At 46.0% G+C, this 57671-nt stretch carries 50 protein-coding genes and 2 pseudogenes (2 of these 52 cut by a window edge); 1 reads left to right on the plus strand and 51 read right to left on the minus strand.

The window, feature by feature from the left end; translation table 11 throughout:
- Positions 1-566, plus strand: partial view of a helix-turn-helix transcriptional regulator gene (locus H8S80_RS34895; RefSeq protein ID WP_181987968.1) — the 3' portion only. The gene continues 283 nt to the left of window position 1, outside the view; 566 of the gene's 849 nt are visible here — the last part of the coding sequence; its start codon lies off the left edge, out of view; the stop codon is at positions 564-566.
- Between the two features lie 401 nt (positions 567-967).
- Here the strand turns inward: H8S80_RS34895 and H8S80_RS24685 are convergent, their stop codons facing one another.
- From H8S80_RS24685 to H8S80_RS24925, 51 genes and pseudogenes are all read right to left on the minus strand, one after another.
- Complete coding sequence (locus H8S80_RS24685) at positions 968-1297, minus strand: helix-turn-helix domain-containing protein (protein ID WP_002603090.1); 330 nt, start codon at positions 1295-1297, stop codon at positions 968-970.
- Positions 1287-1955 carry a PAS domain-containing protein gene (locus H8S80_RS24690; protein WP_117632419.1) on the minus strand — a complete coding sequence of 223 codons (669 nt, stop codon included), beginning with the start codon at positions 1953-1955 and terminating at the stop codon, positions 1287-1289. The genes H8S80_RS24685 and H8S80_RS24690 overlap by 11 nt, the downstream gene beginning before the upstream one ends.
- Positions 1952-2107 carry a hypothetical protein gene (locus H8S80_RS24695; protein ID WP_002603088.1) on the minus strand — a complete coding sequence of 52 codons (156 nt, stop codon included), beginning with the start codon at positions 2105-2107 and terminating at the stop codon, positions 1952-1954. The genes H8S80_RS24690 and H8S80_RS24695 overlap by 4 nt, the downstream gene beginning before the upstream one ends.
- Positions 2104-2691, minus strand: coding sequence for a tungsten formylmethanofuran dehydrogenase (locus H8S80_RS24700; protein ID WP_117632420.1), 588 nt, complete (start codon positions 2689-2691; stop codon positions 2104-2106). Before H8S80_RS24700 ends, H8S80_RS24695 begins: the two co-directional genes overlap by 4 nt.
- 164 nt (positions 2692-2855) lie before the next feature.
- A complete protein-coding gene (locus tag H8S80_RS24705; protein WP_117632421.1) occupies positions 2856-7304 on the minus strand; it encodes an InlB B-repeat-containing protein in 4449 nt (1482 codons plus the stop codon).
- A 10-nt stretch (positions 7305-7314) separates the two neighbouring features.
- Entirely contained in the window at positions 7315-13617 is a 6303-nt protein-coding gene (locus tag H8S80_RS24710) for an InlB B-repeat-containing protein (protein WP_117632422.1), read from the minus strand.
- 16 nt (positions 13618-13633) lie between these two features.
- Positions 13634-15274, minus strand: a complete 1641-nt coding sequence (locus H8S80_RS24715; RefSeq protein WP_117632423.1) for a PspC-like choline-binding domain-containing protein — start codon at positions 15272-15274, stop codon at positions 13634-13636.
- Positions 15275-15326: 52 nt separating this feature from the next.
- Positions 15327-15884 carry a 3D domain-containing protein gene (locus tag H8S80_RS24720; protein ID WP_117632424.1) on the minus strand — a complete coding sequence of 186 codons (558 nt, stop codon included), beginning with the start codon at positions 15882-15884 and terminating at the stop codon, positions 15327-15329.
- A gap of 50 nt (positions 15885-15934) precedes the next feature.
- A pseudogene (locus tag H8S80_RS35155) lies at positions 15935-16090 on the minus strand (transglutaminase domain-containing protein); the annotation flags it as partial.
- 285 nt (positions 16091-16375) lie between these two features.
- Complete coding sequence (locus H8S80_RS24725; protein WP_002603082.1) at positions 16376-17257, minus strand: tyrosine-type recombinase/integrase; 882 nt, start codon at positions 17255-17257, stop codon at positions 16376-16378.
- A gap of 640 nt (positions 17258-17897) precedes the next feature.
- Complete coding sequence (locus H8S80_RS24730) at positions 17898-18626, minus strand: PP2C family protein-serine/threonine phosphatase (protein ID WP_002603081.1); 729 nt, start codon at positions 18624-18626, stop codon at positions 17898-17900.
- A complete protein-coding gene (locus H8S80_RS24735) occupies positions 18623-20566 on the minus strand; it encodes an AAA family ATPase (RefSeq protein ID WP_002603080.1) in 1944 nt (647 codons plus the stop codon). Before H8S80_RS24735 ends, H8S80_RS24730 begins: the two co-directional genes overlap by 4 nt.
- Before the next feature lie 4 nt (positions 20567-20570).
- Positions 20571-21203, minus strand: coding sequence for a 4Fe-4S single cluster domain-containing protein (locus H8S80_RS24740; RefSeq protein WP_002603079.1), 633 nt, complete (start codon positions 21201-21203; stop codon positions 20571-20573).
- Positions 21200-21793, minus strand: coding sequence for an FHA domain-containing protein (locus H8S80_RS24745; protein ID WP_002603078.1), 594 nt, complete (start codon positions 21791-21793; stop codon positions 21200-21202). Before H8S80_RS24745 ends, H8S80_RS24740 begins: the two co-directional genes overlap by 4 nt.
- Positions 21794-21825: 32 nt before the next feature.
- Positions 21826-23172, minus strand: a complete 1347-nt coding sequence (locus H8S80_RS24750) for a hypothetical protein (RefSeq protein ID WP_117632425.1) — start codon at positions 23170-23172, stop codon at positions 21826-21828.
- A gap of 17 nt (positions 23173-23189) precedes the next feature.
- Positions 23190-23492 carry a hypothetical protein gene (locus H8S80_RS24755; RefSeq protein ID WP_187049071.1) on the minus strand — a complete coding sequence of 101 codons (303 nt, stop codon included), beginning with the start codon at positions 23490-23492 and terminating at the stop codon, positions 23190-23192.
- Positions 23493-23500: 8 nt separating this feature from the next.
- The gene (locus H8S80_RS24760) at positions 23501-24886 is read right to left on the minus strand and encodes a protein kinase domain-containing protein (protein WP_187049072.1); all 1386 of its coding nucleotides are present in this window, start codon (positions 24884-24886) and stop codon (positions 23501-23503) included.
- Positions 24870-25997, minus strand: a complete 1128-nt coding sequence (locus H8S80_RS24765) for a DUF5050 domain-containing protein (protein WP_002603075.1) — start codon at positions 25995-25997, stop codon at positions 24870-24872. Before H8S80_RS24765 ends, H8S80_RS24760 begins: the two co-directional genes overlap by 17 nt.
- 6 nt (positions 25998-26003) lie before the next feature.
- The gene (locus H8S80_RS24770) at positions 26004-26774 is read right to left on the minus strand and encodes a Clp protease N-terminal domain-containing protein (RefSeq protein WP_002603074.1); all 771 of its coding nucleotides are present in this window, start codon (positions 26772-26774) and stop codon (positions 26004-26006) included.
- A gap of 17 nt (positions 26775-26791) precedes the next feature.
- Positions 26792-27307 carry a His-Xaa-Ser repeat protein HxsA3 gene (gene hxsA3 / locus H8S80_RS24775; protein ID WP_002603073.1) on the minus strand — a complete coding sequence of 172 codons (516 nt, stop codon included), beginning with the start codon at positions 27305-27307 and terminating at the stop codon, positions 26792-26794.
- 18 nt (positions 27308-27325) lie between these two features.
- Complete coding sequence (locus tag H8S80_RS24780) at positions 27326-28294, minus strand: MORN repeat-containing protein (protein ID WP_117632427.1); 969 nt, start codon at positions 28292-28294, stop codon at positions 27326-27328.
- Positions 28281-29693 (minus strand): His-Xaa-Ser system radical SAM maturase HxsB, encoded by a 1413-nt coding sequence (hxsB, locus tag H8S80_RS24785; protein WP_029466643.1) that lies wholly within the window; start codon positions 29691-29693, stop codon positions 28281-28283. The genes H8S80_RS24780 and hxsB overlap by 14 nt, the downstream gene beginning before the upstream one ends.
- A complete protein-coding gene (gene hxsC, locus H8S80_RS24790) occupies positions 29687-30721 on the minus strand; it encodes a His-Xaa-Ser system radical SAM maturase HxsC (protein WP_181987969.1) in 1035 nt (344 codons plus the stop codon). The genes hxsB and hxsC overlap by 7 nt, the downstream gene beginning before the upstream one ends.
- An 80-nt stretch (positions 30722-30801) precedes the next feature.
- On the minus strand, positions 30802-31602 hold the full coding sequence (locus tag H8S80_RS24795) for a hypothetical protein (protein WP_147338552.1): 801 nt from the start codon (positions 31600-31602) through the stop codon (positions 30802-30804).
- 254 nt (positions 31603-31856) lie between these two features.
- The gene (locus tag H8S80_RS24800) at positions 31857-32060 is read right to left on the minus strand and encodes an HxsD-like protein (RefSeq protein WP_147419153.1); all 204 of its coding nucleotides are present in this window, start codon (positions 32058-32060) and stop codon (positions 31857-31859) included.
- 7 nt (positions 32061-32067) lie between these two features.
- Entirely contained in the window at positions 32068-32448 is a 381-nt protein-coding gene (gene hxsD, locus H8S80_RS24805; protein ID WP_002603068.1) for a His-Xaa-Ser system protein HxsD, read from the minus strand.
- 256 nt (positions 32449-32704) lie between these two features.
- A complete protein-coding gene (locus H8S80_RS24810; RefSeq protein WP_117632430.1) occupies positions 32705-33013 on the minus strand; it encodes a DUF1905 domain-containing protein in 309 nt (102 codons plus the stop codon).
- Positions 33014-33164: 151 nt separating this feature from the next.
- Positions 33165-33905 (minus strand): hypothetical protein, encoded by a 741-nt coding sequence (locus H8S80_RS24815; protein ID WP_117632431.1) that lies wholly within the window; start codon positions 33903-33905, stop codon positions 33165-33167.
- Between the two features lie 539 nt (positions 33906-34444).
- Positions 34445-34632, minus strand: a pseudogene (locus H8S80_RS35160) (DUF3795 domain-containing protein); the annotation flags it as partial.
- Positions 34633-34685: 53 nt separating this feature from the next.
- Positions 34686-35132, minus strand: a complete 447-nt coding sequence (locus tag H8S80_RS24820; protein ID WP_025529423.1) for a hypothetical protein — start codon at positions 35130-35132, stop codon at positions 34686-34688.
- Between the two features lie 40 nt (positions 35133-35172).
- Complete coding sequence (locus H8S80_RS24825) at positions 35173-35655, minus strand: hypothetical protein (RefSeq protein ID WP_117632432.1); 483 nt, start codon at positions 35653-35655, stop codon at positions 35173-35175.
- A 50-nt stretch (positions 35656-35705) separates the two neighbouring features.
- Positions 35706-35915: a 4-oxalocrotonate tautomerase DmpI gene (gene dmpI / locus H8S80_RS24830; protein WP_002603063.1), complete on the minus strand. Its 210-nt coding sequence runs from the start codon at positions 35913-35915 to the stop codon at positions 35706-35708.
- Positions 35916-36055: 140 nt separating this feature from the next.
- The gene (locus H8S80_RS24835; protein ID WP_117632433.1) at positions 36056-36790 is read right to left on the minus strand and encodes a DUF5131 family protein; all 735 of its coding nucleotides are present in this window, start codon (positions 36788-36790) and stop codon (positions 36056-36058) included.
- Positions 36791-36854: 64 nt separating this feature from the next.
- On the minus strand, positions 36855-37280 hold the full coding sequence (locus H8S80_RS24840) for a GNAT family N-acetyltransferase (protein WP_117632434.1): 426 nt from the start codon (positions 37278-37280) through the stop codon (positions 36855-36857).
- Positions 37281-37580: 300 nt separating this feature from the next.
- Entirely contained in the window at positions 37581-38003 is a 423-nt protein-coding gene (locus H8S80_RS24845) for a hypothetical protein (protein WP_025529419.1), read from the minus strand.
- 7 nt (positions 38004-38010) lie between these two features.
- On the minus strand, positions 38011-38271 hold the full coding sequence (locus tag H8S80_RS24850; RefSeq protein ID WP_117632436.1) for a hypothetical protein: 261 nt from the start codon (positions 38269-38271) through the stop codon (positions 38011-38013).
- Positions 38272-38817: 546 nt separating this feature from the next.
- Entirely contained in the window at positions 38818-39936 is a 1119-nt protein-coding gene (locus H8S80_RS24855) for a sensor histidine kinase (protein ID WP_117632437.1), read from the minus strand.
- Positions 39933-40619 carry a response regulator transcription factor gene (locus H8S80_RS24860; protein WP_117632438.1) on the minus strand — a complete coding sequence of 229 codons (687 nt, stop codon included), beginning with the start codon at positions 40617-40619 and terminating at the stop codon, positions 39933-39935. The genes H8S80_RS24855 and H8S80_RS24860 overlap by 4 nt, the downstream gene beginning before the upstream one ends.
- Positions 40620-40655: 36 nt before the next feature.
- On the minus strand, positions 40656-43085 hold the full coding sequence (locus tag H8S80_RS24865) for a M13-type metalloendopeptidase (RefSeq protein ID WP_117632439.1): 2430 nt from the start codon (positions 43083-43085) through the stop codon (positions 40656-40658).
- Between the two features lie 163 nt (positions 43086-43248).
- On the minus strand, positions 43249-43437 hold the full coding sequence (locus tag H8S80_RS24870; RefSeq protein ID WP_025529416.1) for a hypothetical protein: 189 nt from the start codon (positions 43435-43437) through the stop codon (positions 43249-43251).
- 18 nt (positions 43438-43455) lie between these two features.
- The gene (locus tag H8S80_RS24875; RefSeq protein ID WP_025529415.1) at positions 43456-44538 is read right to left on the minus strand and encodes a family 43 glycosylhydrolase; all 1083 of its coding nucleotides are present in this window, start codon (positions 44536-44538) and stop codon (positions 43456-43458) included.
- A gap of 19 nt (positions 44539-44557) precedes the next feature.
- The gene (locus H8S80_RS24880) at positions 44558-46861 is read right to left on the minus strand and encodes an AraC family transcriptional regulator (RefSeq protein ID WP_117502144.1); all 2304 of its coding nucleotides are present in this window, start codon (positions 46859-46861) and stop codon (positions 44558-44560) included.
- Positions 46862-46956: 95 nt separating this feature from the next.
- The gene (locus H8S80_RS24885; protein ID WP_025529413.1) at positions 46957-48495 is read right to left on the minus strand and encodes an ABC transporter substrate-binding protein; all 1539 of its coding nucleotides are present in this window, start codon (positions 48493-48495) and stop codon (positions 46957-46959) included.
- 83 nt (positions 48496-48578) lie between these two features.
- The gene (locus H8S80_RS24890) at positions 48579-49469 is read right to left on the minus strand and encodes a carbohydrate ABC transporter permease (protein WP_117632440.1); all 891 of its coding nucleotides are present in this window, start codon (positions 49467-49469) and stop codon (positions 48579-48581) included.
- A 12-nt stretch (positions 49470-49481) separates the two neighbouring features.
- Complete coding sequence (locus H8S80_RS24895) at positions 49482-50426, minus strand: ABC transporter permease (protein WP_025529410.1); 945 nt, start codon at positions 50424-50426, stop codon at positions 49482-49484.
- A gap of 236 nt (positions 50427-50662) precedes the next feature.
- The gene (locus tag H8S80_RS24900; protein ID WP_243007929.1) at positions 50663-53830 is read right to left on the minus strand and encodes a glycosyl hydrolase family 28 protein; all 3168 of its coding nucleotides are present in this window, start codon (positions 53828-53830) and stop codon (positions 50663-50665) included.
- Positions 53831-53854: 24 nt separating this feature from the next.
- Positions 53855-54814 (minus strand): acetylxylan esterase, encoded by a 960-nt coding sequence (locus tag H8S80_RS24905; protein ID WP_002603044.1) that lies wholly within the window; start codon positions 54812-54814, stop codon positions 53855-53857.
- A 4-nt stretch (positions 54815-54818) separates the two neighbouring features.
- Positions 54819-56333: a glycoside hydrolase family 31 protein gene (locus H8S80_RS24910; protein ID WP_181987970.1), complete on the minus strand. Its 1515-nt coding sequence runs from the start codon at positions 56331-56333 to the stop codon at positions 54819-54821.
- A gap of 743 nt (positions 56334-57076) precedes the next feature.
- Positions 57077-57331, minus strand: a complete 255-nt coding sequence (locus H8S80_RS24915) for a DUF1016 N-terminal domain-containing protein (RefSeq protein ID WP_227162500.1) — start codon at positions 57329-57331, stop codon at positions 57077-57079.
- Positions 57313-57486 (minus strand): virulence RhuM family protein, encoded by a 174-nt coding sequence (locus H8S80_RS24920; protein WP_147338554.1) that lies wholly within the window; start codon positions 57484-57486, stop codon positions 57313-57315. Before H8S80_RS24920 ends, H8S80_RS24915 begins: the two co-directional genes overlap by 19 nt.
- 59 nt (positions 57487-57545) lie before the next feature.
- Positions 57546-57671, minus strand: partial view of a TIGR02679 domain-containing protein gene (locus tag H8S80_RS24925; RefSeq protein ID WP_117632442.1) — the 3' end only. Its footprint extends 1173 nt past the window's final position; only the last 126 of its 1299 coding nucleotides appear in the window; its start codon lies beyond the right edge, outside the window; its stop codon occupies positions 57546-57548.

Below are 57671 nucleotides of genomic sequence, written 5' to 3' on the forward strand. Positions count from 1 at the left end.
TTCCTGATACGATGATAAAGGAACTGGTGCCGGAAATCGACTGTCCCTATTTCAGAATAGAAAAGGATTCCAAAGAGCGCATGGAAATCCTGGAGTCATTATACCGCATGGAACAATGCATAAAAAATCCGCAGCGGTTCCATCCATTGCTGATCCGCAGCGAACTGTTTAAAATACTATATCTCCTTTATACCTATTGTTACGATCCTGATGCCTCCAATACTGACTATAATGTGGCTTCTAAAACCGTAATTAATTATGTGGGGGAACACTATATGGAAAATTTAAGCATACCTTCCATTGCAAACCTCGTGGGACTGCAGGAGACTTATTTTTGCAGGAAATTCAAAAAAGAGACCGGGATATCATTTCATCAGTATCTCAGCCGCATACGATTGGATGCGGCGCTTGCCTTATACAACTCCGATCACTACTCGCTCCTGGACTGTGCTCTTCAGGCCGGCTTTACCTCTGAAAAGGTAATGATTGACTGGTGCCGTAAGATCTATCAGTGTACGCCTGCCCAGTATAAAATTCAAAAAAAGCTGACCGGGCTCTATCGTTGATTGGTAATATACATTTTTAACCGTATACTAAAGTCAGAAATCCATTTCTTGAAAAGAGAATTTTATGCCGCGGACAATTCAAAATTTATTGCAGCAATATACAGTAAAAAATATCAATCATATCCAATACTGGTCTAACGCATATCCTTTTTGTAACAACGTGCAGTGAGAGGGGGTTGTCTTATATGAAACCTACTGATCATTCAAATTTCGGTGGAATGATCGAAACGGCAAGCCAGTTACTTGCACTTGTGGAACAAAATTTTGAATCACACAGCTCCGAACTTTCTGATTAGTCAACACCATTATAAACGTCCACAAAAAAACAGAATGCCCATTTACCAGATACGCTATCGCCGATCCAGGTACATGGGCACTGTCCAAACATCAATTCGCTGCCATCATTTATCCAGCTCCAGGTAATACTTCATCAAATCCACCGCGCGCTCCTGTTTTCCTTCATCCCACTGCCTCAGGATGCGGCAGGCCCTGGCAGCGTTCGATATTTCATTACCGGTCTTCTTTCCAAAGAGGATGTAATCGGAGGAAATCTCCAGGATTTCCGTCAGCTCAATCAGGGTATCAATGGACATTCCACAGGTGCCGCGCTCTATATCACCGTAATAGTGGTTCGCCCTTCCTATTTTATCCGCGACCTCTGCACTCGTCAGCCCAAGCTCTTTCCGCCTTTTTCTGATCCGCCTGGCCGCCTCCACACGATTATACTTCATATTCTAAACCAGCCTCCTGCTGAAAATTTCGGCTGGCGCCGCAGACTTTTTTCCTCAGCTGTCTGCTGGTCACCGTTATTTCTTTCAAACACGCTTCACACCGCTTCGGATCGTTCAGAGAGAGGACCGCCACGTCGGACAGCCCGCCAATGATATTGGCCATGGAGTGGACATCCTCGTTTAACTCTGATACAAAGCAGGTGAGCCACTGTTTCATCTGTTCCACCTTCTGAAGCTCGCTGATTAACAGCTCTGATTTCTCTTCCAGCTCCTTCCGGCTCCTTCGTATGTCCGTTATATCGTAGAACACATTCCAGATCAATGGGACTCCCCGGTAGGTCTCCCCGGAAAACCGGCCGTTCATGGCGAGCCATACCGTCTTTCCCCTTTTCGGTTTTACCGGACACTCGAATAAGTAGCCTTCCTTTTGCTTTTTCCACGCCCCCTCTATCACACTGGACATGTAGTCAAACGTCTCGCTGTCCTTCCGGTAATACTCATCAACCCGGTTGCGATACTTTAAATAAAACTCATCTTTTGTATAACCGGTCAGACCGTATGCGTAATCATTCGCCCACAGGATGGTAAAATGCTTGTCAAAAAGATGCTTGCTGACCCCAAAATGCATCCCTTCTATGATCATTTCATATTCATTCACCTTACCGCACCCACTTCGTTCCTTTCTGAAGAAAACCTCCAGTTCATCTCTTCCTGAAACTGTTCGAATTCCCGCATTTTATCCAATGCGGCGCATATTTCGCAGACCATGTCCTTCTGTCTTTTCTTTCGTTTGCATTCACTGCAGATCATAGGACCCTTCCTTTTTTTCTGTTTAAAATCTTCCCTGGGCCGGCCAGGCCAGGCACTTTGCCGTCTGGCCGGTTATTGGTACAAAACTGGATTTCCACCTCTCTGAGCATCCGCTGAAGCTCCAGGGCACTGCGAAAACTGATGTAATTTCTGCCGGTAATCGGACACCGGAACCTTCCCTGCATCGTGGCATTGCCTCGGAACAGAACCTGAATCTCAAGAATTTCCCTGGCCGCCGGCGCCTGGGCCTGTAACAGATCAGACATTCTGTGCCAGTCTCCGGCCATTTTCTCCAGTTCGTTTTTCTTCCGGGACAGTTCCTGATACCGTTCCTTTTCCTCTTCCTGCAAAAAACGGGGTGCCATGGAAAGCATGGGGGTACCAATCTGTTCACAAATTTCGTCTGTTTTCAGGATCAGCTGATCCATTCCGTAAAATAAGACCGGCTTTCTCAAATATCGGTTAATAATCTGCCCGAAGAGCTTCTCCTCCTTCTGTCCGTGAATCAGAACCAGCATGATCCCCGCCCGGTCCGTGCCGGTCAGCTCCTTAAACCGTGCCTCCAGTTCCTGTTTTTCTACCATACATCTATCCTCTCTCCACCGGTTTTTGACCCTCGCGGCAGTCGTCAGACGGACCCGCAGGCGCGCCCGCCCGACTCGTTGTCCGCGGGAATAAAAGTGGGAACACGTTCCGCTGTTTTCCGCTCTCCGGTGTTCCCACAATCATTTCTGCCGTCAGCGGGCCATTACGGCGTTTCTCTGATCCATCTGCCGTTTTCATCTACCGGATACCCATCCGGAGTGATTTCGCCCACATACAGCGATCCGTATGGACGCCCCGGCTGACTCACCGGGTTAAGGAAATACCAGCCGTCCCCCAGCTCCTGCCAGTCTGTAAGCATTCCTCCGGTAAACTGGTTCAAATAGTACCATTTTCCGGCTTCCTGATCAAAATACCAGCCAATCTTCAGACGTCCCTGCTCGCTTCCGGGATCAGGAACCAGATAATACCACTGCCCCTCAGAATCCTGATACCAGCCCGTGTCCATGCAGCCCTCCGAGTCGAAGTGGTAGGTGTAAAGCTGCTGCGAGTTTTCATACCTCACATTCACCCAGCTGTCTTTGACTCTCGCGCCGCTTTTCAGGACGAACATCCATCGGTTGCTTCCGGTTCCGCTCTGTTCTTCGGTTCCGCCCTGCACCCAGGAGCCGTCTGTTCCGTTAAAATACGTTCTGTAACGGTTAAAGGACTGGCCGGGCCCCAGGACTCTGCCCGATCTGCCGGAACCGGAACCACCGCCGGAGCCATTTCCACCCGGGTTATCCGGGTTGTCCGGATTGTCCGGGTTATCGGGATTGTCCGGGTTGTCGGGATTGTCCGGATTGTCGGGATTATCCGGGTTATCGGGATTATCCGGGTTGTCGGGATTATCGCCGCCCGAACTGATGGTGTCCACGATTCCCTTTAATTCCTCATAGGTCTGTAAAAGCTCTTCCAGCGTTGGCCGGTAAACTCTGTTTACCACTTCCAGCGCCGTATCCACCGCGGCGCTTAAGATCTGTCTGTTTTCCTCACTGACCGACGTATTGTTCATCAGTGCCTGTGCGACAGCGATCTGATCCATCAGCTTCCGCCTGGCCGCCTGCCACTCTGCATCATCCGCGGCCTGGTACCGGACATGGAGAGTCAATGACCGCGTGACCGGTTCCGACACATCGTACTCTGCCGAAGACTCGGATACTCCAAGCCCCTGATACTCGTATACAATTCCGGTAACCGGGTCTGTATAGTCTTCAAAAATAGCCAGGTCGTTAAATTCCTCTGTGTCTTCCAGCGCGGTGCCTGACTTCACCTTCACCCGGTGAACGGCCGCTCTCTTGCCGTCTATAATTGTTATCTCATGCGCCTTCAAATACGTCAGCACGTAGGTAGACCCAACCGCGGCATCGAAGGATATGGTGCCCCGGAATGCCTCACCGGTGCTGTTGGGATCCGGTTCCATCGGTATCTGCGTACAGCTTGGCGCCCCCTCCGGATCATCGATCTTCCAGAGCCTGTAGTCTAAATATCCCAGCAGGTTGTTGTCGATCACACCGTACACCCGGATATCCGGCTGGGAGTTTCCGTCTTCCGGCAGCTCCTTATTGGTTCCGCCCACCTTTCTTGTCAGGGAAGAGGTCAGCGTCCACGGCACTTTCACGAGATCGCCATCCTCTCCCATCTCCTGCTTCACTGCGTTGGATTCCGAAGCCTTCGGCGGCCTTCTGTTAAATTTCACCGTATATTCCACATCGATTCCCTGTGTCATGGCTGTCTGATCGCTGGTGTTGGCAGTCAGCGCCTGTATCAGGCTCTCCTGATAGTTCCCGGATAAATCCAGAGCTGTCTTACCATCCTTCGGCGAAAACTCCACCGATGCATTGCCCGGTGTGGCCGTTGGCGGCGACTGGTAAACGGCCTGCAGCACGACATTCTGTCCCGGCATGGTCACCGGCTGATTTCTTCTCGCCGCAAAGAGCTGCGGGGCTCCAATCAGGGTATTCCACTGCTTAAACGCCTGTCCGTTTCCATCCGTGGTATCTGCGTTAATCTTTACAATGTCTCCCTTTCTTACGACAGCGTTCACAGCGTGTGATTCTATTTCCAGTGCTGTGCCGTTTCTTACTATCTCATCGATGTATCCGCCGTTTGTCAGGGATACCGTATACGTCTGCTCCTGCTGATCACTGCCCAGAACGGCTACCTGTGTTCCCATAATCCGTTTGTCGGCGGCCGAAGCCGTTTCTCCGGCGTGTTTAGCAGTGACCGTGTACAGCTGATCCGGCTCCAGGCCTCCTAAGGAGACGGCTCCCGCGGAACCGGCGGCTGCAGTCCAGCCGTCTTCATCAGCTCCCGGCACCTGGATCACGTTTCCTTCCGCATCCAGAATGCCGTATAGGGTATTCGGCGCGGCCGGGTCAATGGTAATCCGCATCTTACCTTCTGAGGAATCTGCTCCCACCTGATAATTGCCGCCCAGGGCCGGTACAGTCACCCGGGTAGGAGGTCCGAAGTCGAGGGGATCCACGCTGTCCGGCAGGATCGTTCCGACGGTCGGATTCGCTCCCATGGCCAGCTCATACGCGTAGTAGGCTGTACACGGATACAATCCGATAAAATCGCTGCTTTGCAGCTGAACGCCGGTCTTAACCGCCAGCACGCGGTGATTCTCATCCGTCAGTGCATATCTGCGCCCTTCATTAGCTCCGGATACGGAGACCTTTCCCCGCCCATCCTGAGCCACAGTGCCTCTCGCATCCGGCATTGCAAGGATTCCGTCGTCCGGCATGCTGACCGGAACAAACCTTGCCGTATAATGCTGGTCAGCCAATACCGTCTGGCTGTCCTGCACCCGGTTTCCGCTCTCATCAAACCATCCCGCAAACGTATAATACGTATCCGGTACGGCAGTCGGAAGATTCAAAGAGGTCCACAGCGCGCCTTTTTCTGTGTGAATCGAGGTCACTCCGGTAAGCGATCCGTGATTTCCGGCTTCAAAGCTTAAGTCAAACCACTCATTGGGATCTTCCTCAAAATTTGCAAACAGCTTCGTCGCCTGGGTTATGGAGAGACTTCCCTCCAGCCGCTCTCCCGTCTTATCACTTCCATTTCCATTGGCCTTGTACCAGCCGTCAAACTGGTAATGGGACTCTGGAGAAGCCGCGATGCCATCCGTCAGTTCTTCGATGGTATAATTCCCGTGCTTCTTAAAACGGGGAGCCGTCGCCCCGGAGATGGATCCGTTGCTGCCGTTATAATACTCAAGCTTCGCCCAGTACGATTCGTCCGACAGGTTTTCATTATATGTAATCGTCACGATCCCTCCCTGCATGTCGCTGTTTAGGGTAAGGGTTTTCGCATTGGGATCGAAACTGTTCTGATTTCCGGTAAAATGCTCATCCCATCGAATGTTGGGCGGATAATTGTAGCCCGTCTTCTGTTCCACATCGATCACGACCGGAGTCGCCGGAGTGATATCCCGTATCTCATCGTCCTCCAGCGGATTTCCATGGTTATCCAGCCTCTTTACCTGAAGCCTCGTATGGAAATTGGGATCAATTGCATACTTATAAGTAATCGTTATGGGCTGATTCGCCATCTTTCCCTTAAAATGGTTATTTCCGTCAAAATGGCAGCCTGCCGTCGCCGCCGAATAGATTCCCTGGCCTTCTAAGTCATCCGTCCCCTCAAAGCCCGGTTTTATCTCGCTGCTCTGCAGCGTATATGCGTTGATCTGCGCGGGTGCGATATCGATCTCCGCCTCCGCCGGAAAGGTAAAGGTGTCCGGAGTCTTGATGGGCGTTCCTGAGGAATCCACATACTCGACGTTCACCGCAAATTTCTTCGTCGGATCGGGTTCATACCGGTACGCCACCGTCAGATTGTCATTGGGCATATTGCCGCGCACCGCGTTTGTCGCCGAGTTGATGGAGGCCCCGCCATCCAGGCTTCCCTGGCCGCTGGCTTCCTCATACTTCCGCACCCGGTTATTTTTTATCAGCACGGACTTTAAGCGGTATCCCGGAATATCTCTCCTGTAGGTGGCAGAGATCGGGGTATTGGCCATAACCGACCGCGTCCAGTCCGGCGACTCATAAAACTTCCAGAGATCCGCTGCTCCGGACGCCGGCCATGCATTCTCATCGGCGCCGTTATTGTTGTTGTCTCTGCCGGTATTTAAATCCCGGTAGTGCATCACCGTAAATTGAAACGGACTCGTCGCATTTCCTTTCCACACGGCCTTGTAGGTGCTCACCTGCGAATAGGGAAATGCGTACGGCAGGGACAGAATCTTGTTTCCCGCCTCGTTATACCAGCCATCAAACGTGTAGCCGTCCCATGCGACATTAAATTCCGGGATTTGCGGCCTCTGCCCGGACCCAAAATCTTCTCTGGGAATTCCGTTAAAATCGGCCGAGTCCGTCAGCGGATGCCCTGCCTGTCCCGTGGCAAAGGAGACCCCGTCTGCCCGTCTGGGCACGCCGCTGTAGCTGGAATGGAGCAGGCCCGGGCCCGCCTGGGGATCGAATTCAATGACAGACGTCTCCCCATAGTTGACCGCATACGCCGGAATACCCGGGGCAGCCATGGAAAATACCATGACTGCCGCCAGAAGCTCCGCCAGCTTTGCTTTCAAGTTAAATCTTTTTTTCATCGAGTTCCTCCTACTGAATCCACGCACCGTCAGCGTCCGTTGCAAAGCCATCCGGTGTTTTTTCGTTTTTATACATGGAGCCCAGCGGCCTTCCTTTTCCTCCGCCGAAATTCCAGTTTTCCTTAGTCGGGTTGTACGTGTATACTCCCGCTCCGGCCGTTTCGAAATAGTACCATTTGTCTCCGATCTTTCGCCAGCCCACAGCCATCATTCCGCCTTCCGGAATCAGGTAATACCAGTTTCCATCTGCAGTGTCGTGGTGCCATCCGGTCTGCATTCTGCCGAATCTCCCTTCTTTTTCCGTGTTGCAGTAATACCAGTTTCCGGCCTTATCCCGGATCCATCCGGTCTGCATGATTCCCTTGTCACTAAAATAGTACCATCCGGTCCTGTCTGATGGATTGCCGCTTCCGTCCGCGGGATACTTGATCCACGCCCACATTCCGCTTAACCGCATTCCTCCGGTCAGAACGAAGGCCATCTGCCTCTCTTCTCCCTCGGGCGCGCTGACTTCCACCCAGTTTCCGTTGGTTCCAACTACGTAGCTTTTCGGCGTATTTGTGTTAAAAGGATTCTGTTTTGTTCCGTGTCCGCCACCGCCGCCGCCTTTGTTGCCGCCCTTGTTTCCGCCTTCCTGAATCTCGTCGTAATGGTTGTAACGGTCATCCAGGATCTTTTCATACGGTTCGGTTTTCTCCTTCAGTTTTTCCAGAGCCGCTTCCAGCTGACCGGCCGTTGCCCTTGGATTCTCACGGTCCAGGATCTCCAGCGCTTCCTCCACTGCGTCTTTCAGCTTTCCGCTCTCTTCCAGCTTCAGGAAGTGGTCATCGCTGATCCGTATGGCCTCCTCGATCGCCTCCTCCAGCTTCTTTCTGATATCGTCCACTTCTTTTACATTATCCTTATAATAGGCGTACACGTACGTCTTTCTTCGGATCGCTCCGGAGGGGTCAAACTCCTTAAACCGGTTCTGGTCATAGCTCCATCCTTCATAGCTGTATTCCGCTCCGGTGGGGCTCACAAAGTATTCCACCTGATCCGCCACCTGGCCGTACGCGTCGCTGTAATAAATGTCATCCGGCGCCTCCTCGCGGCGGACCTTAAAGGAATAGCGGTACCGGTTCTCAATCGGCAGGACCACGCTGTTTATGAAGTACACGCGGTACGCCCGGTTATATACCATCACATATCGGCTGCCAATATGGGCTGTGAAGGTGAAGAGCCCTCCCGTGGTCTCCGGGTCATAGTCCAAATCAACCAGACTCGCTTCCGTCTCACCGGTTGACGGGTTTTCTGTTATTTCATACAGCTGGTAATCCATCATGTCGATATCGTCTTTTCCCATCTGTATGTAAGTCCGGAAGGAAGCCTCAGGTTCCGGGGTGCCGGCCACCTTTCTTCCATTGACATACCGTTCCGCCAGCACATCCAGTCCCCAGGCGCCCTTATAGGCCTCCTCATGGTTCTGGTCGTAGTAGCCGGAGGCTTTTACCGCATTGGATTCCGACGCTTTGACCGCGTTCTTTCTGTACACGATTTTATACGTCACATCGGCGCGGTTTACATCGATCAGCTCCCGGTCCGCGTTCGTCGTCAGCTCTTCCTCCAGCCTTGGAATCTCGTTGGGATCCAGCGCTGTTTCCTTCCGGCTCCCGCCTCTCACCTCATCCACGACCGCAGCGTTGCTCGGTGAGGCGACTGGCTTTTTATAGACCGCGGTCAGCACCACATTGGCGCCAGGCATCGTAAAGCTGGTTTCCCGGGCGGTTGTCTTATCGCCCAGATTTCCGGCGGTTCCGATGGTCGTCTCCCAGTGGGAAAATGGATTCCCCGCACTGTCTGCCGCATCGGCCGTAATTCTGACCCGGTCACCCTTATGGGCTTTCTCGTACCGCTCTTCGCCGACGGTTTCATCCGCCACCTGCAGGATCTGTCCGTTTACCGCCTCAACGATATATTCAGGCAGTTCCAGTTCTGCGCCCGGATCGGTTGTTATGACGCTTCCTGCCTCTCTCCGGCTCTCCGCCGTAATGTCCGTCTGTCCCACAGGGCGGGCCACCACCGTGTACTCCTGGTTATAATCCAGTCCCGCAAATTCCAGGGAAGCCGGGCTTCCGGCCGGTTTCTTCCAGCCGCCTGCGCCGGCGGATGGCACTTCCACCACATGGCCATTGCTGTCGAGCACCGCGTATTCCGAATCAGGATCCGCGGGTTTGATCACCAGGCAGGTTTTGCCTTCCTCTTTCTCATCATAGATAATCTGGTAATTCGTCTCCAGTACAGGCGTCAGCGCCTCTGCCGGCGCGCTTAACTGCTCCGTAATCTCGTCGATCTGACCGCCGGTCTGGACCTGGGTATACTCATCGGCCTCATAGATCCGGTAATACGCGCCCGGATACAGGTCATCAAACGCCACGCGCCCGGACAGCTCATTTCCGCGAAGCACCTTAAGAATCTTACCGTCAGTGTCTGTCAGAATATACTGATATCCCTGCGTTGTGTGGAACACGGTGACGCGGCCTTTTCCCTGGCTGTTTAAACCGGCCAGCACTTCCGGCTGGGCCACTTCCGTTCCAAATACATCGGGATCCGGACGGAAACGGATGGTATACGTCTGCCCGTTTACGAGACCGAGTTCCCCATTTACAGGCGTTGATCCCGCATACCAGCCCACGGTCAGGTAATTTACCTCCGGGGTGTACTGCGGCAGGCTGCCTGTGATGTCTCCCCACTTCTTGTCAAAGGTGGTATGAAGGCTCACCGGTTCTCCCGCATTGATGGTGCCGTGGGCGCCCGCCTCAAAACGGATATCCACCCATTTATCCGGATCTTCTCCGAAATACGCCGTCAATACCGTATCACCGGTAATGTGGTAGTCCTCTCCAAGCAGTGTCTCACCGCCGTCGAGCATTCCATTGCTGTTTGCATCCACAAACCATCCGTTAAAACGGTAATAATTGTTCGCATCGCCTTTCGGCATCAGTTTTTTGTCTGTCAATGTTTTCAGGGTATAGCCATTTTCCGCTCCCTGTTCACTTCCGTCATCAATCAGAGCGCTGGTCCGGAAGCTGCCGTTTCCAACAGCCTGTACATCCAGAGACATCCCGTCCGCCGCGGATAGCGTTCCGCCGGCTCCTGCGCGGTAGGTAATGTCCGCCCAAAGGGATGCGGTACGGCTATGGCTGTATTTCACGGTCACACTGTCATTCGGCATGGTTCCCGTAAAATCATTTCCGCTCCAGCTGATCTTATTGGTCACCGGACTGATGGCCTTAGCCGCCAGGCTGTAGCCGTAAGGCTGTTGGTATTCCATTCCGCCCTGCGCACAGGCAAGTCCTACCGGTTCTTCCGCCTGATGCATGTGGCGCAGCGGTTCCCTGATATTTTTCAGTCTGTCATCCTGTGTCTGGTTGTCCACATATTCCACGGTCAGGGGATAGCCTTCCTCTGTCGGCTCATAAATATAGGTAATGGTGACCGGCTGGTTCGGCATCACGCCCTGGTACTGGAAGCTCCCGTCAAATGCACCGGTGAGGGCGCTGACCAGATTTCCATCGGCATCGTCTGCCGTATCCCCGGCGTCAATCCGCGCATCCACACACTGATACCCGTATTTCGTCACCGGACCGGCGGTAATCGCCTCCTCCGGATAGCGGCCGCTGGTCTGATCGGCCGAGACGACGGCTCCTCCCGCAGTCTGATGGCGTACCGTAAGCTGCGACTGCGCGGCTGTGTTGCCGTAGTCCACCCGGTAGCGGTAACGCACCGTGGCATCCTGCCCCGGCATCTTTCCTTCAAACTGCCCGCCTGACCCGTTAAACGTACCAATCGGGACGCTGGTCCCGTTAAAGTTATACGTCTCCGGCGTCGTTCCTGAGTCTGCCAGGTTCCATACATAGCCGTGTATCGTTTTCTTCTGTGCCTGGATCGGCGTTTCCACACTGTATGCATTTTCTGAAGTATTGGTCTGGAATACAATCGATCCGTTCTGATTGGAGTATTCCACAGTATAGTTAAACTTCACATTGGGGTCCGTTTCAAAAATCGCGTAATACGTAATCGGTGTATCCGGAAATACTGCCGGCAGTCCCGTAATAAAGCTCGGGTTATTCCAGTCATTTACCGTACTCCAGCCGCGGAACCGATAGCCATACCGGCTGACACTGGGCAGAAGTGCGTTGACGCTGTTGCCGGCCATTCCTGTCAGGGAAGGCGGTGCCGGCGTTCCGCCGTTTGCCTCGAAATTAATGCTGGAATCCACCTTTCTGTACTCGTAGTCAATCGTTACATCCTGGTTCGGCATGGTTCCTGTTACTTTTCCAAAATCACTTCCCGGTGTGAGCTGAGCCTGAAGCGAGGTAAATGCCCCCTGATCAATGGTCACGCCTTCTAATTCATATCCTGTCACTTGCGGCGGCGCGGCAATCTCTACCGCCTCACCCGATCCACGGGTAATTGCCGGTATCGCAGGCGCTCCTGTGATGCCGCCGCCTGTGTTTACATCTTTGATGAAGGATGTAATCTGATAGCCATTTTTCTTCAATACCGTGTTTCTGTCATGGTTTGCTCCCGCTCCCGGTAAATTGGCCGTACCGGTGGTTATGTAGAGTCCGGTTCCGTCACTGCCTGCTCCATCTGCGAAAAAGTTATCCACAAACGGACTGGGCGATATATTCACCGCGCTTCCCGTCAGCGGCACAGCTATCTTTACTTCCTGATTGGCCTGTGTAGAAAGGCCCCCGGCCGAGGCTTCCGGCAGCTGGGCGGTCGTCACACCGATGCTCGTGGTATCCAAGTCGCTCTCTACCGTCATGTATTTGCCGGCGGCCAGATAGACATTGGCCTTTGCGCCGCCTTCATTCGTATTGTCCTCAATCACGATCCGGTTCTGTACCGTAAATTTCCCTGTGCTTTCAAAATTCACGGCCCCCCGGTCCTTCGTGACATTACCGGTAATCGTTCCGAAATTCATCTCCAGGTTCACGCTTCCGCCTGCCTGAATGGCGCTTCCCACGCCGGACGCGGTTACCTGATTGTTCTGCAGCACCGCCCCGCTCATCACACCGATCGTTCCGGTGTTTCCAGTAAGGATTGGAGCGGTGTTGCCTGCTGCCCCGGCCTTGCTGCCATCCAGCACAAGATTGCTGAAACGCATGGTGCCTCCGTTGGTATTGAACATCGGTCCCGACACCAGGCTGGAGCTTCTGTGCAGTGTGATGATATCGTCGATCGGCGTTCCTGAGCGGTTGTAATCTGAGCTCATAAACGTGATATTGGCGCCTGACGGAATATTGACCGTTGACGTCAGTTCGCCGTAATCCTGTATATAGATATAGCCTACATTGCTGCCAATCTTGTTGATTGCAGCTTCAATCGTCTGTAACGGTGTATCGTAAGCGCCTACATTGCTGTTGTTTCCGTGGGCGGCCGACACATAGTAGGACGGCCCTTTGGCTCCAAACGCCACCCGGCGGACTGCCGTCTCATACGGGCGGAGCGGGATAGTCCAGGAATAGGTAAGCCCCGAATCCAGCCCCGCTACGCGGTGCGGTCCATCCGTGAAGTAATAATTAAACCTGCTGTTATACTGTCCTACCCATTTCGTTGTAGGCTCTGTCACCCCCAGACTGCTGTCATTGTAGATACAGTCAAAGGTCTGCTGCGTCTGTTCATTGACCATGTGAAACCCGCGGCTATTGGCTTCCAGAGTGGAGGAGTCCGCCGGGTCTCCCGCACCCGCCCCGCTTCTTCCTCCCACCTGAACATCCGTACCGCTGGCCAGCTGAATCGGGTTATCCGCATTGGTTTTGTTATATACAATGTAGTCCACCAGAATCCATTTCTGATCCAGACTGGGGTAGACCTTCATCTGTACTTCAACCCCCAGGTCGTCAAACGTCTGCACTCCGCCGTTGGTTGATATGGCTACATTCTTTCTTCCTCCTGCGCCGCCCTGTTTCTGTATCACTGTCTCATATCCCTGGTGGGCATACGTGGTGATAACAGATTTTGACCTGTCTCCCGTGTAGGGATTATCAGAACCGATTAAAGCGGCATTTTCGATGCCTTCTATGTCAAATTTTCCGGCCGATCCCTGATTCCACTTATAAGCAGTCGTCAATCCGCCGCCATTGGTCTTCATCCCCTGTGCAGGCTGAAGCTCTGTGCCCGCGGCCCAGGCTGTCATAGCCGTGCCCGGTACCGACGGCAAAAGGGTCAGGGTGACTGCCAGCAGCAGTGCGGTGCCCCTCTTTACGTTCCGAAGCAGCCTTCTCATAACTGCCGGCAATCTGCCTTTTCGAAATCCATCCATTGTCTCCAACCTCTTTCTACTCAAAATTCAATCGTTCCTCGGCGGGCAGCTGATCCAGAACCGGCTCCGAATCGTATCCGGCAATGAGGCCTCCGGAATACTTATCGTCCTTATTGCTCCCGTCGTAGTGGTAAAATCCCTCGCCTTCCTCGCCGTTATGCCACTTCGGCTTTGAGCTGTCGTCTGTCCTGGCGGCAAAACGTCCGTTCAGGATGATCAGCCAGCCTCCGTCCCTGTCTCTTACCACCTTCTTCTGTCCGGATACCACATTTCCCCTGGTATCGACCACCCGGTAAATATCCTCGTCCTCCCAAACGACGCCATACCCGTACTCTTTATCCGCTTCCAGTTTCAGGCCATTAATATAGTAGGCATTTTTCCATTTGCGAATCTTATTCCGGTTGCCGTAAGCGATGCCGCTGCTTCCAAATCCAAAGGTAAAGACTCCATCGGACAGCTCCACCTTTATATCCCCGCCGGTCTGCATGGAACCGTCATTCAGTTCATCCGGCGCGAACAGGTACAAATCCGCCTTTTCCAATCCGTAAAGGTCTCCGTTTTTAAAATCTTCAGAAGTCCAGTCATCCGTGTCATACTGGGCTACAAAGGTATCTTTCCCATCAAACAGCACGAATCCCGTACGCATTCTTCCGAGTCCGTCAAACGCGTAGTTCCTGCCGTTGACCTTTCGGATCCGGTTCCGGTAAACCTCTCCGTCCTGATCGGTATACCACCAGCTGTATTCCCCGTTGCTGTAATCCTGTTCGTCAAGATTTTCGGAGGGGCACATCCAGAACCAGGTGTTTCGCAGCAGGCGCCCGCCGTCATAGCCTGCAAAGTATTTTGCAGATTCCGAGCTGGTGGGGTTGCTTCTGTCCGCGTCGCTGACACTGGCTACCCGGCTCCACCACGGCAGCATAATGCCGTATTCATCGAAACCATAGGTTGCGCCGTTGATCACCTTCTGCTTCACCCTGTCCCCGCTGCTTTTTATCCGTTTAAAGTTGTTGTCAAAATACAGCCACAGCTCTTTATACTCGGTGTAATCCCGTCCCGTTACGCTGCTTTCCAATTCATCGGCGGCCCCCAGCTCCATGGAACCGTAATCCAGCCAGGTGCTGCTCCACAGCGCCCCATCTTCACCGGCGTAATACACGCCCTCTGTCAATGGATTTTCGTCCTCTGTCAGAGGGCGGCCTTCCTCATTCAGCCATCCGGTGAGCATTTTCCCGCTCTCATCAAACACGTATGTTTTTCCGCCTATCTCACGTTTAAAACCGCCGGCTCTCCGGTATGCCTTTCCATTGCCGCCAAAATAGTACCAGCCTTCCTCATAACCTTCCTGCCGTTTTCCATCTGACCAGACCCAGCTGCCCTGAACGCGTCTTCCATCTGCGTCCACGTAATACAGGCCGCTGCCCCGGTCAATAAAACGGTCCTTTACCATCTGTCCGGCCGAATCCAGGTAAAACCAGGCTTCCTTTGACTGCTTCCATACATCAGTCACCGGCTGGTCCTGGTCATCTAAATACCTCCATTCTCCGCCGGCGCTCTCCCAGCCCTCCACCGCATATGCAATTCCGGTCTGAGTTTCCGAAAGGAGTATGGCAGCCGTTACAAGTACAACCGCCGTCAATGCAATCTTCCTTTTTTTCATCCTGTTATCCTTCCAATTTCATTTGTTTATCTATGTAAACCCTCGAAAGGGATTATTTTAAATACACATCCTTTTTCTGCCGCCCGAACTCGATTGCCTCCTCGTGAGAGGAGAAAAAGATGTCAAGGCTCCTGTCTTTTATCGCCTGTCCAATGTCCTCCGCCCTGTAGGTCACTCCCTCGATCTCGAGGTAACTCCCCAGCGGGATCACCTGCGGATCCACCGCTATGGTATAGCCTGACTTCGGGACGGTCTCCATCTTTGTCAGCTTCATGTCCTTTTTCCCGCAGCATATATCGCAGCTGCAGTAGCCGGTGATCTCGAATTCTCCGAGGTATGTGGGGGGTGCAGGAATGGCGTCGGCCTCAGAGGTGCTCTGGGCGGACTCCTCCATGGCGGCCGGCGGAGGCCCCGAACCTACGGGAGCCTCCTCCTCGGACACGGTGATGACGAGGGGCGGTACCAGAATTTCCTTCGGTTCCAGCGCCCCTTCGGAAACGAAGGAATATCCCGCTGTCAGGACAGCCACCACCGTGCTCATCACAGTCACAAGCTTCATCATCCGTCTTTGAACCCGCCGCCGTCTCTCCGCTTTTCTGAATTCGGTCATCCTGCGGCACTTCCGGCTCGAGGGTGTTCCACGGCATGTCCCGTGTCCGGTCACAGCTTTTCGTGCATGGAATCTCTCTCCATCTCTTCTTCCGGGACCAGCTTCCACCTGTGTCCGCCCAGGCTCTTGTCCCATGTAATATCGCAATATTTCCACCCCCCATCAATCCATACCCGATTCCACGCGTAATTTCCCCGATAAACCGGTAGCACACGGTTCTCTGATTTTCCTCATCCTTCGTTCTCCGTCCCGGTTTACAACCGAATATCTCTTTTGTTGTAAAATATTGGAAGAAGAAGGAAAAAAAATCGTTTCCGCGGATTAAACCGCAGAAACGATCAAAAAATTGCATGATTATAAGGCAGATCGAAATTTTGAATTTGTTCGGTCTGCTTTTTGTGTCGAAAAACAAAAATTAATGTAGGAAAATATGGATTTTAAAATTAATATGTAGTATAATCAGGATGAATTCTAATTTTTATTTCTATATTTTACAACAAAAGAGATAATCGGTTGTATGATGTAACCAACAGCCCTAATTTCTCCAGCTGCTGTCTGTGTCTGTTTCCGCTCTCCATCGTATAGATCCGCGTCGTATTAATATCCTGATGTCCCAGAATATCCGCTAATTTTGACAGATCCTTTTCAGCCTCATAGTACGTCCTTGCAAATAAGTGCCTTAAGTTATGCGGGAATATCTTGTCACGTTCCACGCATGCCGCCGCGCCAAGCGCCTTCATCTCCCTCCATATATTGCTGCGGTCCAGCACCTTTCCGTTTCTGGTTCTGAATATTGCCCCCTCTGTGATTCCTTTCCTCATCGCATACTGCTGCAGCATGGTGCACAGATTTTTGGTCAAAAGGACGGTTCTCACTCTCCCCTTACACTCCACCTCCGCTCTGCCTCTCTGAACCGCCTCCACCGAGATGTAGGCAAGCTCCGATATTCTGATTCCGCTGGCACAGATGGTCTGAATCACAAGCGCCAGTCTCTCGTTGCCCTTTTGGGCCGCTGCCTCGACCAGTCTCAAATACTCTTCCTTAGACAGCTCCCGGCTCTCCTGGCAGAAAGAAGCCTTTCCGATTTTTAAAAAGCGCACCGTACAGTCCTTCCAGTTACAAAACTGAAAGAGGCCATTTAACGCCGTCAGCGCGCCGTTTACAGAGATTGGCGCGTAATGTCCCCTCAAATATTTCTTCCATATTAATACCCGTTCTTTCGTCACTGGCCTCCCATCCAGATATTTCATAAACTGGATCAGGTGATACCGGTATTTTTGAATGGTCTTCTCACTCTTTTCACAGCCCGCAAGCCACGCGCAATAATTGTCAATCAGTTCTATCGTAATAAGCTGTTTTCCTATTTTCCTCATGATGTCCTCCGATTATGGTCTCCGATAATGATTATTGATGTCTTTGTTATTTTACCCAAATAAAAAAAAGGAATTCAAATATCCATTGCGCCCGGATATTTAAACACCTGATTTCCTTCCATCCGCTTTTATTGGATATTATACTTCGTCCTCGCAATTCCGGGTTTTGGCACAATTCAATTCTTCCGCTAAAAGGGTAAATGGAATCTTCCCGCTCTCGTGATCTTGTTTATGAACAGGAATATTATTAAGTTTTCCAGTCTCATCATCATATTTCAAGATGGCTGCTGTTCTGTGAAATTCTTTCATCGCTCTAATCTGCCAGAGGAAATATTTTCCTTCCTATGCGAACAAAAAAAACAGGATACATTCCTGTTTCCTGAATATGGTATTATTAGCTGCAGTATTATACACCCCCTATAAGCATGCCCGGCGCCTTGACGGCTCAGCGCAGCGCGGCATGGTATCGTATGTCTGGCTAGTGTAAGAGCATACTCAGCATAGCATATTCTGTTGGGGGATGCAAGGTTGGGATTTCGGCTTAAATGGACAGAGAAACGGATTTTTACATTCTAAATAAATCCTACACGGAATAAAAATGGCAGCAAAAGCGATTCTTTTGCTGCCTCAGCAATATCCTTTACTCCATAATCTGTTCCACCACAACCACAGTGCAGTCATCCTCTGCTCCGGCCTGAACCGCCGCATCAAGGATATTTCTGCATACGGCAGCATAATCCTGGCCGGCTGCAAAGAAATCTTCCATATCGTCAACAGACAGTTTTTCATGAACTCCATCCGTTGTCATCAGATAAGTCCGATTTCCCTCTATATTCTTCCGCTTTATCCGAAGCAGTTTCTGATCGCCGCCTCCAAAACAGGCGGTAATCTCACTGCGCGCATGGTAATTCTCTGCTTCCTCTTCCGTCATCTTTCCAGAATGGACAAGATAGTTGACTGTTGTATCATCCTCTGTAAGCTGCCTCAGATAAGAACCGGCCTGTAAAGCATAAATTCTGGTATTACCCACATGAAAGATCTGATTCCCGCATTCCGTAAAAATGATACCGGAAAGTGTCGTCGCCATACCCTTCCAGATTTCATGTTCACCCCCTATTGCAATCAGCTTCTGATTAATCGCCTGAAAATATCCTTCCGATATCTCTGGTTTCATTGCAAGACAGTTGCAAATAAACTGGGCAGCAGTATCCCCCGCCCTGTTTCCACCCACACCGTCCGCAACGGCAACGATTCCAGATGGCATTTCCAAACTGTACTCGCCTGCGGCAAGAATTGTACTGCCAATTAAAACACGGTCTTCATTCCTGTTTTTATGAATACCGTTCTGGGTTGCTGCATATACCTTCATCGCTCCCCCTCCTCTGCGTTTTCACGGATCTTCCCGGAAATTACTGCCGGAGAACTCATCGTATCAATTGCCAGGACCTCTACACGGGCATTGTCAAATACGTTGTGGTCAAACAGGAAGCGGGAAAGCGGATTGATAAACATGCTCTCCACGACATTGCCAATCCCCCGGCCTCCATTCTGAAGATTCCTGTAAGCATATTCCTTCAGTGTTTCCCGGCTCTCGGCCGAAACTTCTAAAGTAATCTGCTTTTCATCAGCCATTGTCCGGCAGATTTTTTTCAACTGACTGTTTAAAATCTGATCTGCCACATCTCTTCTGATATAGTCAAAAATAACGATATTATCTCCAATACGGTTTAAGATTTCCGGACGTCCCAGCTGCAACTTAAAGTACTCTTCAATCGTAGAACGTATTCTGGCAGATACTTCTTCGTATGCCATATCCATGGACACATTTTCCTGTCTTCTTCCATACTGATCCACAGTGTAGATCCCGAGATTACTGGTAAATATAATGATGCACTCTGAAAAATAGACCGTCCGTCCCTGGCCGTCCGTCATACGCCCATCTTCCAAGATCTGAAGAAACTTATCCAGAATCGATGGATGTGCCTTCTCGATCTCATCAAACAACAGGATAGAAAATGGATTTTCACGAACAGCATTGGTCAGCTGCCCTCCTGCCTCATAGCCCACATAACCTGGAGGGGCTCCCAAAAGCTTTTGATCACTGTGACTCTGACTGTATTCACTCATGTCAAACCGGATACACCGATCCTCATGTCCAAAAATAATCTCTGCCAGTGTTTTTGCAGTCTCCGTCTTTCCCGTACCAGTAGGACCAGCGAAGAAAAGAACTCCTTTCGGCCTGTTATGGGACGAGCCCTGTGCCCCAGACAGCCCCACAATCGCACGTTTCATAATATCCAGTGTCTTTTCCTGTGCAACAGACTGCCCTTTCACCCGTTCCTCAAAATGTGTCTTACCATTTCTTATTTCATCTAAATCAAGCAGCTTCCATGGATTTTCACGAATTCCATAGCGATATAGATCAATCACCTCACACATTTCATGAATATGCAGTCTTTCATTTTTACACAACCGTCTTAATCCATTTAACTCTGTAAAACAAAATCCTGAAGTGAGTGCCACAAACTTGTCCTGAATTTTCTCCAGTTCTTGAGGATTCTGCTCATAATATGCTTTGTCTTCCTGGTAAGTCATTTTTTCGAAAAATGTCTCGAAATTATCACCTTTTACCAGCAGCTCTCTCTCTTCTTTAGAAGGGGTATTGATGGAAATTGTCTTTACATTCGGATTCTGAAGATAGAACCACGCAGGCAAATCGTTCAGCTTGTTTACAACCATAACAAGCACATTCTTCAGAGTTCCATCTCCGCTTCTAACATCCTTCGCTTCCAGGGAGCCATGAACCAGTGAAGTAAAGCTGTCTACCTCCTCCTGCGTCAGATTGTCCGGCGTTGGGATATAACGGGAGGCCATATTTAGAATAACTGCCGACGGCCGCTCATGCTGCGCCATACTTTTCCTGATAAGATCAGGCGCCGAACCTTTACCCGCACCTTTGAACGGCGCTGCAATTGAATACCCGGATGGTACACTGCGGCTGGCCCCCTGCGTGCCGGCACTTCTCGCCATGGTGCGGCTTGTGCCGCCTGCCCCGCACAATTCTGCGAAAGAATCTACCATATCCGGATTGCAGTCATTATGGAACCCCTGAAGACTATCGTATTCCACAATACTTTTATACCCTCGATCCATAAAAAAGTAATACAGATAATCCGTAAGGCGGACAATAGAGCCTTTCACAGTCGTCCCATCGACAGGGTACTGATAGACATCCAGGACATTCCCATCCAGAATTATGATTGGTTTGATTTTTGTAAATATCTCGAGCTCCCGATGCCACTTTGCCATATATTCATGACTCTCCACGCTGCATCACCATTCCTTTCTCCGCCGCCCTCTTCTCCACCTCCGCGTTAAAACCCGGAGAATGGATTCCCACAGATATGACTCCTTCTAACGCAGTAAAATTCTGAATTCGATTTGGGAGACTCCGGTATGCCTCATATACGCCTTCCAGTTTTCTGTTCCGTACGTAAATTCGTTGATTGTAAGACCCCCTCATTGCCACACCTGTATTTTTATTTTCTTCATATCTCCCATCGATGAGGACATCAATCTGATCTAGAGCACGTTTTACTCGAGGATCCTTACTTGCCTCCAGCTCTTCCAGCGTATATCCTGTATAAACGAGAATATCCCCAGTGAAGCATCTCAACCGATTTAACAGCCTTTCGAGATCTCCTGCCTGATAAAATGGTTCTCCTCCCGTAATTGTAATCCCATCAACCCTTTTTCCCTGATCCGTCACGACCGCTCCTATCATTTCAGCCAGTGTTTCCGGCTGTATATCATATTCCGGTCTCATCTCCCACAATTCGGGGTTGCTGCAGCCTGTACATCGATGCGGACAGCCACACAACCAGACTGCCGCCCGTTTCCCCGGCCCCAGTACCTCCACAGGATACAGCACTCTGGCCACATTCATTCGATTGTCTCCACCCGGAAATAGGCGGCCTGCTCCTGACGAGTCCCATTTAAGGAAATACCGCCAAGCGATACCTCATCCTGATTTTTTAAAGGCACCTTCCCATCACAGATACGAATATTGTTAACATACGTATAATTTGTTCTGCTCAGATTTTCAATAAATAGGCCTTCTTCATTCAGCATCACCTTTGCATGAGCACGGCTGACATAACTTTTTTCTGACAGATACTCCCGCATCTCATGTTCACGTCCAATCACCGCAGTCCCCTGTGGAATTGGGTACTCATACTGTCCTGCCAAATCACAAAGTCTGTATTGCAACGTCTGTTTTGACTCTTTTTCCATAGGAATAATATCAGAAATATCTTCTCCGCAGGATTCACACTTTCTGGCCTGGGAAGGATTCGCATGGCCGCATTCACAGATACGTACATAAGCAGAGCCTTTTGGCGCGGTTACCTTTTCCAGAGCAGCATCCACCACCGGTATTCCCATCAGATCGGTTCCGCAGGTATCACATTCCATCAATCTTGGATCATTATGTCCGCCGCAAACCGGACACACCTTATATTTTTTTAGATCGTCCATTTTCTTTCACCCATAATCCGTTTATTCTATATTTAATCTATATATCTGGACTTAACATTTCTCTCCTTACGCCGTTTCTCCTCGTTCTCTCTTTTATTCTGATACAATATATAATCCTCTGTATTAATAATCTGCGCAAAGGCCTCATCAGGCGGCATAAGAGAGAGGCGTTTTTCCGCTAAAATTCCCTTTTCTGCAAGGCGGCCCTCAATTTCTCTGAATCTGCTGCAAAACTCTGTCATGGTTCCAACCAGAACAGCCTTTTCACTGGTATCAGGTATTCTGTCAGACGAATCCATTTTCCCCAGTTCCATCGTAATCTTACCATCAGACGCATATGTAATATTAACTGCATTGCCATTTCCATAATCATACAACTCATTCAAAAATTTTGTTCCGCTCTTTTTTATCACCTCACGGCTGCCAAGAATATCGTAACCCATTTCTTCCATAACTGCTGTCATCTCATCACTGATATACTCTCGCTCCGCTGCCTCCAGACGCTGTTTCTCCATCCGGGAAATCTCCGCGCTCAGTTGATCCAATCCTTTTTGATCAAAAGGAAACACATGTGACTCTGAATCTGTTTTTAAGGTTTTGCAAAGTATCTCATACCGCGCCGACAGCCTCTCGTATTCACCACCATAATCCAAATAAAAAGCCTGTGCCTTCTCCGCCTGTTCTATCAGCGGCTGAAGTTCGATTGCAGCAAAATTGCATGCAAACTCATAATCCGTAATGTGCATCAATTGTTCTCCTGCCGCCTTAAGTCTTTCTTTCAGCACTGAAGAAATTTTTACTTCTTTACAAACCAATTCATCAATACGGTTCAGCCATTTAAAATCTATATTCTGGAGTTTTTCCTGTTTTTGGGCAGATATCTGTTCAGAAAGCTTCTTCTGTCCCATAAACTGCTCAAATCCAGTCGAAACAGTACCCGACAACGCTGCGTCTAACTGTTCCCGTTTATCTGATACAAAAGACGACATGAGGAGGATCTCATCTCTGACCGATTCTATGTCTTTCAGAATGAGATCTCTGCCTGCCTGAAGCGAATCTATATCCGTTTTCCTGTACGTTTCACGAATTTTCTCCACAATTTTTTCTAACTTCAGCTTAATATCAGAAATCCTGGCCTGAACTGATGCATCCTGTTTCCACTCTATCATTAACTGGGAGGTTTCTTTATAGGACTGGAGCTCTTCATCCATTTTCTCCACCCGTTTTCTGCCCTCGGCCAGTTGTACAAAAATCCTGTTTTTCTCACGACGCAGACGCTCCTCTTCTTCCAGCCGCTTGAGTTCCTCCTCCATCTGCCGCCTGAGCACCTCCAGCTGAGCCGGCGTCAATGTGTAAATTGAAATCTTCGGACCACTCATTCTACTTTTTATCTCCCTTACTTTCTTTCCCTCCAGGCTGCGATTTCTGTACTTTTCCCCAGCAAAATCAGCCACGATTCAAAAGATGGATGCAGCATTCTCTTTCCTTTTATAATCCCCTTTGCCGTTCGTTCCAGTTGTTCAGGATTCTCTTTTCGCAGATTCAGGAGATACTCTGCAAACGCTTCCAAAGTATCAAATGTTTCCTCACCACAAGAAAAGGAGGCTTCTCTGGCCAGATAACGGCCAATCAGCATGATCGACAGAATCCGTTCATTTTGATTGCCTGAATTAATAAATTTCTGTTCTCCTGCTTCCACGCCCTTTACTACAGCTGATTGCTCCGGAGATACGCTGGAAAAATAGGAGGAAATACTCTTTCTCTGGTCATCTCTGTATAGATACTCTCATCAGCCCCCATCTCCGCCGCTTTCATCAGATTCCTTCCCATTTCCTCAATCGGCCCGTAATTGACACTTTTCCAGAAAATATCTTTCATTTCCGGCGCCATCTGATAAAGGACCCGAAAAAAAGAAATATCTGCTTTCTGCCGGTCCATGCGAACGCTTTCCTCCGCATCGATACAGCAGTTGGCCAGATCTGGATTATTGGCCTTGAAAAATTCCGACATAGTCGAACGGTATAAGTGTTTCTTTCCATTTTCCCAATTCTCTGCCATGGCATAAGCGAGTTCTTTCAGCCGATAATACTTTTTACGATAAAATGTATAAGGCTGTATCGGTATATCCGGCGCGGTAATACTGCTTCCTCCCGGCAGGGGGAGAGTCTCTTTCCTGCACCATTTTACGACCTCCGTATAGGTCCATCGGCGGTTGGGGTTATTTTTATCTTTTCGGTTTGTTATATCATTATAGGTAAGCCCTGTAATTAATTCTTTCAGCCTTTCAGGCATCTCCTCCGGAAACGGGATCTTCTGAACCGACACAAATTGTTCAATGGAATCTTTTGACATCCCTTCATACGGTGTCTTTCCGCAAAACAGTTCAAACAATGTAATTCCCAATGAATAATAATCCGATTCCTCCAAAAACAGATTACGGAAGGTCTCCGAGGCGGAATACTCCGGTGTCATTCCCGTCCTGGTCATGACCACAGTATTACCATCTTCCCGGATCGAACTGATACCAAAATCAATGATTGCGATATCCGTCTGGTTGTCACACAGCATAATATTGGCCGGCTTTAAATCTTTATGAATAATGTCCTTTTTATGAAGCGCATGCAGACCCGCATTCAATTCCGGAATTATTACATTTTCAAGGGTCTCAAAAGAAAAAGTTTTACCTTCCAGACTGCCATATTTATAATACGGCAGGACTTCAAACGGAGCACCTTCAAAAAATCCGGTCTCATAAAGCTTTGCTACATAAGGAGAGGTGACCGAATTAAGTGCCTCGATGACTTCCTCCTTAATTGCAGCGGCCCGCCTATAGATTTTTGCAACATACTGTCTGTTTCTGTATGTACAGAGATAAAGCACGGCCTCTCCGGAATTCTGGTGCAGGATCTCCTGTATCACATATTTGCCGCACAATACCGTCCCCGCCGAAAGCTCGGTGCTGTTTCCGTGCGCAATCGGATTAATCTCTGTAAACCCTGGTTCACTGCTCAATATTTCGGTATTTACAACAGTCTCATTTCCGCTTTCCTCCTGCACGCTGGGATTGATATCCGTATTAAGATTCGCTTCCATTCTCTTCTCCCTCCTGCTGGCCTCCGCTTTCTATTCGAAATTCGGCTGTTCTGACCCTTACCACGTCCCCTCCTGCTTCATATACAACTGCATTCAGTCCATCCACGGTCTCAAGAAGCGATGTCACAAGGCTGCCTCCATTTTCCTCATATGTCACGATTCCGGCCTTTTTCTGCTCAACTGGTATCTTTTTAACAGAATCTTCCTCTTGAATATAAAAGCTTTCGTCTCCAGCACCGACCAGCCTGAACTCATTTTCCTTGTCCTCATACAGCAGTCTGGGATTTCCGCCTTGCGGTTCAAACCCAATAATTCTTTTTCCGCTCTGCGCAATAATATCTCCATTAAAGAAGAACCAGTCATACCTTCCAGAAATGGCGAAGGAGGCCGCATCCGCCTTAACCTCCTGATAACACAGCAGCTTTCCTGACGTAAGGTAGACACATTGGCTGCCATAAACAAAAAATTCCTCAACTTCTTTCTCAACCAGAACTTCAGGTTCCCCCTCCCCCTCCGTATTGATACGGACCAGAGCGCGATTGTCTGCCAGATCAATAAAGTAAATATAATTATCATACAGATAGACTTCCCCTGCATTACCTGAATAAAATAGTTCCTCTTTCCCACTGGTAATGTAGGACCGGTAGATACATCGGTCTGAATTCTTTCTATAATAAACGATATCTCCGTCTACATTTAAGTAAGAACAGAGACTATTCGAAAAAATCCTGCTTCTTCCTTCCATCGTGATCTCCATGTGACTACAGTCCGAAGCAGGAAAAATTCTTGTTCCTGCGCCATCATCATAGAATTCTCCGCCACCCATCAGACAACTCACATGATTGTGAAGGGCGTTATCCTGCCATAAACGGTATCCGTCCCTGTTTCGGAACACATTTTCACTGATCTTTGTACCTGGATTTTTTCGATACGATGCAAATGCAATCTTATCACTAAAGGGTGTTCCTGCCATGCCTATTAAAACAGATACCACAACTGCACAGGGAAAACCGATCTGTATCCATCTCCTGCGCCGTCCCCTGGCTTCCATCTTCTTCTGCCGGTCTTCTGCACTCTTTTTTGCCTCTAGCAATTTTTCATCTTTCGTCATACCAGTTTATCCCCCAATTATAAAGATAATGGATGCAATTACAATAAGCGTTCTGGACATTTCAATCATGGCTGAGTTCATGGTTCCCGTCATGGAAGCCACCAGCGCCGGCATCATACATGCAAAAATACAGCACACCAGTTTCTTTGTCAGCCGCCGAGCCAGTCCCTGCCTAAAAAAGCCTGCCCTGCTGCTGACTTCATTTACCGCATTCTGATACTCTGATTCCAAATGAGCCATCTCATCTCGGCTGATACAGTAAGGCTGACTGTTCATTACCGACTGAATTGCTTTACCAAAGTCATCCTCATCCACTTGAAATCGTCCAAAAAGCTCTCTGCCAGACTTTAAAGTGTCTTTTGAAAAGATATCCATAAAATGATCCGGTGTAATATTAGTATAATTATCCCCATTTCCGGAAGCCAGCTTTTCCAGCAGTTTGTCTATTTTATTTTCATTGTAAAAATCCGGCATATCTTCTTCCGTCAATGTTGGCCCCGCGCCTTTCTGCAATGAGGTTACAATGCCCCGCAAACACACCGTCACTTTAGGAAGTATGCGTTTCATTTCTTCCAATTGATCTGTCTCCATCTTATCCAGCCGCTCCATATGGAAATACCGCTCATATACCTCTCGAAAGACTGGCTGGTGCGCCAGGTCCTGATACGCTCCCATGACTTCAATATCCTCCAGCAGGCTGTCATGCTTTAACTGTTTATGATCCGGCAGACAAGCTGATACCAGAGTCAATAAATCTGCTGTTTTCTCTGTACTCATAATATTTTCCCCTGATCTCAATCAATTTTTGGTGTTGGCGGAACACTCTGGATATCCAGACCAACAGTCGATAACACTGCCTGTCCCTCCTGTGCCTTCAGAATACTTCCAATATCAGATAATTCAGATACACCGTTCTCGGTAACGACAGGGGCCTTTACTGCAGCGGCCTGTGCCGGAGTCGGTGCCACATTGCTGTGCGTCACATGGTTTGCATGATTGCTGTGCGGTGCAGCCGTCTCCACGGAACCCGAAGAATGGCTGGAACCACCGGTAGTACTGGAAGTATGTGATGCATGTGACTGATGGGAAGAGTGACCGCCGCTGCCTGATGAATGGCTGCTATGACTGGAATGCGAACGGTGAGAGGAGTGAGAACGGTGCCCTGCAAACGCCTCATCCGACATTAAGATTCCAAGTACAATCATCATTGCACCGATCGTCAGTACCTTATTTCTGGGTATATTTCCCTCTTCATCATATAGAAAATTGGTAATTGAGTCCTGTATATGCGGAAATTTAAAATCTGCCATTTTTTCTCCCCTTTATTTTTACTCGACACTGGTGCAGGTTCCATTTTCAAAAGAAGCTGTAAAAGTATTTCCCGCTTCTTTTGTATAAGTACAGCTGCCAATTGGAAGCCCCGCCTCAAATGTTCCGGAAAGTGTTGGATATGCATCGCCTGTATAGGAATAAGTTCCCTGCCCATTCATCTGGTTATTGTTCCACATTCCTTCGTATTTTGCGATCTGGCTTCCCTCCTGCATCCACGTATAGATGCCCTCGCCTTCCCTCAGTCCGTTATTTACAGAACCGGAATACGTATCTCCATTTTCATATATAATATCGGCACTCCCCTGATCCAGCAGGCTTCCATTATAAGAGAATCCATTGGAACGTTTATAGATAACACTCGTTGCCTTCCCCTCTGAAAAGGTTACCTTCAGTTCCTGTATCTCCTGTTCTTCCTGAGGAACCGCGTACAAAAAGGTTCCCTCCAATATCTTCCCTTCCGAAAAGGTTCCCATATACGCAGAACCGTCTGCAAACGTATACGTTCCCTCCGACATCTCATCTTCCAGCCATTGTCCCGTATAGGAATCTCCATTTTCCCAGGTAAATGTCCCTGTTCCGCTGCGAACCCCTTCTGCATAGGTTCCCACATAAGTTCCTGTTCCCGGATAAATGCAGGACCCCTCCCCATTTATCTTTGAGTTCTGCCATTCTCCGGAATAGGTAGTCCCGTCAAGAAAACGGAATTGTCCATTTCCGGTAAACAGGCTGCCCACCACATCTCCAAGATAGACACCTTCTTCCAGTTCCACCTTATCAAATCCTTCATATACGGATGATGAGGAGGTAAATCTTGCAGGTGTAGAAAAGTTGCCGATCATTCCTGTAATAAACAGAAACAGGAACAGGAGTCCTGCCCCCTTCAAAACTGTTCTTATAAAGGGCTTCTTTTTCTCTACCATATCCGGCTCAACTGCCTGACCCTGTTTTTGATTAATCCCTTTCATTTAGCTCCCCTCCTAACCAGGATTCGAAAATTTTCAGAACGTCTGCATCCTGACTTTTTATCTTTTTGAAAATAAGATCCAGAATTCCGTGATAAACGGAACATCGAAAGCCTCCCGGTGCTTTAGGAAATATATCTTTCTCCATCGCGTAGGTCACAACCGGACAGACTCCGCAATATGGCTGATATACACAGTCACAGCAGGAGGGGAGGCTCTCTATAACCGACGCTACTGCGGTTGCTTTGCATATTGGATTTTCGATCAGTTCCTGATATGTATTGTGATAAACATTTCCCAGCCGGAACGCTCGGTCACCGGACTCAGAAATCATTCTTCCCTCGTCACAAGTATATACATCTCCATCATAATAATAACTCATTTGACCCATGGATGCCCCGCATGGTGAACGCAGTTCCATATAATTACAGGCTGCTCCATGCAGAATTTTCCTCAAAAAATAGGTGGCCAGAAATTCTGGAAAAACAGTTCCATTCCTGTTTATTTCCAATATTCTCTCGAAAGCTCTTTCATAAAAGTTTAAAAATTCATCTGGTCTATAACCAACACTGTCCCAGTCAGCCTGTGCAAAACCGAGAGGAGTCAGAGGACGCAGAAAAATCCCTGGTAAACCATGTTCATAATAGGAGTCCACAATTTCCTCCGGATAGGACAGGGAATAGCGTGTCGTCGTCTCTATGGCTCCCGAGCTGATTCCTTTCCCCCTCAGCTTCTCCAGTCCTGTTTCCATATAATCATAACTGCTGGCATTTCCCCGATATCTCCGGTTAAAATCATGTACATATTTGGGGCCATCCATGGATGTACTCACAGAAACCTTATGTTCTGCCAGGTAGTTCAGTTTCTCATCTGTCAGCGAAACCAGATTGGATACCAGCGTATATTCTACCTTTTTATTTCCTTTCACCGCATCGCAATGTTCAATCATCGCCTTTATTGTATCAAAATTCAAAAGTGGTTCTCCTCCCTGAAATTCAAATGTAAGATGATCACAGGGAGACTGAAGTGCAATAGTGACAGCACGCCGTCCCGTATCCGGCGTCATAAATCCTCCCAGCGAAGATGCCTTGTCCTTTGCCTGGCAGTAGATACAATTAATGTTGCATGAATTGGTCACCGCAAAAATATGCAGCGCAGTTCCTGAAAAAAGGTAATTTTTCATCTTCCGCAATGCAGTCACTGCTTCAGCAGAATAGAGTTCTGCCGGATTACGTATCAAAAAAAATCCATCTTTCAGTGTTTGATAACAGGGATCCTCTTCCGCCACATCTCCCCGGAGCAACTTCTTAAATTCCTGTTCACTTAGAAATGCGTACTTTCCAAAATCATTGGTTATCAGTATCTGGTTCTCAATTTTTTGAAAATTGAAATGATTTAACATTGCATGTTCCTCTCTTTTGCATGAAATGTAACCGGTGTAACTGTTGGATGCACTGTTTTTAAAGTACTGACAAAAAGGCCTCCGCAAATGTCTTTTACCTCACAAACATCGCAGGCCTCATCGTATCGCACTTTTTCCGGTGAAATACTCTTTTTGCAAAGAAACCAATACCCCCGCTCCACGCAGCATAAAGGGTAATTATAGAGACCAACGTCGATCCCGCAGCCAATCAGGCGGTTAATTGCTGTTTTCGCCTTACAAAATGATTCCGATGGATTGATATAAACCTCTTCCTTATTTTTAATACAGTTTCCCCGCACCTCCAGGCTAATGAAATTCACACACAAAACCTGCGGAAAATGATTACATATCAGTTCTGCAACCCTTTCCAAATCTCCACAGTTCATTTTCGTCACCACCACTCGTATTTCAACAGAAATCCCCCGGCTTAACAAATGATGGATTCCCCTCATCGTCTGACGGAAGCTCCCGTCAGCCCGGGTAATCGCGTCATGAACACAACTGCATGAGCCATGTATCGGGATTGCCGCCGTAAGATAGGGCGGACACTTTAGCAGAAGCTTCTCCAGAAATGGCATGGAAGAAAACGAACGGCCATTCGTCAGAATTAATGCATCCGCTTCTGGGACACGGTCCGCCATGCGTTCCATCACTTCCAGAAACAGATCGCTCCTCATCGTCGGCTCTCCGCCAGTAACCACATAATGCGGCAGGTTCTCCGGCAGCATATCGATAAATCTCAAAAGAGCTTCCCTGTTATTGGTATAATCCAGGTGCCTTTCATAGTCTGATGACGGGCACATCATACAATTAGAATTACAATTACCGCCCATAAAAATAGTCGCGTCTCCCTCAGCCGCAGTATACAGACGATAACAGACGCCGCGGTCATTGATACTTACAATATCTCCGCTTTGGAGATCTGAGAGCCGTTTCCATATGGTTTCATCTATTCTAATGGAAGACTGGTCACTGGAAAAGACAATTCTGTCTGTATAAATATACATGGTTTCAGCCTGCTGTCTCTCTGCGCAAGACGATTCTTCCCGCTTTACAACGGCCTGGCGAGATCCAAGACTGTAATCTTTTATATAATATGCCATAGTGCCATAACCTCCATTATTAAAAAAATCATGGTACCAATCGTAATAAAAATTGCGAATGGTATTTTTCGCACAATAATTATTGTAGACTTTCCCTGTTTGGAATCCTTCCAGCGCAGGATTGAGTCCACCTCCTCACAAGTCAGCCTTGCACGCAAATCCTCTGTCATACATGTGGGCAGCCCCCGTACTTTTGACTTCTTAAATGCCAAAACCGTGACAGCAGCCGGAATCATTCGTTCTTTTACGCTTACTGTAGGTATTTCCTGATAATTATAACGCTCTGCGATGATTCTCAAAAACATGACACCAAGTACGATCAGCCATGGTTTCAAGTCAAACTGTATCCCGTCAAAACGGATCCAATGCAAAAGATATAAAACTAAAAGTACTGCCCAGCCAACAGCCGTTGCTGCATAAAAGATCCGGTCAGATATTTTCTGCCTTACCTGAAGCAGGGTCAGAATGATAAAGAAATCAATAGCGGTTAAAAAGAAGCTGTTATCTGCCAGATAATCCCCTGCCATCACCATCAGAACCAGATTGCAGAGTCTCAAGGCGGCTACCATAAACAGGTAGGATAAAACGACTCTCTTTACGCCTACTCTTCCTGCATTGATATGCAGAAGTGATTTATCCCGGATTCCGCGTATCAGGGAATCAACAATGATAGTAAGGAAAGCAACCGAAAATATAATAACCAGAATTGCAAATCCCGGCACAGGTCCCAGCTTCCAAAATGAAAACAGTCTGGCAGGAATACCAAGTCCAATTACAAATAGCATCTTACTGTCTCCAGCTGCCCACAAATGATACGCATAAAAAAAGAATGCAATTGCCGACATACCAGCCAGATTTGTAACAAACAAAGGTATGTATTCATGCGCCCAGATTCCATAATAAAGCCCATTGAGCACTAGTGCCACAGCTATGGAACGGCCAATCAAAGCATTAGGGATTATGGCTCGCCGACAGTCTGACCAACTGGCCGCTGCCGCTGTATACACGACAAGAGTCACCATAAGTCCTTCCATCCAAATCATGCCTGTTCTCCCTGCTGCATGAGTTCAATCAGATAGTTTCCAAATTCCAGTGCAATCAGATCAGCCGGAATATCGTGTGAACGAAAGGTGCAAACTGCTCTGCCGCTGGACTGTGACAGATTTACCTTACAAAATTTTGAATATTCTTCTGCTGCAACCTTAATTATCTTTAATGAATACAATTCCAGATTTAAACTCATGCTCTCCTCATGCCTCATGGTCAAACCAGTCCTCCAATATCGACTCCAGTTCCTCATTGGAACAGGCGTCCTCCTCTGCAATCATTTCCGTGGGATCCCCATCCATAATCATGGTTGAAGCCATCGCCCTTGCCATCAGTATTTCCCTGACCGTATGTGTCTGGCAGTAAACCTGATGTCGTACAGTCTGGGCGAGCAGTTCATTTTCAAATTCCGCCGGAAGTGTATCTGCCAGATCGCCATCTTCCTTTGCGGTTAATGAGATTTCATAATGAGTATCATCCTGTTCTAAATGAATATAGCATTCATTGATAAACGCATACGCCGCTTTTAACAGTGCCTCTTTGGGATAAACGGAGCGATTTAAAATTATGTTATATTTTTTCATACCTTTCCCTCAAAAAATCATTATTTGTTACTAAATAGTATAGCTCAAAATCAGGTTTTTTTCAAATTATTCTGACACTTTCAATTATATAAATTTATAGAGTAAAAAATAGTAAGGCTTCATTCTTAGATCAACTTGCAGTATAAATAAGAAAAACTTTGGCTCTGTTTTTTGAGAACCAAAGTTTTTCTTATTTATTCACACTCATTTCATAGTCCGGATCCATACTGCATACGATTCTATTGAGCAGGAGACATTATATGAATACCTCCTGTTTACGTTCTCTTACCCTCGTTTCAAAAGATATCTCAATCTCCATACCCAGAGTGATCTTCTCTTTTGAACGCACTTTCGCGGGCAGTGCGATAATATGCGTTTCATCCCCCTTCGGCATGAACGATGTCGGCCAACTCGTATTACCAACTATGGCAGTAACCGCAATAAAACCAAACCGGTGACCACCAAGCAATTCGAGTGGTTTGCTGATTTTCGTTGGAACCGAAACATAGTACCAGCCTCCCTGCGATTCAAAACGTTCGACTAGTGCGGTAAATGTCTGTTTCATTCTTACCTCCGTTTAAATTATGAACAGGCTATCTTTGTGGATGGATTCGTGATCGTTTGAGTATTTATTTGTTTTTGCTTTTATTTGATTTTGCTTTTATTTGTTATGCTTTTATTCGTTCATGCTTTTATGCTTTTATTTGTTCATACTTTTATTCGTTTATGCTTCTATTCTTTTTCATCTTTTCATTTTCATAGAACTTTAAAAACTCCGCCCGATCTTTCGCAAATACTTTTTCCAGTTCATATGACAGTATAAAGGGATCGTAATCGCTGAAAACATTTGGTATGTATTGATATATCTTATCGGCAATCCCCTCAACGTGCTCGATATCAACTCCTACCATATTGAAAATTTTCTTTTCTGTAAAAATTAACAGTTGTACACGGAAAGAACCTCCCTTTTGACCAACCTGGGCAACGATCCAATAGATTTTCTCACGAGGAATTACCGTTATCTTATTTTTATTTCCGCAAAGCAGCAGATAAGAAGGCATCAGTACGATTTTCTCACCATATGGCTTCTTCCCCTCCGCGAATTCATAAATGTATTCTTCTACCTGAATCTTTCCCTCTGAGGCCTCCTGATCAATAAGCTCCGCCACTGCCCCCTTTGTATTTTCACCATAAGGAAGAATTAGATTTTTCCCATTCGTGACTGCTCGTCTTGATTTAAAAAATCCTACGATTACAGCAAGCAGCATGATCCCAGAGACAATAACCAGATAAAAAAGCACTTCTCTGCTGGAAGGATCATTCAAATCAAAGGAATCCTTTAAAAGAAAATAAAGGACAGCAATTATACAGACGTATGCAAAGAACGATCTGAAAAGTGTTTTCCTTACAGCCTCATTTACCCGTTTTGACTCTTGTTCTAAAAAACCCTGGTTCATACTGTTTATCTCCTGTTCTTTGCGTTTTTATGGTGAAATTCAGTTTCAACTTTCATTAATGAATCTGTTTTAAATAATTCAAAATAACATAGTAGGTCTGAAAAACCGATTGTATATATCTAATGTATTATCTTCTTCATATATAAATTCTACAATCATAGCCTTTGTATTCCTTTGCTCCGATTTTCTTTCTAATATAAATTTGGTGTTAGAATCTTCAAAATATAAAGCTAAAAAAATATTTAACGGATTCATTTCTGCTTCTTCAATTCTTCGATATGCATGGTATGATTTTGTTAATCCACTCAATTATCTTATTAAATTAAATTTCCATACTTACGTAAATACTTGTCTTGAGGCTTGCATCATTTGTCCCCGATTATGAAAATTAAAAAGTTCCTCTGAACCATCTAGAACACAGTCTGCATAATCGCAAAAATCAATTAATTGTGTATTATTTATTCGGTAATATCATGAGAAGAATACCTGTTGATATAGGAAAAAACAAAGTGTTATTCTGATTATTAATATAATTATCAGTAGGATAACGATTTTTCTTTAATACAATCCTTTATTTTGCATTTGCGACAATACTCTGGCTTTCCTTTATCGCTATTTAAGCAACCAGCACAAGGTTTTTATGGTAACAGTGCTTATAGCAAACCATGCAATTCATTCCACATAGGGCGAACATAGTTATATCAACTTTCTCTTTTGACATTTTCATAGCTGCTCGCCCCTTTCTACAAATTCTAATTTAAAAGCCCGGCAAACCAGGAGTTATATATGTGCGTGTACCATATGAATTGGTCTGCCAATCAAATCCTCGATATTGGATAAAGTTTCATTGTCAAAATCCGTAGATGGATTAAGTATATCAAATTCAATACAAGCAAAACCACACAGTAAATCATAATGCAAATCGTTAAGGGTACTCTTTTTACCACAACATGGCATGTTTATAGATAGCTCCTTGAAGTTGTCCTTGCTGGCAGCATCCATAGCTTTCCCCCACCAGTTAAAGTCAAGCTGCTCTCCACAATGAGGGCAGCTAATTGTTTTCAGATTGCTTCCGCTATCAACAAATGTAGGAGTTGCATGTATTAAAGCCTGTATATTGTCGGCGTTTACCTTCGACCTTAAGAACTTTAAAATGCGGTTAGCCTGTTCCTTTGTCACAGAATACGTGAAGTCTGTCGGTATGATTTTCACAATATAATCAGACATGATATATCTTTTTCCTCCTACCAATTCCAAAGTTATTTTTTTATTCATCTGTTTTACAACCGAATAACACAAACGCAAAGGGAACTAAAAATCTCAACCACCTAATAGCAGAAACGAAAATTTCAAAGCGTTCTTTTAAGCAGAAAGAAAGCTCCGAGAAAAAACCGGTCCATTCCAACGGCCGTCCCAAGTACATAAATACAACCGCAGCAGGCCCCGTTGTTGCTCCGATGAGTAATTGAATCAGAAGCAGTATCATTCCATAAGCAGAAACAACTGCCGCAGAAATAAATATTTCCTTTTTTGACTGTTTCCGAAGCAGCAGCATTCCACCCAACACCAAAACCGCTACTAAGATCCCTGCACTTATGAGCAGTGATACCCGGCTGTCAATCACGCCGGGTTCGATTACGCCAAACCGAATTACACTTCTTACATAAATTGGGGTATAGAAAAAGCCAGCAATTACTGAAATCAGAGGAACTCTCCAAATACTATTCTTGTATTTTTTAATTTTTTCCATAAAAACCTCCCCTCCGCAAATACTGTTTTTTCAGTTCGATAAATTGGGCTTTATTTATGTTTTTTCATGTACTCGGACTTTACTTTGTCTATTGTTTTTCCACCAATACCAAAATTTTTATCTGGTAACTCTTTAATGGTGATTGAGAAAAATTCTTGTGGTACATTCATTATTTCAGATGACACTTCTGTTAAACGATGAATTAAATTTTCTTTCTGTTCATCTGATAAAACTCCGCTTTCGATTGTTATATATGGCATTTAAATCCTCCTCAACTTGAAATTTGTCTACGTCCGTACTGTCGTAACTATCATATTCTTAGTTCGTTTGAAAAGCAATGTCTATTAACAAAAGCTAAGAACAAAATCTTCCAGAGTCATATCTGTTCTTATACCTCTTTTTATATCCTATGTACATATCTATAATTAATCCCAGCCTTCTCGGCCTGGCTCATCTGATCCTTGCGCTCAATGCAATACACACGTTTCCCCTTTTGGAAATTCGCTCCGGTCTGCTTAAACCAGAATGGGACATCATATTCCATGCACTGCTGCATTGTATTTAAAACCCATGCAAAATCACAGATTCTGGCCTCCGGTCCCGACTCTCCGCCACAGGTTACCTGCTCAATCTGACCGCCAGCCAGGTACTCGCGGATATCCACTGCCTCCAGCATAGGCTCATGGATAATAGTCCGATGCCGGATGGGCAATTCCAGGAAAAGCGACAGCCTGGCGTCTGCCATCTTCTGGTTTTCACAAGTACAGCAGATGGTAACATGGTTATATCCGTCTCCCCAATCCTCAGGAAGTCCTACACGGAAGCGATGGATTCGTTTTGTAATAATCACAAACTGCAGATCGCTGCGCTCCCGGATCATGTCCCATACCGCGGGTCTCCACTCATCGGCCTCCTCCAGAAAGAAATCCGAGGTCATGCAGGTATAGACACATTCTCCTCCAGGCTGGAGCTTATACTCACCGCTTCGGCTGCGCTTGACGGGCAGGTAAAAGCTGGTCGTTTTAGATATAATGCTGCTGTCTTTTCCAAATTCCGCGTCTCTGCGATACACATAGCAATTCAGACAGCCCGGACTAATTTTCTTACAGCCATGCCAAGGGTTCCACGTTGGCATCGTACCACCCCCACGGTTTTACAACACAGGTAACGATTTCTACTATAGTTTTCCGAACATGCCTCTACTCTGATTCTCCGTAGACCATCAGGAATTCTCTCTCCCCTGTCTCTTTTTCTGTCATGCTCTGTTGAACCGTAAAACCTTCTGCCCGATAAAATGCCACTGCTCCAGTGTTTCTTTCATATACATGCAGAGACAGACGCTTCTTCCGCTTTGCAGTCTCAATCAGCTGATGACCGATTCCCCTGCCCCGGTACTCCTCTTTTATAAATAATCCGGAAATGTAATCAGCGTCCATTCCAATGAAGCCCCGAATCTCCCCCGCCTCCTCATACACATATACTTCCGCATTGGGCAAAACCGATTTGACTGATTCATAGTTCTGCTTCCAGTGTTCTTCCCCTATAAATGCATGAGCCTGCAGATTTCCCTCCAGCCAAATCTCTATTATTTTATCTAAATCTCGATATTCAAACAACCGTATCACACAAACTTCTCCTTCCTGCTTCTGAATTCTATTATACAGGACCATGAAAAAGAGTGCAATAGTATTTTAGAACATTTGTTCTGCTCCATTCTATTCGGAAAAGTATGGACTTATAAATGGCGAGTCCGATTTTTCGGTCACTTCTCCTTTTGGCTGGCCCGGATGAATACCATCTGAAAATTCCCGTTTAAATTCATCCTCAGTTTTTATGAACAGATTGTCATTATTGTCTGTATCCGAAAATCTGATATAAATTTCACCTTGCTTGGTCAGTGTCGGGCGGTAAAACAAATCCTCTCCTCAGCCACCGTCTGCCATGGTTCTCCACTCTTCTCTTAATGCCTCCAGTTCCCGCTGATTTAATTCCCCGTATGTTTTTACAGTAAGGACGCCCCATATCTCTCCCCCACATTCCTCAACACTTGGGGGCATGGTAAAAAAACGCTTGCCCAGCAGTTCAATTGAGAGGTACATTGCCAGTCCCTTCTCCGAACAGTCACTCAAGCTTTTATTTATCTTCTCCTGTATCATATCTTTATAAAAAATTGCCATTTCGCCGCCCAATATAACCGGTAAAGTGGAATCCCTGTCATTCCAATAAGCAGTCAAGGCTAACGAATTGTAGAACCGGAATTCTTGCAGATCTGCGTTGATTTGTGGAATCGGGCGGACTTTATTGACCAAAACACCATAGTAAGAATTGACAGGGCCATTTTCCCTCATTTTCTGCCTACCAAAACTCCTTCAAATCATAGAATATCTCCATTTTCGGTTCGATTGCCACATGATGGAATCTCAAAATATACTTTGCAAACTCCTCTGGGCTCAGATCATCTATCGGCAAAAATTCATAATCTCCATGGTTTCGCATCACTCTGCACACAGCATCTATATCTCTGGGAACCTCAGCCTCCAGTGAAGCCAGCAGCTTTTTCCTTGACATTTCCAACCTATCGCTCACTTCTCGTATTGCTTTTACTGCCTGATTCAATTCCCCTACGGTATGCTTGGCGGCAGATAATCTGGTAAATATGGAATCTGACTTTAAATTGGTAATCTGTCGGTCAGCCCTTTATTTTTATTCCATATCTTCTTTTATCTGTCTCTCTTCTGAGGAAGAGCCAAAAAATCGGGGTCAAAATCGGCCGTTTTTATCCCGATTTTTCCGCAAAAGCCACTATATGTTGTGGTTTTATCCTCTATTTTTGTTCAAACCATATTTCCGCATCATTATTACCGTCTCCACGTGTGTTGTGTGTACAAAAATAATGTCGCAAGAGTAGAAATCTCCCTTGGCGAAACCGTAACAGTCCATATCAACATAGGTAGTGAATCCCTTTATTTCTACCCTTTCAAACTATTCTTTTAGATTATATCATAGATTTTTAGATTTGGGGATGGCGTGACATCTCCTTACACAGAAATGTTATTGTTGATAGTAAATAATGCCAACAATAAAGCCCTTGACACAAAATGTTTCGTCAAGAGCTTTATTCTTTGCAATATTAAACAAACTACGGTTAGAAGTCTATTCCATCTACAAAATAACAGTAAATGTCGTTCCAACGCCTTTCCTGCTTTCTACCTCAATCTCTCCATCATACCGTTCCATAATGAGCCTGACCACCGCCAGCCCAAGCCCGGAGCCGGGAATACCCTGGGAACGCGATGGATCTACCCGGAAAAATGGTTCAAAAATGTGTGAAAGGTCTTTTTCATCCATTCCAATACCGTTGTCTTCTACCACAACACAGGCACGGCCCTTCTCCTGTTTCACCGTAATATCTACGTTTCCGTTGTCATGATTGTATTTTACCGCATTTTCAATGAGATTAAAAAATACACGGTACAGAAGGCTTGGGCTGCCTTGTGCCTGCAAATCGTTATCGCCAGCGATTGAAAGGGTTACGCCATATTCTTCTGCCCTGACAGAAAGCTCCTGCACGGCTGCTTCGATCAGCGGATACAGCTTCACAGCCGATTCTTTTTCCACCTGCTCCATATTCGCAAGAGCCAAAAGCCCCTCCACTGTCTTGATGATACGTTCCAGGCTTTCTTCCGTGTCATTGATAAATTCCCAATAGTCATTTTCCGAGGGGGACGGATCCATTTTTAATACCTGAAGGGAAGATTTCATAACCGCCAGTGGGGTTTTCAGTTCATGCGCCGCATTGGAGGCAAAGGACTTCTGTATCAGAAATGCCTCTTCCAGGCGTTCCAGCATCCGGTTAAAGGACTTAGTCAACTCCAGCACCTCACCCTGGGCATCGTTTGGACTCACGCGTTTATCCAAATGGCGTTCATTTATCTCATGAGCCATGTGAGTGAGCTCTTTTAATGGTTTCAACACCTGCCCTGTGGCCCGGTAAGTAAAGGCCAGCGCCAGGAATGCGATAAGAACCATAACAACAACGGATTGGGCCGAGAACCTTCGGCTGATATCCTGATACCGGCTTTCAGAATTAAGCGCCTGCGGAAGTTCCCCCTCAGGAAGCGCCGGATCATACTCAATCATCCCTTCCTCAAGCAGTTCCACGTAATGTCCGTAATAACTCCGGGCAGAAACAAGCGAATTCACAGTCAGCAGCAAACAGGATATTACCATGATCAGACCGACAAAAACAGTAATCCTGATTTGAAGTGTGTACTTTTTCATGATTCGTCCTCCGCCGGGCAGCGGAGAATATATCCCTGCCCCCGTTTCGTTACAATATATTCTCCAGCTCCGGCCGCCTCCAGTTTTTTTCTCAGGGAGTGGATATGGAAACGGAATGAATTGGAAAATAAGTCTGTCTCGCTGTCCCATGCATGCTCAATCAGTTCCTCCGCGCTTACGGTCTCCCCCAGCCGGGAGAACAGATATTCCAGCAATGCGTATTCCTTCCGCGTCAGAACCACCGTCTGCCCGGCGTACTGCGCCTGCCGCTCTCCCGTATCCAGACGCAGCCGCCCGCAGAGAAGGAACCTGCTGTCTGTTTTGAAATTCCTCCGGAGCAAATTGCGGATCCGCGCTTCCAGTTCCATGAAATCAAAGGGTTTGGTCAAATAGTCATTGCTGCCGCTGTCCAAACCGTTTATTTTATCCTCCAGTGAATTTCTGGCAGACAAAATCAGGATTCTGAAGTCCTGATCTTTCTCACGGATCCGTTTGAGAACCTCGATTCCGTCCAGCTTCGGAAGGTTTAAGTCCAGAATCATGAGGTCATACTCATTCAGAGCGTACAGCTCCAACGCTTCCTCTCCGTCAAACGCACAGTCTATTGCGTACCCCAGAAGCCTCAGCCCCTTTGAAACGGATTTCGACAGCATCGCCTCATCTTCCACTAATAATAACTTCATCTCCAGTTCCTCCCAACACGGTTGATTATAAAACAATTACCATATTTTAATCCGTTCCTCCGGAGCAACGTACATGCCGTCACCCGGTTTTACATGATAGGTGTCCATGAACTCCTGGAAATTAGCAAGCACCCGGTTGCATCTCAAACGGTTCGGCGCATGAAAATCACTCGATGCCATCTCCGCCAGATCGTCATAGCTGCCAAGGCGCGCCCATTGTCCGGCATAGCTGCGGAAAAATGCGTCATAATCCGGATTTTCCATCTTTGACAGCACTTCCAGGCTGCAGGCAACACCGCCGATGTCTGCGATATTTTCGCTCAGAGTTTCCGCTCCGCTCACAGATATGCCGGGAAGCGCCTCATATCCATCATAGTACGCTTCCGCCTTTCTGCACAGCTCTTTAAAATACGTATTATCATGTTCAGACCACCAGTTCCTGATGTTGCCTGCCGCGTCATACTGTGCGCCGCCGTCATCAAACATATGGGTGATTTCATGGGCGATTGTGGTGCCGATCGCGCCCAGATTCTCCTCGAATGAGGCATTAGGATCGTAAAACGGCGCCTGCAGGATACCGGCAGGAAAAATGATGGTGTTGGTATTTCGGCTGGCTGCCGCATTGACCGTATAAGCCGCCAGTGGAAACCGCCGTGAATCCACAGGTTTTTTAAGTCTCTCAACCATTTGCTTCCATTGCCAGGCCGACACTGCGGCGGCATTGTCAAAGTAGCTTCCGCCGTCCAGCCTGCTCTTAATCGTCACATCGGTTTTCTGCCACTCATCCGGATATCCAATGAGGATCGTAATATTGTCCAGCTTTTTGAGAGCCTCCTGTTTCGTGTTTACTTCCATCCAGTCCAGACGTCTTATACGGTCTTTAAACACATCGATCATCATACCAGCCATCTCTTCTATCCCTGCCTTGGATTCAGAGGAGAAATACCGTTCTACATAGAGTTCCCCCAATTCTTCGGATAGAAACATCTGAACCGCACTATTCGCAGCATCGCTGTCAGCGGCCTGTCCATAGTAGAATTCAAATGCCAGCTCTTCGCTCAAATAGCCGCTGAATCCTGTCAGGAGCGCCATCTTCTGGTATGCCTTGAATAATTCCAGATTTTCCGGAGTAAACCAGCCGGCAAAGGCTTCAAATTGTTTCTCATCAAACGCCTGCATAACTACATCCGGGCTTAAACCAATGGCGGTAAGCAATTCTGACGGTCTCGCCTGAGGCATCAGCGCATCGAGGCATTCCGGTGTGTATCGTTTCGGTTTTCTCTGTAAATCTCCCAGTTCCTCCGGGTCAATCGTCTGTCCGGCAAGTTCACGTTCCATCTGGATGATGGCGTTTGCAAGCCGTTCCGCTTCCTGCAGGCTGTCTCCAGCGACCGTTAACTGTCTTATTATGGATTCCCGGTACTCCTTTAGAACCTCGCTGTCTTCATTGTTATAATCTTCCAAAGACAGGTTAGCCGGCATGGTCAATAGCTGCATGATATAACGGCTGCTGTCTTCCGTGTCGGCTACCGCGATCATCGGGAACAGGCCGTTCCCGGAATTTCCCAGTTCGTTAACCGCCAGCGCAATGGCGGCATTTAGCTCGGAATAGTCCCGGGCGTTGTCAACCGCCGAAAAATATTTTTCAAGAGGCTTTATCCCCTCCCGGTTTCTAAGCTCTGTATCCAGCACACTTAGATATAAGTCGCGGATTTTCTGCTCGGAGCTGCCGGTGGGATACTCGTTCCCGCTTTCCGTGAGCTCCAGAATCAACTCATGAAGCTGCCGGTTTGTATTAGCGGTCACCGTACTGGCACCTCCTGCAAACATTTCCCCTTCTGGAATTTCAAGACGGTCAAAAAGCTCTTTATTTACTGTATGGTAAAAATCATCGTTCAGACTGGTCCCAAACCGTGCGTGAAAACGCGATGTGAGGTTTTCCAGATCTTTCATGGTAGCTGGTTTTTCTGTATCCACCGAAGTATTCTGCTCTGCGGATATTTCTGTTTGTTCCGCCTGCCCCAGATCGCTAGGCGCCAGTATCCCACCGTTGGCCAGATTCTGCAGCTCTGCCTTAGCCCACTCCGGAACACTTGACAGATTCACCGACGGCGAAGCCATCAGCTTAGCGGCGCCTTCAGGAGCAGGCAGTTCTCCAAATGCGCGGCCTGCCAGTACCAATAGCTGTATCCATGTGACTGCCTCCTCTTCCTGAAATCCTGCCAGAACGTCGGACCGCTCCGAGGCCCTCCCGTATTTTCCGGCAGCTTGCATCAGATAATCTGCCGCCTGCCCTGCCGTAGGGCTGTCGGAGGCTGTTTCCTGTCCTTCACTGGTTATAATGTCTGCCGCTATGGAACTATTTATTCCCTCTGTACCCGGCGCAGCACAGGCAGTCAGAGCAATAGACGCTGTCAATACCGCAGCTGTCAATTTTATGAGTCCGTTATAATTCCTGTTTTTCATGGAAATCCCCTTTCTTAATCAAAATTCTGCCTGTTATATGGCTGGAAGTCTGATTAAGAATACCATACGCTATGTTAGATTTCTGTTAGATTCTGATTTATCGATTTTGGTTTACCAATTTTGGTTTACCGTTTTTGATTAACCGTTTTCATGATACAAAGTTTCAGGGTTCAGAATACCACCCTTCCGCTTGATTGAATTGCTTCATCGGCTGATAACTATCGACATTGAAAGCAGCCGCCAATATTTTCAGCTTGTACTGGATACCATGCAGGAAGATACTTAATTGCTCTTCCTGCATTTTTTTGTACCTGAAAAGTTTGTCATGACTCGACTTGATCCAATACTCCATATGACACAACGCACCTCTTTACTCGTAATCCTCTATCCGCCACTCATCGAGCCAGTCGATATATACCTGCCCTGACGGATGCTCTGCATCCGGCTCTGCAAAGCGCAGCGGCAGCCAAACATAATCAGCTATGGATGTATTCCGGATCGCGCGGTTAAAGTTTATGCCTAAATCCTTTGTGAGACTTGAAAAGTCTGCATCTATCCCATTAAACAGATTAATAAACAGGTCACGATATGCTTCATACTTTATTGCCATCAGATCCGGCATCCAGCGATCCGCACATGCAATGTAAAGGTCCTTTTTCCCCGGAACTTTAAATACAGACGATATCTGGGAATGGTATGATGTCCTGCTTGTATCTTCCGGATGCGTATCTCCCAGCACATAAAATGGACCATGCCACGTGTCGCCAACCGCAGCTTCCGACGGATTTGGGAGGTATCCTGTTGTGCCTGAAGTCAGCAGATAGTGTTTCCCCTTTCTCAGGAAATGTGCCGGAGCTTCCCTTACATATGGCGGTGCCGGGTGTGGAAAATGCGTACTGTAAAATCCCGTTACATCCGTATAATCAACGGTTAAATCTGCACATATTATTTCACTGTGAATCCGCTCAAAATAGTAATATGCTTTTCCATCCTCCGCTACAGCCAGGTCAAAATCTCCGGCATTCATTCCAAGCGGCTTTATTCCTTCTTTCACCTTAATATATGGTCCCAATAAACGGTCTGCAGTTAATACTGTCTCTGTTTGGGAACCACCCCGATTGATAACTTTTATCCAACAAACATACTTCTTCGTATTCTTATTATAAATAATATGCGGCCGCTCCATCTTGGAGGTCGGATGGAGTGACGAATTCTCATCTTCCGTATCAGGTGGGATGATAATACCCTGATCTTCCCAATTATACAAATCTTTTGAAGCATAGCATTTGATCCCCCAATGTAAAACAGCATCCTCTCCCGTAGTCTTTTCTTTATTCTCACCATACCAGTAGTAAGTTCCATTCTCATAAAGCAGAGAACCGCCATGGGCCTGGATTCTCTTCCCTTCCGTATCCAGCCATACCTTCCCTGGACGAATGCTTGTATAAACCATGTTTCCACCTTATCCCTTTTCATTCATCAGAATCTGTCTTTATTCCTGAGACTGCATGATAGTCCCGCAGCTTTGACGGTGAAACTCCAAAATACTTTTTAAACGCAGTCGCAAAATAGGCATTATTACTATACCCGACAGCCGACGCGATTTTACTGATATCTTTGTCTGGTTCCGTCAGCAAAAGATCGTGTGCTTTCTCCATACGCGTTCTTGTGATGTATTCCAGTGCCGTACAGCCGGTAAACTCCTTAAATAGTTTTCCAAAATATGGAGCGCTAATATTCATCTTATCCGCCAGCATGTTTACATTTAACATACTGTCATCGTAATTATTTCTGATATAGTCAACAGCGTCAGACATCTGGTTTGCAGTGGAATAGCTGTTGATCTGCTCCATTTTAACATCCGCTTCCTGGAAAAGTACGTCAAACCATTCAATATATTCTCTACGCAAAGACAGACCTTCCAGCTGCTGCCGCAGTTTCTTCTCCTGCTCTTCTGAATCCTCAGTTTTCAGTTTCTTTCCCTTAAGCTGGAGTACCTCCAGCGAAAGCTTCACCATGAATGCAATAAACTCCTTATACCGGACATCCTTACAGTTATCCAAAAGCGCTTCCAAAGTTTTTATATATTTCTCTCTGTCCCTTTTCTTCGCACAGACAAGGAATTCCTTTTCGTGCTTTTCTGCTGCCTTCATCTGTTCTGCTGCGCCTGCCTGATTATAATGACCAATCTCAGTTCCTGCATTTTCTTCCAGTATGCTCCTCGTTTTTAACCGCTCTTCTGCTTCTTTAAACGCGGGTACACAGTTATCGCAGTCCCCCAAATACCGGTCCGATAAGTAAATTACCACTTTATTATGTATCAAATCTTCTGCCGATCTTCTGATCTGCTTAACGCCTGACAAAAGTTCCGATCCATCTATACTCTGTTCATCTGCCTCTGAAAGCAAAAAAAGCATTTTTCTCAAACTAATTTCAAAATAGGTACAGCAGCCGAGATTACCAAGATTTGAAGAAAAAATATCACTGACAATTTTTCTCATCATATCGTACTCCTGCATACTTAATGCTTTTTCCTTATCATCAGTGAGATAGGCCAACACCAGAAAATACCCTCTACCCACAGATATCATACGATTTTTCAGTAATAAATTCTGCACCGTATCGATCTGATTATCCAATAAAAGATTTTTCACTATAAAATTCTTCTCTTCATTCTCGTTTAACTGCAGGATATCTTCCGCTAACTGCTCATAATACTGGTTCAACACCTGGATCTCATTATATCCATGATCTTCCATAGCGATTTTTTTTCGAATATCAGAAATCATACTGTTAAGTGGCTTATAAATAAGACGGCACAGCGGCCATGTAAATGCAATAATAATTGCCGCTGCTGCAAGCATTACGACAAAAACTACATTGGCGATCGTATTAAACCGGTGAATCCCATTGACATATTCTGACTGTGCCACAATATAGAAACCGCTCTGCATTGATTTAATCCAACTGGTTTCTATCAGCCGGTCATCCTGGCTGGCCTTAAAAACGTGTTCTTCACCGGCTAATATTTTTTTAATATCTTCTCGGTCAGACCAGTTCTGCCCATAATACTCCATGCCGCTATGGCAGATAATATTACCTGACTCGTCCATGATGAATATCTCTAAATCTTCTGGAACCTTCTCGGAAAATAGGCTCCTGCTAAGTTCACCCGCATCGAGATTAACGACCGCAGCTCCCGTAAACCTTGGACTTTCCAAAGGGGTCTCCCAGCAATACATGGTGAGCAGCGCCACATCGTCCTTGTTCTGATACCGATTTTGTGCCAGCCATATAAACGGTTTTACAACGTTTTTTTTCAGTGCTAGTTTTTCTGGAAGCACATCGCTTAAATCTTTTGTGTAGGATATCCCCGTACCTGTTTCAAATACTACTTCCCTGTTTTCTCCTAAAAAATACAGGGAATGTATAAACGGTATATTCCCTATGACGTTCTGAACATTTAACAACAGCGGCATATTGGAGCTGACATTATTATCATTACTCAAACGGCAGACAGTCCCATCTGAAGAATAGAACCATTGAACCATCATATTTTTTGTATTATCCATATAATAATCAAAAACCACATCAATATTTGCAATTGTCGCGTTTGTCAATTTCTGATACTCTTTTGTCATTTGACTGCGAAACCAAAAAAACAGAACAACTGATGTGGTCATCAATACCGCCATCGTAATTGAGATTGTGCAGAACAGTGTTTTACCTACTAATGAATTCACACTGTCCTTAAAGGTACTCATTCTTCTTTTCATACACTGCCCCCCATCACCGCTTAAGATAACCCCATTTACTGGTACAAAGATACAGAGAACTCACGGTAACCGTGAGTTGCTCTGCCTCCTATCCCTTACTGTTTTCTATTTGCAGCATACCACTCCGAATACTGTCTCTGGTACTCTTCCATATACTTATCGAGACCGGCTTTTTTCAATTGCTGTATCATCTTGTCGTAATTCTCATCGTAATCCAGTATTCCTAACGTCATCGGCTCTATCAATTCAGTCCATACTGCCGTCATCATTGCCAGTTCTGACGCCACAGGCTCGCTGTTAAAGCTGAATCCTGCCGTTTTAGAAAGCAGGGAACCATCGTCATTCGTTTCGTAGGCTTCTATGGCTTCTTTTGATAATTCTTTATCATAAACATTATATTCCATAGCCTGCATGAACCAGCTGTCAAAGAAACTGTCCGTCACCAGTTTTTTGATTGTCCCATCTTCGTTATATTCCCAGTCCTTACCCTCCACACCGTAGATACAGAAATTATAGGTATCCTGATCCTTATACAGCCAGTCAAATAGTTCCAGCCATCTGTCTACATTTTTCTGGTCGTTGGCTGAAATACTGAATCCCCAGTCGTAGTCGAGATTTTTAATCTTTTGATTGTCACCAATCTTTATAAGAGCCAGCTCCGCTCCAGGTACAGCTCCCTGCAGACTTCTGTCAATCCATGCGCCTGGAGTACCATACATCGTCAGACAATTCCCCGCTTCCCAGTCAGCCGCTCCCTGTGTCGGATTGCTGATTTCATCCTGCAGAATATATCCATTCTCTACCCACTGACGAACCAGCTTGCAAAGGTTCTTATATGCTTCCGATTCATACATACTGTAAACCGTATCATTATTCTCCAGTTCATCCACATAGGTAAATGCGGTACCGCTCATGATGCTGACCAGCTGGTCTGATGTTTCGCTGTTTAACGCGTTCCATAGATAGCTTGAGCTTCTGCTTATTCTCATATCCGGAAATGCCTGCTTTACTGCCTCAAAAGCACTCATTAACTGATCATATGTGGTAATCTCAGAAGCCTCATACCCCACCTGCTTTAAAATATCATTCCGAACTTCTATTGTCTGCATCCTACCCGCATAGGGCTTGCTGCCAAACGGGACCGCATAAATTTTATTATTATGTTTTACACACTCAAAGCCATTATTTTCTGTTCTGACCCGAATCAGATTTGGTAATTTCTCCTGAATTAATGCTTCATCTATTTCAGCCAGATATCCCTTAGCTGCCCAATCAAATGCCGATACAATATTCCATACTGCAAATGATTCTCCACTTGCCAGCATGGTAGCAACCGTGGAATCTGATCCCCATGGCATAAATTCAACCGTCAGATCTATCCCCAGATCATTCAAAACTGCCTCATGAAAGTCTTTTTTGAAATACTCTTCTCTTCTGCTGGTCATATCTCCATACATAATCATGCGCAGGCTAACCACTTCTTTTCCGCTGCCACTGCCATCCGCCTCACGCGGGGCACTGACACGCCCTTCACTGCCGCTGTTTGCCTGGGGCCCTCCGCTTCCACAGCCGGTAAGTACTGCCCCCAAAGTCATTACGACACTTAAAATCAACGCTGCTGCTCTCTTTCTCATCCGTTTTCCTCCTTGGATAATTAATTTTATCATACTGGCTGAATATTTACCAGAAAGATACCGATCTTATCTATTTGCCATTTTTACCCTTTTACCGCTCCAACCGTTATTCCCTTTACAAAATACTTTTGAGCAAATGGGAAGAATGCTACTACCGGCAGAACCGTCAGCATTGTCATTACCATTCGAGCCGTATTAGAAGGAATTGTGATATTTGAAGCCTCTACGACTGACTTTGTTCCGCTGAGTAGTGCCGATATATTTGCCATCATGTTATATAGAAGTTTCTGTACTGTGTATAAGTCTGACTTTGTGATTAAGTAAAGGCTTAAATGGAAATCATTCCAATACTGAAGTGACATAAACAATATCACTGTCACCAGTCCAACCTTGGCCAGCGGTATCGCAATACTTGTAAATATCTTCATGCTGGTTGCACCGTCAATTCGTGCTGCTTCAATCAGCTCTTCCGGAATAGCCTTAAAGCTATTCTTTAACACAAACATATAAAACACGTTCATGCCGTACGGAACAAATAATGCAAACAGATTATTTTGCAGTCCATAATACCGTGTCATTAAGATATACCATGGTAAAATACCTCCGCTAAACACAGTAGTAAACCATGCAAAAAATGAAAGTGCACTGGAAAAACGAAAAACCTCTTTTTTCTGTGCTACCGTATATGCAAATGTGGTCATAATGAACAGTGAGTACAGCGTTCCCAGGAAAATAACTGCGAACGAAACACCGAATGCCCTGATGATCATGGTTCCCTTATCCTTGAGTATATACCTGTATGTTTCCAGGGTAGGCTCCTGAGGAAGTAAAGAGAATCCGTTCTTCACAATGGCCGTTTCATTTGAAATAGATGATGCAAATGTTATCCACAGCGGTAAAAAGCAAAGAAATGCCATGATTCCGACAATCAGATAGCAAACCAGACTTTCCTTTTTTTTATGTCTCTTTTTCATGATCTTTCCTCCCTAAAATAATGCATAATCCGGGTCAAACTTTTTAACCAGTTTATTTGCTGCCATTACCAGAATAAAGCCAAAAATTGACTGATACAGTGTAATCGCCGAGGCCGATTCAAACTGTCCATTCAAAATTGCAGAGCGATATACGAATGTTGCTATGGTATCTGTGGTTTCAAACAGCAATGGATTTAAGTTCGTCATACCCATGATCTGATCCACGCTTCCAAACAGGATTCCGCCAATATTTAAAAGGAACATTAATATAATCGTAGGCTTCAGCAACGGAATCGTAATTCTCATGATTCTCTGCCATCTGTTTGCCCCATCTATTTCGGCTGCTTCATAGAGGCTTTGGTCAAAGCCTGTCAGCGCTCCAAAGTAAATGAGCGATCCATATCCTGCACCCTTCCAGACACTGGTTAAGATCAGAATCGGCCACCACAGTGACGCATTGGAATACCAGGAAACGGCATCTCCGCCCAGCATCTGAATAAACTGGTTCAACAGTCCTTTATTTTCGTCAAACAGGGTAAGGGATATCATACCGACAACAATCCACGATATAAAGTGGGGAAAAAGCATGACCGACTGTGTAACTTTACGGAACCATTTATTACGTATTTCATTGATTGCAATAGCGATACCAACGTTTGCCACAGTTCCCAGAACAATACTGAATCCGTTAATAATTAACGTATTCCTTGTAGCTCTCAATGCATTATCTATACTTTTAAAGAAAAATTCAAAATTCTTTAGTCCTACAAACTCGCTTCCAAATAATCCTCCCTGATAGGTATACTTCTCAAAAACTATGTACAGCCCCGCCATCGGAACGTAATTAAATAGAATCAGGAATATAATTCCAGGAAGCGGCAGCAGATAAAAAAACAAATTATTTTTTATTTCCTGCCTGATGCTTTTTACTGGTACTCTTTTTTCTTTACTTTTCAATTTGAAACCTCCCATTCTCCATTCGACTTCGCATTTGTTTTGATGGCCTAAGTCTATCTGTGTTTTTGTCATTTATCAATTTTAAAAATTAAACATTGTTTCGTTTTTGAGAAATCGCCCCTATTTTTTGTATAAACAGCTAATTTTCAGCAGTATTTTTTGTGCATTTTTACTTGTTGCAATAAAAATGGCTGCAATACTTTTATGACATATCACAGCCATTTAAAGCTACGTATTCATTTCTGATCATTTAAAACAACGGAAACCTCATCAATGTTCCAACTATAACCTTTTGGAATTTCTGTATTTTCTATTACAATATTCTGTCCGCAAATGACCTCAAAAGCCTCATCCTCATCGCTTAAGATTTCTTCAAATAAGCTGTCTCTTATTAAAATATCATGGATATAACTGTCCTCTAATCCGGCAACTTTAATTCCAAAATATTTCTGACGTTTGGAGCAAATATTTTGAAATGTGTTATGACATATTTCGGGAAGTACCCTGGCCGGATTACTTCCTGATCCATGATACCTGTCCTCCAAAAAGATACCTCCCTGTGTTCCTTCCAGGACACAGTCCTTCCACATGATGTCCTGAACCAGCCCGCCCCTGGAAGGGCTTGCCTTGATCCAAAGACCGAAAAGATCAATATCTTTTACCACAAGATTCTGCCACAGAATATCATGAGCGCCTGCAGCCTGTTCACTTCCAATACAGAACCCTCCTTTTGAGCCCACACTGGCACAATCCGTCACTCGAATATACGCGGAAGGTTTATTTAACTCATTTCCCTCTCTGTCACGCCCCGATTTAACTGCCACAGCATCATCACCTGTATAAAAGAAACAGTCAAATATATTGACATGAATACTGGAATCGGGATCAATTCCATCTCCATTCAGAATACAAATATCGTCACTGGCCCCTGTTTTTCCTGTCCCCTTGGAAATCACCATTATATGATCCATGGTTACATGACTGCAGTAAATGGTATGAATTGTCCAGGATGGGCTGTAGCAGACAGTGACATCTTTGATATAAATATTTTTCCCATTGTGAATCGTAATTGCCCTGCCCCGAATGCTAGGATCCATCCGGGTGGAGAAAGGAACAGGAAGACCACCATCTATATCGTAATGATTCGGTCCTTCATTATACCCCAGTTTGAATCCGTTTCCATTTATCATTCCGTGCCCTCTAATAATTACATTTTCCACGTGATATGGGCCGCTTTTTCCCCTTTCTCCTTCGTCGTAAACGCCCGCATTTAGTAGACTGGCATAAGCCATCCGGTTTTCCGGTACTGCATCGGTGGAATTCACCCAGCACTTCGCCGGCTGTGTCAGTTTCCTCCAGCCTTCCCATCGGGTAACAACAGGAGGATAATCCTTTGGATCCGTACTTCCAATGAGAATGCCCTCTACCTCAAATATCATATTGCTTTTCAAAAACAAGGCCCCGCTGTAAAAAACGTGTCCGGCCGGCAGCAAAACCATACCATTTTCCGGACAATCATCAATTGCTTTTTGAATTGCATAAGTATCTATGGTTTTACCGCTCCCCGCTGCAAAATATGGTTTCGTCGTAACATCAATCACCTTTGATAATTTTGAGGTTCTGGCATGAACCGTTTGACTGCGAATCACCCGGTTTACGCCATCGAGCGCCGCTACACAAAACTCATAATCCGTTTCTGGCTCCAGTTCATTTGCCGTATATCCTAATTTGACCGTTAAAGCCTTGTTCTCATCACAATATCCTTCCCCTCGCTTTTTCCAGGTTACAAGATAGTGTGAGAAATCATCTGCATCCGGCAAAGACGCCCTGTTCCAAAGCAGCATCACACTGTCAGCAGTGACAGCCTCATCTACAATATGCAGATTTCTCAGACAATGCTGTCCATCCGTTTCCGCTTCTATAATTATCTCTGATTCACCGTATACTGCATGGTTTAAAATCGTCTGAAGCTTTGCTGACCAGTAAGAATCCTGCTCCAGTCTGCGCACTTGGCTCAGCTTCCATAGCTGGTACCTCTCTTCTGTTGTCAAATTGTCTCCAGAAATACAGAATATCCGAACCCTTCCAGGAGCATACGCTTTGACAGTTCCTTCCGGATTCACAGAGACACATTCCCTGTCATCACTTAACCAGTGTAATTCATGATTGAAATCCCCGTCATCATATGTGTATTTCAGCCTGTACACCTCTTCTATCTGCAGCCTTTTTTCCGGCTCTACACATAAATTCCCGACATTTCCTTTACTGCCGATGTGCACGGTGCAAACGGCCGTTATTTCTTTATATGACGCTTTTATAAAAGCGCTGCCTTCTTTCATCGCCTGAACCACGACTTCCTCACCACCGAACTCATTCTCCTTTATAGAAACAATCTCAGCAATCTCCGAATCTGATAACTCCCATTGAAAATGAGGAGAACTAAATGCTGCAGGTAATGCCAGACCATAGACCGTTTGCTGCTCTCCCGCCGACATACGGATCGCTTGTTTGCTCAGTATAATCTTGTCTGCATTAATCTCAACGGGTTTGACTGATAGATGAAACTCCTTTCTTTTACCTCCGCGAATAGTCGTCGCATAAATCGTTACCTCACCGGCAGAATGTGAGATCACCTTCCCATGTTCATTCACAGAAGCAATATACGGATTAGAAGACCGCCATATCACCCCTCCCACATCTCCTTTTGTTCTTATTCCCATACAGGCACTGCAGCCGACTGTCAGTTCATGGCTGGAATCACAACAAGGGAGTTTTCTATTCGGCCATCTCACTTCATTCAACACAATCTCTCTGATATCGCAGTACTCAGTATTCGCTCTGGAAATCACCTGTATTTTACAGACTGCTTCACGTCCTATGTCCTCGGATATAACCCTGATTTCGGCCGTTCCTTCTGAAGCTGCAATAAGCTTACCACTCCGTTCCACCTCTGCGACAGCCCTGTCTGACGACTCAAACAGGACATTTCGATTCATTGCTCCGTTCTTCAACACATCTTCCGGGTAAAGAAAGGCAAGAATATCCGCACATTCTCCACTTTCCAGTATCATCTGATCCGTACTGAGCTCCAGCCATAGCGTAGTAGTCCGCGTTATATTATCAATTACAGCTATTTCACAGCAGGCTGCTGCTCCTGATGGCAGACTCGCTCTTACAGTTGTAAAACCGGTGGTCTTCGCACGCACAAGTCCGTTCTTTACTTCAGCGACAGACTCATCAAACACCTCCCATTTGATATCATTAGTAGTATAATTTTCACCTATAATCTTTGGTTCTATTAAAACCGTGCTTCCGCACATATCCCAATTGCTAAACGTATATTTATCTGCATTTCCAACCACTAAGGGATATGTATGATAATTCAGAACAATTTCCTCACTCATCTTTTCCACATTATACACTCCTCGTCAAATCCAGTCTTTTAGAAAAAAGCGCATTTCCATATCATCATAATCAGGTAAATTTTCATGACCATACTCATAAAACATATAAATGCTTTTCTCACAATTTAATTTATTAAATACTGCAAACTGTGTGGAAGGCGGGCATGTTATATCCATCAGTGAAGCCCCCATCTGTACTGTACCCTTTATTTTTCCAGCAAAATTCTGTACATCGATATAGCTCAAACGCTCAAATATTTCTCTCTCTTTCAAATGCTGTGGATCAAACAGCCGGAAATAATTCTTCAGTTCCTGGTATGCACTGTCAGGGGAGTCCATTTCCAACGCCCGTTTATAATCCGACAGAAAAGGATATTGCACGGAAATCCTGCTGATACGCCTCTCTAATCCGGCACATGCAATAGATAAGGCGCCTCCTTGGGAACCGCCATATACACCGATTCTCGTCTCATCGACTTCTGGAAGCTCCATGATAATTCCTGCAAGCTGTGCCGTATCCAGAAAAATATTTCTCATTAGCATATGGTCTGCCTCGCCATCCAGTCCGCGGATAAAATGGCCTTGAAAAGTGGTTCCTTTCACCCCACCGGAATCTTCAGAAGCACCGCCCTGTCCTCTGCAATCCATTGCTGCAACAACAAATCCTGCCGCTGCATACTGCATTTTACTCGTCCAGGACCCACATCTGCTGGAATACCCATGAAAAGTTAATAACGCTGGAAATAGCCGTGCCTTCTTTTTGGGTATGATGACCTTGGCATGTATTCTGGCATTCTTTACACCTGTATAATACAAATCAAAGCAATCGGCATATGGCACTGTGAAATCTGCTTTCTTCCACTCAATATTCGCCTCCACTCTCCTCATTTCCTGCAAACCGCGTTCCCAATACTCTTCAAAATCATTTGCTTTCGGCGTAGACCCCATATATTTTCTAAGCTCATCTACTGACATATCATACATGTTACTATTCCTCTTTCCTTTCCAGCCATATTATTTTGTCCATTGGACATTCCATCTCTATTGTTCTGCCGCCTCTATAAACAATTCTGTCTTCTGTCAGCCATGCGCCCTCCGGCAGGCAAACATTTCTTTTTATCACTCCTTTTTTGCAGACAGGAGCGACCAGTATTCTGTCCCCCAGCATAAACTGGTCATTGATCCTTTCGTATCCATTATCCGGGTACATATACTCCATCGAACGCATAATTGGTTCTCCCGTTTTGGACGCCTCTTCTGCCAATTTCAGTATAATTTTTCCCATTTGGACGTGCAATTTTGCAGCTGTTCGGACAATATCTAACTGTTCTTTATCTAATATTCTCCATGGTGCCGCTGAAAACTGCATCATCGGACAAAACGCCGCTGCCTGCGCATACCGGACTATTAATTCTCTATCCAGTTTACAGCTGTTTTCTTTGAAATTCTGGTACTCTCCGCCTCCTATCATATCCGGGCAGTGGTATGCATATCCCATCAGCCCCTGAATCAAAGAGTTTGGCAGCAGCATGTTTAATCCATTCTCATCCCAGCTGTGATTTTTATCCGACAGCCGCATAACTAAGGGTTTTCCCCCCAGTCCCCACCCCGCCCGGAATTCGTTAAAGGAAAAACGCAAACCAACTTCGCCGTATTTTTTCATCTGTTCCCATGAGGACATTGGTACCGCAATTCTATCTGTGTCCCGATACATATTGGGATCACCTCCGTCGAACTTAAACCCATCAATTCCGTATGTGCTCATAATACCTTTCAGTTTATGGTAAAACCAGTTACATGTATTTTGATTCGTCAAATCCAGCACCGCGCTGTAACCGTTCCACCACCTTCTGATGGCTGTCTCTCCAGTGTGATCCTTAATCAGGTATCCCAAAGGCTCGATCTCCCGAAAAGCTGCAGAGTCAGGGGATATATATGGTGTCATCCACAACATGACCCTGAACCCCATCTGTTTCAGCTCCTCTACCATTCCCTTTGCATCTGGAAATGCTCCCTTTCGAAATTCATAGCTCCCATAATCCTCAGCCCATCCTTCGTCAATCATCAGTATTCCCGTTGGAAAATCATTTTCAATAATCTGTTCTGCATACTTTATAATATCTGCCTGGTTCTGCTCATACATAAGCTCGATCCAGGTATTATACTGGGGCATGGTAAAGAAATGCTGATCCGGCAAACAATTTTCAAATGGAAAATATGCTCTCATCGCCGCCAGATAGGCCCCGCGCAGATTCGCATAACCGTCCCTGTACGTTATCTCTCTGTCTATTTCGACTGTCCCATTATTAAATGTAGCGGTGTAAGGTTCCTGACTATATAAATATCTTCCCTTACTGGACAACAACAGATTCGTCGATTGATTTGGCGTGTTTATATCTCCAAAATCAATTACAGCATGCTGATTCGCGTTAATCGGCATTTCAACGCCCCTATGCACGATTCCTCCCCACCAGAACTCATTTTTTTCAAATTCAATTTTCATAGATACCTCCATGTATCGTGTAAGATAGTATAAGCCTCCAATAGATTTTCTGAGTATATCATCCTTATATTTCACCATCAATTTTGTATTTTAAAGATGGTTTTGTATTTTAACTAATTTATAGTATAATTAGTCTTTTAGTTCATCTAGACTGTTTCCGGAATTTTCAGTTGAACAAAAGCACCTCAGGTTCGAAAATGCATACCAGGGTACATCATCACACGCTGTTATTTACAAGTAGTAACCAAATAAAAAAGATCAAGCGAAACATAGTCACCTGATCTTTTTCAAAAAAATCGATTATCTGGTTATCAGAACGATAACCAGATAATCGACTTTCAACATATCTCACCAAATTCCCTTTACTGCATATCTTTTTATAGCAAAAATACTTTTCGAATGGTCTAAGACGGTTAAATATCCTCCTGATATCTATTAAAAGTAATTTTTTCATTCTAAAAACACAGTGCATTTCCACTTAATTTTTTGCCTTTTTTGCGTTTCAAACTACTACATCTTGTGGTCATTACCTTATTTCCTCTTTTTATCCACAAGTGATATCAAACAACACACTTCCACATGTGGTGAGTGGATAATAATGATGTCTGAAAGACATGGCTCATCCCTGGCGGAGTTTCGCTTGTCTAACTTCATTTACATCACAAATAAAAGCACCGTTTCATGTCACACCTACTTTTATTCTTACCAGCTTTGTTCTACATAAAGTGGACTAGAATATAAGCCTACCAAATACGACTTTCTTCATCTTTTAGTTTGTCCATTAAAGAAATATTTGTTCGCCATGGTATTTGTGCAACGACCCGTTGCACAATTTCAAAGTCAGGCCAACTTTCCGCAAACTTCCTCATATATTTTATGTTTATTGGCGAAAAACCTAACATTTTTGAGAAGGCATCCTTTAATTTATTGACCATACGGTCAATGATTTTTGTGCCCCAGCCTTCCTCCTCTTGCTTTTTTAGAATACCTCTGCCGATATTCCCTTTAGAAAAATCCCTCTACTTATACTATACGCTTTTGCAACATCCAAATTATAGGGAGCAACCCGTCTCACTACGGTTCTTGCCCCGTCCTTTTGAACTATCGCAAAATTTACAACAGTTGCAGGCTGGTCTTGCAATTCCTCTTTCATAGCGTTATTCCCCCAAAGCGAAATCCAATCTTGGCGGAACCATAAGATGTGTCCCCGCCTCAGGTTTTCATATCCTCGAGCAGCTCTTTCAGCATATTTTCCTGATATCCGGCCAGCCGTTTTTCCTTCACGCATTCCGCCGTTTTCTTCAATATAGGATGGCTGATATTTTCAAGCTTTGATTT

It is taken from the genome of Hungatella sp. L36 (assembly GCF_014288035.1).

Coding starts and splice junctions, on each gene's coding strand:
- H8S80_RS24770 (WP_002603074.1), bottom strand. CDS start 26,774: ATGAGTACAGAGAAAACAGCAGATTTATTGACTCTGGTATCAGCTTGT.
- H8S80_RS24700 (WP_117632420.1), bottom strand. CDS start 2,691: ATGGTAGAAAAACAGGAACTGGAGGCACGGTTTAAGGAGCTGACCGGC.
- H8S80_RS24855 (WP_117632437.1), bottom strand. CDS start 39,936: ATGAAAAAGTACACACTTCAAATCAGGATTACTGTTTTTGTCGGTCTG.
- H8S80_RS24905 (WP_002603044.1), bottom strand. CDS start 54,814: ATGTATGATATGTCAGTAGATGAGCTTAGAAAATATATGGGGTCTACG.
- H8S80_RS24725 (WP_002603082.1), bottom strand. CDS start 17,257: ATGAGGAAAATAGGAAAACAGCTTATTACGATAGAACTGATTGACAAT.
- H8S80_RS24685 (WP_002603090.1), bottom strand. CDS start 1,297: ATGAAGTATAATCGTGTGGAGGCGGCCAGGCGGATCAGAAAAAGGCGG.
- hxsA3 (WP_002603073.1), bottom strand. CDS start 27,307: ATGGCAGATTTTAAATTTCCGCATATACAGGACTCAATTACCAATTTT.
- H8S80_RS24920 (WP_147338554.1), bottom strand. CDS start 57,486: ATGAAAGAGGAATTGCAAGACCAGCCTGCAACTGTTGTAAATTTTGCG.
- H8S80_RS24705 (WP_117632421.1), bottom strand. CDS start 7,304: ATGAAAAAAAGATTTAACTTGAAAGCAAAGCTGGCGGAGCTTCTGGCG.
- H8S80_RS24835 (WP_117632433.1), bottom strand. CDS start 36,790: ATGCCAACGTGGAACCCTTGGCATGGCTGTAAGAAAATTAGTCCGGGC.
- H8S80_RS24765 (WP_002603075.1), bottom strand. CDS start 25,997: ATGACGAAAGATGAAAAATTGCTAGAGGCAAAAAAGAGTGCAGAAGAC.
- H8S80_RS24825 (WP_117632432.1), bottom strand. CDS start 35,655: ATGGAAAAAATTAAAAAATACAAGAATAGTATTTGGAGAGTTCCTCTG.
- H8S80_RS24750 (WP_117632425.1), bottom strand. CDS start 23,172: ATGAGTGGTCCGAAGATTTCAATTTACACATTGACGCCGGCTCAGCTG.
- H8S80_RS24720 (WP_117632424.1), bottom strand. CDS start 15,884: ATGACCGAATTCAGAAAAGCGGAGAGACGGCGGCGGGTTCAAAGACGG.
- hxsC (WP_181987969.1), bottom strand. CDS start 30,721: ATGTATATTTATACAGACAGAATTGTCTTTTCCAGTGACCAGTCTTCC.
- dmpI (WP_002603063.1), bottom strand. CDS start 35,915: ATGCCATATATAACAATCGAAAGCGGAGTTTTATCAGATGAACAGAAA.
- H8S80_RS24740 (WP_002603079.1), bottom strand. CDS start 21,203: ATGAATGTGGCCAGAGTGCTGTATCCTGTGGAGGTACTGGGGCCGGGG.
- H8S80_RS24885 (WP_025529413.1), bottom strand. CDS start 48,495: ATGAGAAAGAGAGCAGCAGCGTTGATTTTAAGTGTCGTAATGACTTTG.
- hxsB (WP_029466643.1), bottom strand. CDS start 29,693: ATGTTAAATCATTTCAATTTTCAAAAAATTGAGAACCAGATACTGATA.
- hxsD (WP_002603068.1), bottom strand. CDS start 32,448: ATGAAAAAATATAACATAATTTTAAATCGCTCCGTTTATCCCAAAGAG.
- H8S80_RS24710 (WP_117632422.1), bottom strand. CDS start 13,617: ATGGATGGATTTCGAAAAGGCAGATTGCCGGCAGTTATGAGAAGGCTG.
- H8S80_RS24820 (WP_025529423.1), bottom strand. CDS start 35,132: ATGTCTGATTATATTGTGAAAATCATACCGACAGACTTCACGTATTCT.
- H8S80_RS24910 (WP_181987970.1), bottom strand. CDS start 56,333: ATGAAAATTGAATTTGAAAAAAATGAGTTCTGGTGGGGAGGAATCGTG.
- H8S80_RS24815 (WP_117632431.1), bottom strand. CDS start 33,905: ATGAACCAGGGTTTTTTAGAACAAGAGTCAAAACGGGTAAATGAGGCT.
- H8S80_RS24760 (WP_187049072.1), bottom strand. CDS start 24,886: ATGGAAGCGAATCTTAATACGGATATCAATCCCAGCGTGCAGGAGGAA.
- H8S80_RS24780 (WP_117632427.1), bottom strand. CDS start 28,294: ATGAAAGGGATTAATCAAAAACAGGGTCAGGCAGTTGAGCCGGATATG.
- H8S80_RS24860 (WP_117632438.1), bottom strand. CDS start 40,619: ATGAAGTTATTATTAGTGGAAGATGAGGCGATGCTGTCGAAATCCGTT.
- H8S80_RS24810 (WP_117632430.1), bottom strand. CDS start 33,013: ATGAAACAGACATTTACCGCACTAGTCGAACGTTTTGAATCGCAGGGA.
- H8S80_RS24900 (WP_243007929.1), bottom strand. CDS start 53,830: ATGAGTGAGGAAATTGTTCTGAATTATCATACATATCCCTTAGTGGTT.
- H8S80_RS24695 (WP_002603088.1), bottom strand. CDS start 2,107: ATGATCTGCAGTGAATGCAAACGAAAGAAAAGACAGAAGGACATGGTC.
- H8S80_RS24745 (WP_002603078.1), bottom strand. CDS start 21,793: ATGGACGATCTAAAAAAATATAAGGTGTGTCCGGTTTGCGGCGGACAT.
- H8S80_RS24730 (WP_002603081.1), bottom strand. CDS start 18,626: ATGAAGGTATATGCAGCAACCCAGAACGGTATTCATAAAAACAGGAAT.
- H8S80_RS24870 (WP_025529416.1), bottom strand. CDS start 43,437: ATGGAGTATTGGATCAAGTCGAGTCATGACAAACTTTTCAGGTACAAA.
- H8S80_RS24715 (WP_117632423.1), bottom strand. CDS start 15,274: ATGAAAAAAAGGAAGATTGCATTGACGGCGGTTGTACTTGTAACGGCT.
- H8S80_RS24865 (WP_117632439.1), bottom strand. CDS start 43,085: ATGAAAAACAGGAATTATAACGGACTCATAAAATTGACAGCTGCGGTA.
- H8S80_RS24890 (WP_117632440.1), bottom strand. CDS start 49,469: ATGAAAAAGAGACATAAAAAAAAGGAAAGTCTGGTTTGCTATCTGATT.
- H8S80_RS24875 (WP_025529415.1), bottom strand. CDS start 44,538: ATGGTTTATACAAGCATTCGTCCAGGGAAGGTATGGCTGGATACGGAA.
- H8S80_RS24735 (WP_002603080.1), bottom strand. CDS start 20,566: ATGGCAAAGTGGCATCGGGAGCTCGAGATATTTACAAAAATCAAACCA.
- H8S80_RS24845 (WP_025529419.1), bottom strand. CDS start 38,003: ATGAGGGAAAATGGCCCTGTCAATTCTTACTATGGTGTTTTGGTCAAT.
- H8S80_RS24800 (WP_147419153.1), bottom strand. CDS start 32,060: ATGAGTTTAAATCTGGAATTGTATTCATTAAAGATAATTAAGGTTGCA.
- H8S80_RS24795 (WP_147338552.1), bottom strand. CDS start 31,602: ATGCTATTTGTAATTGGACTTGGTATTCCTGCCAGACTGTTTTCATTT.
- H8S80_RS24880 (WP_117502144.1), bottom strand. CDS start 46,861: ATGAAAAGAAGAATGAGTACCTTTAAGGACAGTGTGAATTCATTAGTA.